This window comes from Vibrio penaeicida (genome assembly GCF_030689305.1).
Lineage (GTDB): Bacteria > Pseudomonadota > Gammaproteobacteria > Enterobacterales > Vibrionaceae > Vibrio > Vibrio penaeicida_B.
In genome coordinates, this window is sequence record NZ_JAUYVM010000023.1 from 1 (window position 1) to 57,671 (window position 57,671).

Sequence of the window (57,671 nt, forward strand, 5' to 3'; positions counted from 1 at the left end):
TGGAGCGACACACGAGGTTCGAACTCGTGACCTCAACCTTGGCAAGGTTGCGCTCTACCAGCTGAGCTAGTGTCGCATTCACAACGTTTCCGTCGTTTAGGGCTGCGAATTATAAGAGCATTTTCTTTTGATGCAAGCCCTACATTCAAAAAAATCAAAAAAATTGTCAGTTTGATGAAAAAAGAAACAAAAGCCACCATATTCGTTCATCCCTTAATCAATTCAATCATTAAGGTTGATTCTAAAAGACTCAAAATTCATAGATACCCGTATTCTCCAGCACCTTGGAAAGACAATACGGGAAGAATTGGGAAGTACTTATATGCTAAATACTTGCTTGCGATAAAACTGAAGTTCAGCGATGGACTCACGAATATCATCCAAAGCAAGGTGACTACCTGTTTTGGAAAATTGTGTTAGCACCTCTGGCTGCCAACGACGTGTCAGCTCCTTAATGGTACTGACATCGATATAGCGGTAGTGGAAGTATGCTTCAAGCTCTGGCATGAATTCATAAAGAAAACGACGATCCTGACCAACACTGTTACCGCAGATTGGTGATTTACCAGCAGGTACCCATTGTTTTAAGAACTCAATGGTTTGATCGATGGCTTGCTGCTCTGTCACTGTGCTCTGTTTAACGCGAGCCACTAAACCACTGCCTGTATGAGTGGTTGTGCACCATTCATCCATTTTCGCAAGCTCTTCTTCAGGTTGATGAATAGCGAGAACGGGTCCTTCAGCGAGAATATTGAGCTCACTATCGGTAACAATGGTAGCGATTTCAATGATCTTATGGGTTTCAGGGTCTAACCCTGTCATCTCGAGATCGATCCAAATTAAGTTTTGATCGCTGAACGACATAGATGAATTGCCTATTTTGTTGATAAAAGAGGTATCATACCCACCTATTTTGGAATTCCAACCAAAGAAGTTGATAATCCGTGGCAAAAAAGAAAAAGCTCACAAAAGGTCAAGTACGACGCGTTCGTCATAACCAAAAAAAGCGATTGACCCAAGAAGAAACCATCCAATGGGAAGAGTCTATGTTGGGATCAGCCAAGTCAGGGCTGGTCATCACTCGTTTTGGTCAACACGCCGACATTGAAGACAGTGAATCTGGAAACGTTCACCGCTGCAATCTCAGACGTGGTATTGAAAGTTTAGTCTCTGGAGACAAAGTTATCTGGCGATCTGGTCATGAATCTATGGCAGGCATCGCGGGTGTGGTTGAAGCCGTCGAGCCGAGAACCTCTATTTTGACCCGTCCTGACTACTATGACGGCTTAAAACCTGTCGCAGCGAACATAGACCAAATGGTGATCGTATCCTCTGTATTACCTGAACTTTCTCTTAATATTATTGACCGCTACCTTGTTGCTTCCGAGACATTGAATATTGAACCTTTAATCGTCTTGAATAAAATCGACTTGCTTGACAGCGCGCAGCGCGAAACCTACAGCGAATGGTTAACGGCATACGAGAAAATTGGCTACAAAGTTCTGTTGGTCAGTAAGGAATCCGGAGAAGGGATTGAAGAACTGCAAGTCGAACTTAAAGATAGAATTAACATCTTTGTGGGACAATCTGGTGTCGGAAAATCCAGCTTAGTCAACGCATTAATGCCAGAAGTTGATGCTGAAGAAGGCGCCGTTTCGGAAAACTCGGGATTGGGGCAACACACAACGACCACCGCGAGACTGTACCACTTCCCTAAAGGGGGCGACCTTATCGACTCTCCTGGAGTCCGTGAATTTGGTCTTTGGCACTTAGAAGCAGAAGAGGTTACGGAAGCTTTTGTCGAATTTCGACCGTTCTTAGGTGGCTGTAAATTTCGCGATTGTAAACACAATGATGACCCTGGATGTATTATTCGTGAAGCGGTCGAACGCGGAGAGATCAGCAGTGTTCGTTTTGAAAACTACCACCGCATTATTGAGAGCATGGGCGAGAACAAAGCCAACAGGCAGTACTCACGCAATAAAAAAGCCGATTTGTAATCATAAGACTCCCACTTGGCGATATTTGCCACAAATTTGTGGCAAATCGTAAACCCTTATTGTAAAGAAGCTGACAACAGAAGTGAGATTCAGTAACATCTCGCGCCGACTTGTAGAACAAATTGGAATCAATTGTGTTAGATAAAATTAAAGTGAGTCTCCAGTACTGGATTCCACAACATGGATTAACGCGCCTTGTCGGTAAACTGGCGAGCGCAAAAGCAGGCAGCCTAACCACAGCCGTAATTCGTTGGTTTATCAAGCAATACAACGTCAACATGGACGAAGCTTTGCATTCGGACCCTGCTTATTTCAAAACTTTCAACGAGTTTTTCGTACGTGAGCTAAAAGAAGGGGCTCGCCCTCTTGCGGAAGGTGATTCCGTCATTTCGCACCCAGCCGATGCCTGTGTAAGCCAATTCGGTCCAATTGAAGATGGTCAGCTTATTCAAGCAAAAGGTCACAACTATTCGGCGCAAGAGTTGCTAGGTGGCAGTGAAGCCTTAGCTAAAGAGTTTGTTGATGGCGAATTTGCAACGCTTTATCTATCTCCGCGTGACTACCACAGGGTACATATGCCTTGTGACGGCACACTGCGTAAAATGATTTATGTGCCAGGCGATTTGTTTTCAGTAAACCCATTAACAGCGGAAAACGTTCCTAACTTATTCGCTCGCAACGAACGTGTTGTTTGTATCTTCGATACTGAATTTGGTCCGATGGCACAAGTGTTGGTTGGCGCAACCATTGTTGGCAGCATAGAGCTGATATGGGCGGGCACTGTCACTCCACCTCGTGGTAACACTGTTTACACTTGGGATTACCCAGCAGAAGGCAATAAATCTGTTGTACTGAAAAAGGGTGAGGAAATGGGTCGCTTTAAGCTTGGCTCAACCGTTATCAACCTATTCGCGAAAGACAGCATCAAGTTCGATGACAGTATGAAGCTAAACGCTCTAACGATGATGGGTACACCTTACGCGCATCAATCGAAAGACTAACTGCACCGTATACTCAAATAAAGATACCCCGATGAAGGCAGGTTAAAACCTGCCTTTTTTGATAAAAAACAAACTTCTATTCAATAGCCACGCGCACCTTTCCAAATTACCGATACGATCTAAGTACGCCACCGAATCTTAATTTATTCTGCCTCTAGGTTAAGGCTTCAACGAGATAGATTATGGTAAAAAGCAACTCCTCGGTCTGGTTTAAACTCGCTTTCAGTTTCGCTATTCCCGTTATTGTCCTTCTTGTTCCTACCGATTCCATTCCTATCGATAATCTCACGTTGGTCCAGCATCGTTTACTCACGATATTCTTGCTTGCGGCATTGCTTTGGGTTTTGGAGCCTGTCCCTGTTTTCGCAACGTCAATCCTCATCATTGCACTTCAACTCGTGATGATTTCAGATAAAGGGTTACATCCATTTCGAATCGCCCCCGAACATCATGAGCTAGGGGAACTTCTCACGTATACCGATATTTTTAGTGCGTTCTCTTCACCCATTATCATTTTGTTTATGGGGGGATTTGCTCTAGCGATTGCCGCCGCAAAATACGATCTAGACAACAATTTAGCCCGAGTCCTCCTGAAACCCTTTGGCCACCAGCCTAGATTCATCATGTTAGGTCTTATGCTGATAACCGCCGTGTTTTCCATGTTTATGTCGAACACCGCAACGACAGTAATGATGCTTGCCCTACTTGGTCCGATTGTGGCTTCAGCTCCAAAAGGAGACACAGGCATCAAAGCCTTGGTGCTTTGCATTCCTATTGCCGCAAATACGGGAGGTATTGCCACACCAATAGGTACACCACCCAACGCTATCGCTTTACAGTATCTAACTGGTGAGCACAGTATTGATTTTCTATCTTGGATGATGATGGGGCTGCCATTTGTCTTTATTCAACTGACCATCGCTTGGCTACTTCTGCAAAAGCTTTTTCCTGCCTCTCAAAAAAGTATGACACTCAAACTCAGTGGCACTTTTAAGCGAGGTTGGCGAGCCATTACAGTTTACATAACCTTTGCACTCACCATTGTGTTGTGGATGACGACGAAATTTCACGGCATGAATACGTATGTGGTTTCCATCATTCCGCTCACGGTATTCACCCTCACCGGAATTATGGGAAAAGCAGAGCTCAAGCAAATCAATTGGGACGTGTTATGGCTGGTTGCAGGTGGCATAGCGATTGGTATCGGGCTGGACAAAACGGGGTTAGCCAGCGCTCTGGCTCATGCTATCGATTATGAATCGCTATCGCCAATTGCCGTCGTACTCACACTGTCTGTCGTGTGCTGGCTGATGGCCAACTTTATGTCGAACACCGCGACCGCTAACCTTTTGATGCCCATTGCTGCTGCGATTGGAGCATCGATGCCTTCACTGGCAAGTATTGGGGGTTTGCAATCACTGCTCGTCGTTGTGGCTTTTTCGGCATCCTTAGGCATGATTTTGCCCGTTTCCACTCCACCGAATTCTCTAGCGTACTCCACAGGGCTAATAGACAGCAAAGATATGGCAAAAACTGGCGTTATCATGGGCATAATTGGGCTTGGAATCGTATACTCTGCGATGTGGATATTTTACTGATCTGACGGAGCCCAAACATGATCATCATTGCCCATCGTGGTGCACGAGCGACCCACCCTGAAAACACCTTGTCTGCTTTTCAATCAGCCCTTGATGGTGGTGCATCTGCGATAGAGCTGGATATCCACGAACACGATGGTGAACTATGGGTTATCCACGACAAATGGCTTAATCGGACGACTAATGGCATAGGGTTACTCAAGTGGTTTGACCGTGATGCATTAAGCAAACTTGATGCGGGCAATGGCGAGGGGATCCCAACATTAAAGCAGGTGCTCGCTCTTGTAAAAGGTCAATGTGCTTTGAATATTGAGCTCAAGGGGATCTCGGATCTGTCTTTACTCTATTATCATATCGATCTCGCAACGGAGCAGTTCCAATTCTCGAATCACCAGTTAATTGTTTCTTCTTTTAACCATGACTGGCTTGCCGAAATACAGCGAACTAAACCAAGCGTGCTCATTGGCGCTTTAACTAGCTCAAAGGGTCTCGATAAAGCTGAGTTTGCTGAAAACCTGAACGCAGTATCGATAAACATTAGCCTTGATGTGATGGATGAAAACTATGTCAAAGACGCGAAACAACGTGGACTTTCTGTTTATGTTTATACCGTTAATCAACTTGAAGACTGGCAATGGCTGAGTGAAATCGGAGTAGATGGCGTATTCTGTGATTGCCCAAATAAAGCAATAGAACACTTCCCACAACCCCAAAAATTTCACTGGAAATAAAGCTAGTTGTTGCCCAGTAATTCAGGCATAGTGAGTTTTTTATAACCACCTGATTTTCAAACGCGATGTCATACGAATGGCTTGCTTTAGCAGCCGCTTTTCTCTGGGCAATTTCCAGCATTATATCTGTTACACCCGCGAGACATTTAGGTTCCTTTTCCTACAGCCGGTGGCGGATGGGTTGTACTTCCATCATTCTCATTATTATGGCGCTATTTACCGGTGGTTGGGCAACCATCACCAGTGAACACATTTTACCTATGGCGCTGTCTGGGCTAGTGGGAATATTCATTGGGGATACCGCTCTGTTCGCGTGTATGAACCGTATGGGACCTAGACAAGCAGGCTTGCTTTTTTCTTGCCATGCCGTGTTTTCAGCCATTCTGGGGTACTGGATATTCAGCGAAACATTAAGCGGAACTGAACTATTCGGATCGGTACTGGTATTTTCCGGTGTAATGGCCGCCATTTTCTTTGGAAAGAAAAAACAAGGTCAGCACGAGTGGGAAGTAATACAAGGCAGTGTCGCCATTGGGCTCGCGTTAGGATTGCTCGCAGCGATTTGTCAGGCTTTAGGTGGGGTCATTGCAAAACCCGTCATGCAGGGCAACATCGACCCCGTTGCTGCGTCAGCCATTCGGATGATTACCGCATTTCTTGCGCATTGTGCTTTTAGAATGACCGGAGCCAAACTGTCTCGCCCGATTAAACCCATCAATTTACGCATCCTTTGGATATGCGCCATTAATGGTTTTTTAGCAATGGCGGTTGGTATGACACTGATTCTTTATGCCCTGCGAGACGGCAATGTCGGCATGGTCGCATTACTCTCTTCAACCACACCAATCATGGTATTGCCTTTGCTGTGGATTTACACACGACAACGCCCAAACCCCTATGCCTGGATAGGCGCAATCTTAGCGGTAATAGGGACGGGGATTCTTGTTACTTAACGGGTCCTCTAGCTAAAAATAAAACAAAAAAATCAAACGCTATTGAGAACCATTTGCATTAAAAATATTTTAGGGATATATTGTCTAAGTCTGTGGAACGAGAGTACGACTCAATCCCGACCTTGAATCCTAAATACCTTTGGTGATGAGGTATCGAAGCTTCCTACTTCGAGAAACATTACTGCATCAACAAGTTAAGATACTTGTTTCAACGTAAGTGCTGCTTATCGAATTGTTGATGCCAAATACATTGTGATAAACAAAAACCACCGCTTAGGTGGTTTTTGTTTATTTGTACTCGCCCAGCCGCAATTCGTGCTCTCTCTAGCCGAACTCAAGCTCTTGGAAACGAAAACGCTGTGACGCGATCAATATGCTCTTCGCCCAGTGCTAACATAACCAAACGGTCGATCCCCAGCGCAACACCAGCACACTGTGGCAACCCTGCTTTTAAGGCCTCGATTAGATGATAATCAATGGGCTGCTCGCTCAAACCCATGCCGATTCGCTGCTGATTGTCTTGTTCAAATCGCGATAACTGCTCGGAGGGGTTATCCAGTTCATGGAACCCATTCGCGAGTTCAATCCCCTTGAAATAGACTTCAAATCGATCCGCTACTCTCGGGTCTTGTTGATTGATTTTTGCTAGTGCTGCTTGGGAGGCAGGAAAATCATACACAAATACAGGGGCATCCTGCCCTATCTTGTTTTCAACGCCAACACTAAACAACAGCTGTAATAACGTGTCTCTGTCTTCTTCTGATTGCGCAATATCGCTTAAGCCCAATTCGCCTGCTGCTCGCTTTAAGATGTCCATGGAATCTTCCAGTGGGCACACCCCTAACACCGACAAAAAAGCATTTTGATAGGTCATGCGATCCGCTTTCTCGCAAGCAAGGGTAAGTTGAAGTAGCTCATCCATTTCATCCATCAAATCATGATGATTAAATCCAATTCGATACCACTCCAACATAGTAAATTCGGGATTGTGAAATCGCCCGTTTTCTTCATTTCGAAACGACTTACAAATCTGATAGATCGAGCCACTGCCTGCGGCAAGCAGACGTTTCATGTGAAACTCAGGGCTGGTCATTAAATAGAGAGAACGCCCGTCAGCATAGTCTGGTCCCACAAATTGGGTTTGGAAGGTATGTAGGTGAATATCCGTTACCGTAGCGTGGCTCATCGCGGGAGTATCGACTTCCAATACATCGTTGCGTTGAAAAAACGCACGTATCTTTCCAATCAATTCCGCGCGTTGCTTCAACTGCGTAATATCAGCGGTCGGTTGCCAGTTAATGATGGACATACAATCTCTCTTTGGGTGTTTAAGCGCCTTATTTTAGCCGTGCTCCTCTTTCTCTTCCAGCGGCGATTCTTCTTCCACCACTATTATTGTTCACATTGGACGTCAGTGACTAAAATCACACATTTTAGAAATTTTATGCTCTTGTTTGCATTACCGAAGCAAAAACCTAAATGAATCAATTTTTCCGTATTTGAGCTCTTTTAATATACCTACAGGAATCAAGGTTTTTTAGGATTAATGGATTCAACAGAATCCGGCAGGGACGGCTCGCTAAACGTGCGCTGTCGTTTTTGCATTTGTCGTTACTAACCGGAGGTAACTGTGCAGACTATAACCACAGATATCGCAGTCATCGGCGCTGGCGGCGCTGGTCTTCGCACTGCAATCGCTGCTGCTGAAGCAAACCCAGAATTAGACATCGCTCTTATTTCTAAAGTCTACCCCATGCGCTCTCATACCGTTGCTGCAGAAGGGGGATCCGCAGCCGTTATCAAAGATGAGGACAGCCTCGACAACCACTTCAACGATACCGTTGGTGGTGGAGACTGGTTGTGTGAACAAGATGTGGTGGAATACTTCGTAGAAAACGCCACTCGCGAAATGATTCAAATGGAACAATGGGGCTGCCCTTGGAGCCGCAAAGAAAACGGCGAAGTGAACGTTCGCCGATTTGGTGGCATGAAAGTGGAGCGCACCTGGTTTGCGGCAGATAAAACGGGCTTTCACATGCTTCACACCCTGTTCCAAACCTCGATAAAATACTCCAACATTCATCGGTTTGATGAGTATTTTGTGGTCGACTTGCTGGTCAACGACGGTGAAATTCAGGGGGTGATTGCCATTCACATGTCAGAGGGTGAACTCGTTGTCATCAAAGCCAAATCCGTGGTTCTCGCAACGGGGGGAGCTGGACGCGTTTATCACTGCAATACCAATGGCGGCATTGTGACTGGCGATGGAATGGCGATGGCATACCGCCACGGTGTACCACTCCGCGATATGGAATTTGTGCAATACCATCCAACAGGATTACCGGGAACCGGTATTTTAATGACCGAGGGTTGCCGTGGTGAAGGCGGTATTATCGTCAATAAAAACGGCTACCGATATTTGCAAGATTACGGCATGGGGCCGGAAACGCCTGTTGGTCAACCCAAAAACAAATACATGGAGCTAGGTCCAAGAGATAAAGTTTCCCAAGCTTTCTGGCACGAGCAACAAAAAGGCAACACCATTAAACATCCTTTGGGTGATGTGGTTCACCTCGATCTTCGCCACCTTGGAGAAGAGTATCTGCATGAGCGCTTGCCTTTCATTTGCGAACTGGCCAAAGCGTACGTAAATGTCGACCCAGCCAAAGAACCTATTCCAATTAGACCAACAGTGCATTACACCATGGGTGGTATAGAAACGGATAAAGGTTGTGAAACTCGCATTAAAGGTTTATTTGCCGTCGGTGAATGCGCATCGGTTGGGTTGCACGGCGCGAACAGGCTGGGTTCCAACTCTCTGGCTGAATTTGTGGTCTTCGGACGAGTCGCAGGTGAAAACGCCGCGAAGCATACCGAAGAATTCACTGGGTGGAACGACGACGCTATCGCTTCTCAAATCCAGGATGTAGAAGCTCGAATTCAAGCATTGCTGAATCAAGAAGGTGATGAAAACTGGGCGGATATTCGCACAGAAATGGGTCATACCATGGAAGCGGGTTGCGGTATTTATCGTCAAGAAGATCTGATGCAAGCCACCATTGAAAAAATCACCGAGCTCAAAGCGCGATATAAGCGCATCAGCATTAAAGATAAAGGAAAGGTATTCAATACGGATTTGTTGTATGCCATTGAGGTCGGCTATGGGTTAGAAGTTGCGGAAACCATGGTGCATTCAGCCATATTGCGCAAAGAATCCCGTGGGGCTCATCAACGTTTAGATGATGGCTATACCGATAGAGATGACAAGCAGTTCTTGAAGCATTCACTTGCTTTTTATCAGCCCGATGCTGCACCCACCATCGATTACAGCGAAGTAAGAATCACCAAGTCACAGCCTAAGGCACGTTTATACGGAGAAGCCGCAGAAAAAGCCGCTGCCGCTGAAGCCGCCAAATCCGCAGAGGAGAAAGCATGATGTCAGCCACTCGTATTCAAAAAGTCGACATTCTGCGTTATGACCCTGAAAAAGACGCAGAGCCTCACTTCCAGACATTTGACGTCCCATTCGATGAAACCATGTCGGTACTCGATGCTTTAGGCTACGTGAAAGATCATTTGGACAAAGAGTTGTCTTACCGTTGGTCATGTCGAATGGCGATTTGTGGCTCATGTGGGATCATGGTCAATGGGGTGCCCAAACTGGCTTGTAAAAGCTTCCTACGAGATTACCCCGACGGTGTGAAAATCGAGCCTTTGGCAAATTTCCCTATCGAAAAAGATCTAATCGTGGATATGACCCCATTCATCGAGCGTCTCGAAGCCATCAAACCCTACATTATCGGTAACGATCGTAAGCCGGAAGATGGAACAAACATCCAAACCCCAGAGCAAATGGCAAAGTATAAGCAGTTTGCTGGCTGCATCAATTGCGGGCTCTGCTACGCGGCCTGCCCTCAATTTGGTCTTAACCCAGAATTCATGGGGCCTGCAGCATTAACACTGGCGCATCGCTACAACCTCGACAGCCGCGATCACGGTAAAGCAGAGCGTATGGGCTTGATAAATGGTCAGAATGGCGCGTGGGGATGTACCTTTGTGGGCTACTGTTCCGATGTTTGCCCTAAAAATGTCGACCCAGCAGCAGCGGTAAACCAAGGCAAAGTAGCATCGTCTATGGATTTTGTTATCGCCATGCTGAAGCCACAAGATGAACAGGTAAAGGAGGCATAACCATGAGTAACCGCAAACCTTACGTTCGTGAAATCAAGCGTACGTGGTGGAAAGACCATCCCTTCTACCGATTCTATATGCTTCGTGAGGCAACAGTACTTCCGTTGGTGCTTTTTACTTTATTCCTCACTTTTGGTTTGGGTGCCTTAGTGAAAGGACCAGAAGCTTGGCAAAGCTGGCTAGCCTTCATGGCAAACCCGATTGTTGTTGCCATAAACGTCGTTGCTCTGGCAGGTAGCCTGCTTCACGCTCAGACGTTTTTCAGCATGATGCCACAAGTGATGCCTATTCGTTTGAAAGGAAAACTCATTGAGAAGAAACTCATTGTAATAAGCCAATGGGCGGCAGTGGCGGTGATTTCTCTGGTTGTACTCATCGTGGTGTAAGGAGCATAAAATGAAACCTAATTATTCAGTAAACAAAACGCCTCAACGCTCCGACGAACCGATTTGGTGGGGGCTATTTGGTGCAGGGGGAACGTGGTTTGCCATGATTACCCCAATTACTATCTTAATCCTCGGCGTGTTGGTTCCACTGGGGATTATCGATGTACAAGCTCTCAGTTACGAGCGTGTTTCTGAGTTTGCGACCTCACTCATTGGTGCTCTATTCATCATTGGTACGCTTTCTTTACCTATGTGGCATGCGATGCATCGAATTCACCACGGAATGCACGATTTGAAATTCCATACTGGTGTTGTTGGGAAAATTGCGTGCTATGCATTTTCTGGTCTTATAACGGCACTTTCTATTGTATTTATCTTTATGATTTAAGCTGAAAAAGAAAGGGAGGTTAGCTCCCTTTCTTTTCCTACAGCAGAAGTTTCTATCACCTTGCTTACAAATATGTACAATTTTCACTCTATAAATTTACTCACTTACTCACTATAATCCCGCCGCTTATCGCTTAAAGCCATCTATCGCTTATTGTTGGACATGGATACATCCAGTTTTCACCACCAGCAAATTGAGCCCAATAAGAAATCATGGAAGAGCATAAATAAAGACTGGTGATTGCCAGAGCTTTGACACATTAACCATGGCCGAAATAGCCCGTTCTCGGGATAAGAGGTTCTGGTTCTCATTGGAACCGAAGCACAACTCGCTTCATTTTAAATAGTAAGTGTAATGTTCAAACCATCTGTTTTTCTGACTGTAATATGTACTTGGATGCTCTCTGGCTGCCAAATTGATCCTAATACCGTTAATCATGAATTGGGTCAGCCAGCGCTCACCAAAACTACCGTTCATGTTTACTCTAAGATTGAGCACTGCCAAACGGTCGCAGATATCCCTAACTGCGATTTTAAGAAGGGTATTTATGTATTAGCTATCGACCCAACGGTCACGAAAGAACAACATCAACGAGTCGTTGATCAAGCTGAAAATTTTGTCCATTGGTCGAACCAAGATGTTCATAACCAATTCAATAATAAGACTATTGTTGTAGGTCTTTTGGCAAGCAATCCAACAAGCGCATCCGATCAAGATCCGTTTGCCGTCGCATTGGCATCCGCTACCCAGCAAGTACACGCAATAGAGTGGATTTATACCCAGAATGGTGAAGATGAAACGTTGCGACTTACGGCTTACCAAAAACTCATGCAGATGTTTGACTATTATGTGGATGGAAACAGCCATACTTTGGTGGGCAGTGAGCTCAACGATGCCTACCAAGATTTTAAAAACAAGTTGAACATCTACAAACAAACAGCAAAACAACAAAGTTTTGAGGCACTCCACCTCAATGAGTGCCTGCATGGGAACGGACAACTCAACGCTGATCGTGCTTTTGGTACTCCAACACCTTGCAAGAAAGACGGAACCATCCACGCTGGAGGCACCGTCAATCCATTGCATGAGAAAACACACAGCAACTTAAATGCCGGTGTTTTACTCGGGCTATTGTACGAATACAAAGTAGATTCAACTCGAAATGCAGGCGGTGGTGAGCTTATTGGCAGCCAAGGCTCCCCTTTTATCAATAAAGGCGACATTGCATCTGGGCTCTATCCGTCAGATGGCCCAAATATGTACTTAACATGGGCGAACCCAGCGTTTAAGCCCTTGAATGATTACTTAAATACGTACTTCTTCTCAAACAAGTAATCCAATGACGCTCTAGATTAACAAGGGCGTCTCTTATTCCATGAATGTCGCTATTTCATCGAGTGGTTTCTTATAGGTGGCGTGTTGAGGAATGGTAGCGCCTTCCTCAGGATAGCCAATTACGATCAACATGTATGGACGGTCGTTGCTATTATCTCGTCCGCATATTTTACTCAGGAAACTCATGGGTTTTGGTGTGTGAGTAAGCGTACCCAACCCTGCGTTATGCAAGGCTTGCAGTAAAAAACCTGTCGCAATACCAACCGACTCATGCACATAGTAGTTGGTTTGATTTTCGTCGTTCTCCATCCCCCCACGCTTTTGAGAAAATACAGCAATTAGCCACGGTGCTTTTTCTAGATAAGGCTTGCTGGCATTAGTCCCTAGCGGTTTAAGCGCATCAAGCCATTCTTGCCCTGCTCTTCCTTGATAAAAAGACTGTTCGAGCTCTTCTGCCGCTTGACGAATTTGAGCTTTCACGTCTGCGCTATTGATCGCGACAAAGTGCCAAGGTTGATGATTCGCTCCACTTGGCGCTGTTCCCGCCGCTTTAATGCAGCTTTCAATAATGGACTTGGGGACTGAACGATCGGAGAACTGACGAATAGAGTGGCGTCGCTTGATGAGATTGTAGTTTTGATTCGCGCGTTTCGACATTTCTTCCACTGGGTATTCGATAAAGTCATCCAGCGGCAATTGAGATTCTTCAGACATACGGCTTCCTTGCTTTTTTATTTATCGGGTTACTATAGCGACAAATAAAAGGCAGAAGCGTGCTTTGTATTTATGATGATGTGAGACTGAGAGCGTTATTCAACTTTTGCCACAATGAAACAAGAACGTACTCTAGGAGTTGAGACAAAAAATGCGCCACTAAGGCGCATTTTTAACGGGTTTGAATTAGCTTTTAGGGCAGCTGAATGGACCAATATATTCCCAGTTTGCGTGTTCGCCAGGTCGATTTGATGATACCCAGCGAATTGCTTTGTATTCGATCCCCATATATACAACTCGACTTCCTTTTTTATACATTATGTCAGCATTCCAACGAGTTACAGGATTATTCTTACCTGCGTAGGGGATCCAATTCTGCTGCGCATTCTTAGGGAAGGTATAGTTTCTCCACTTACCTATGTCCTTAGCTGCTTTATAAGTTCGACCCTCACTTGTTACTAAGGTACCTTGTTTGTACGCACGAGCTTTTTTCCACTCTGGGGCATTTATCTTTTTCACATCTAAACATGCATATTTGTTTGGCATTTGTGATTCAAAGAAAACCCAGCCTTGATTGCCACATGCCCATAAACGACCACTTTCAGGATCGAAAAATGAAGAACCAATATCAGATAGCTGACAGTTTTGTGCTGCTGGCTCTCCATTCGTCACCGAAAATGCATCCGTTACATTCTGTGCCGAGCTAGAAAAGCTGATGCTTGAAATAGCCAAAGCCGTTAGTAGTCCATATCTGTTCATTATTGCACTCATTATAAATGTGATTTTAATTCCAATTAAGAGAGGAGAATCATAAGGAAGAGTGATGTTAATTCATATAAACTTAAGTTTATTTAATAAATATATTACTTAAATTATAAAAAAACCGCTCACATAGGAGCGGTTTCGTAACGGTTTGTATCAGGTTATCGTTATTTTACACGACCAACGTACTCGCCGTTACGCGTATCAACCTTAATAACTTCGCCGATAGCGATGAACAGAGGTACACGAACAACCGCACCTGTTATCAGTGTTGCTGGCTTACCACCTGTACCTTGAGTATCACCTTTCAGACCAGGATCTGTTTCAGTCACTTCAAGCTCTACAAAGTTTGGTGGTGTTACTGCAATTGGGTTACCGTTCCAAAGCGTAATCATACAAGTGTCGTTTTCTACCAACCACTTAGCGTTGTCACCCACCGCTTTCAGATCCGCTGCGATTTGCTCAAATGACTCGCTGTTCATGAAGTGGTAAAACTCACCGTCGTTGTATAGGTAGTCCAGATCGATGTCCATTACGTCTGCAACTTCAACAGTGTCGCCAGACTTAAACGTCTTTTCTAGAACTTTACCGGAAAGCAGCTTACGGATTTTTACGCGGTTGAATGCTTGACCTTTACCCGGCTTAACATACTCGTTTTCGAGAATGACACACGGCTCATTATCAAGCATAATTTTAAGACCGCCTTTAAATTCATTCGTGCTAACAGTAGCCATTTTTTCCTCTTACCATCTTCGAGTTCAATTTAATGCCGCACATCATAACCCGAAAAGCTGTTTCTGTTGAGCAAAACTGGCTCAAACAATTAGCGAATGCGATCTCCGATCCCTACAAGTTGTTGCAAGCGGTGGAAATAGACCCTACCCCTTGGCAAAAAGGGCTAGCCGCACGCGAACTGTTTGCGATGCGCGTGCCACAAAGCTTTGTCAATCGAATGGAAAAGGGCAACCCTAACGATCCTTTACTCAAGCAAGTTTTGCCCTTAATGGAAGAGTTTGACGTTCATAAAGGCTATTCGGCCGACCCTCTGGAAGAGCAAGATAACGACCAGCCGGGGTTGCTGCATAAATACAAATCTCGAGTATTGATGATCGTCAAGGGTGGCTGCGCCATCAACTGCCGTTACTGTTTTCGCCGTCACTTCCCTTATCAAGACAACAAAGGCTCTAAGTCGGTTTGGGAGCAGAATTTGGCGTACATTGCCGAGCGCCCAGAGATCAATGAAGTCATTCTTTCTGGTGGCGATCCTCTTATGGCGAAGGACAGCGAGTTGGAATGGCTGGTCTCACGTATCGAAGCAATAGAGCACGTGAGAACGCTAAGAATTCACTCTCGGCTCCCTGTCGTCATTCCTTCTCGTATTACCGATGAGCTGTGTTACTTACTTAGGGGGAGTCGTTTGAATGTCGTGATGGTGACACACATTAATCACGCTAATGAGATCGATGGTGAACTTTCAGCTTACCTTGCCAAGCTCAAACAAGCTGGCGTGACGTTATTGAACCAGAGTGTGTTGCTGCGTGGGGTTAACGATTCTTCAGAGGCACTTATAAAGCTCAGTGAAGCTCTGTTTGCCTCCGGTGTATTGCCTTACTACATCCATGTTCTGGATAAAGTTCAAGGCGCGGCGCACTTCTACGTTTCGGATAAGCAAGCTAAAGCGCTAATGGCCGAAGTAATTGAGGAAGTATCAGGGTATTTAGTACCCAAGTTAGCGCGCGAGATCGGCGGTAGAAAAAGCAAAACGCCACTGGATTTACATTTGGAATAACCCCCAGATATTCCCAGCCCCTTGAGGTGACTGCTTCGAATAAGTTGACTCCGAACGTCTACCAAAGGATAGGCAGACGCGATAGGAAACAAAAAATCGTTTTTGTAAAGACGATGCACTGGTGGCTTACAACTGGTCGCTAACGACTAACAGCTTGAATGATCTCTTTGGGCTCAGCGTCTTGAGCAATAAACCGAGCTCTTACACTGCGCCAAAGGTGAAGATACCCATCATATTTATGAACAGGTATTAATTCAAAATGCCCTTCGAGCAAACAGTCTTGGGTTACACCTTCAGGTAATCGATAAGGTGTTAAACGCACTTCTGCTTCTAGTTGATTGATAAGCTGTGAACCTAATTCTATCGATTCACAAGGCAAAATCAGAACCCAATCTCCATCTCCAGATGAAGCGAAAATGTCGAACGAACGAAGCCTCTCCTTAAGAACGACTTGTACATGCGATTTAATTTGTTGCTTTGCCACTTCAGATAGGCAATCTGTATCTTTTACGGTGTACGCCGCAATGCAAAGAAAAGGTCTTTCCTTAAGCCCTAAAAGTTTTGCCTCTAACCCTTTGAGATTCAATAGCCCAGTTTCATCATCGAGGTGCATCAGTTTATCTTCATAAGATTGAATCAAAGACCAATTCTTATTGATCAATAACGTAACGACAAACAGATAAGAAACAAACCATGTTACCAGCCAATAGTGTTTGTATTGCCACAACTGATACAAATGCTGTTGCCAATGTTGGTCGATACTCAAATGCAAACGCGTATTTTGAGAAGCATCACTGATTTCACCAGACTTTTTGTAAGTAAGAAGACCCGTTTGGTTGTCGCCTGGATAGGGAAGGATAAGGTACTCCTTCCCTAAACTGCGCTTAATCTGGCTCGCTAGAACATCCATTGCCAACACGCCCGCCAACTCTCCATCTCGATACACTGCAGCACTTAAAGTGACCACCGACTTTCCGGTAAAGAGATCGCGGTATTCGCCTGTAAAGGTGATATCACGACGATTATTGGCAAGCCCATACTGCAAAGTGTTTCGCCAAAAAGGTCGATGTTTGAGTGCATCATCAAAAGTACTGCTCGTGATATTTCGCGCCAGCTTAGAAGGCGATGAAATGATGTATTTGTCTTTGGAAATAAAGTAGATGGAAGAAATTGCTTCGCGGGAGTTCACTAAATAAGACATGACGTGAGCACTCGGCACCCAAAAATGCGCGTCTTGGTATAGTGAGGTACGCGCATCACACATGTCGACAACACCAGTGATGATAAAATCCGAATGAATGGTAGAACGTCCCTCACCTAGCCCTTCGAAAGAGCACGTTTTGCCTTCCACAACGGTATGTAAGTGAGGGGGAGAATCAGAGACATTAAACTGCGACAGCACCGTCATCTCATGCTCCACCGCTCTTAATGTGTTCGACATGTCTTTTAACGCCATAGCCACATGCTTTTTTTCTGCTTTAAATTCTTCCGTCGCTTCATTGAGTGCGTCCACAACAAGAAGAAGCAGAAAAAGACCGTACAAAGCCGTTACGCCCAGTAAAGAACGTTTAATTGGAAAGTTGTGATGATGGCTCACAGCATTAACCTAGCTACTTATTTTTATGCCTCTAACATACCAGAACAATATGCGACATAAAGTGAATTTTCAGCTTAGATTAACGAAACTCACTCCACCTATAGAGCGTTTATCTAAATTATATAAAATCGATAAAATAATTGAATGTTTAAGATATAAAAAAGCCCCGCACAATGCGAGGCTCTTATAATCCGAGAGGAGGAGGCTGTCGGGTAGCAGCGACGCATTGCTGCGCCACCGCCCCCTAAGAACCGTACGTGCGAGTTTCCCCGCATACGGCTCAAGCCTTTATAAGCTCACCACCCGAAGTGAGCCAGTAACTAGTCCAACTCTAAATGAAATATTGCATTACCGGATGTATCTCGACCAGTAAGGCCATCCATTTCACCGACATATTGGCTACTAACCCCCACCGTGTATATTTCTTCACCATCGATACGGTACAATAATTGATTTGTTGACGAACGAATGAATTCATCTCCAATTATATTTCCTATCAATTGACTCTGACGATATACACTGTAGTCGTGACCTTCTATGAATCTCATAGACTATCCTTTCGGCGGATGAGGATCGTTACCATAAGAGTGTTTATCTCTAATCTTACCATCAGCCCCGTGAATTAATACTTCACTTTGCTGGTTCTTTGCGATATCTCTAGCCGCTTCAAAAGCTTCTTGTTGAGTACCGTGTTTAGAAGTAAGTTTAGAGTTGCCCTCCCCTTGGACTCCCCAACTTCCGTCGTCATTCTGAACTACATGTTGATTTTTTCCCATATTTTAACTCTCACCAATATGAAACTGATAGCAAAATATAGAGTATAAAACAATCAACTACTTTTCAATTATTCAGGCCATGTTATGTAGCTGTCTATGGCAATTAACATGCAACATCATCAAATTCGAGCTAATGTCCGTGCCCCCATCCACTCTTCTGACGATATGATGAATATCCCATTCGTCCTCAGAGTGAAACTGCTGGTGACACACCGCGCATTTGTAGTCTTGTCTCTCGACAATCTTCCATAGCTTCCAGTTACCCGCCAAAGACTTCTTCAATCTTTGCATTTTCAGACGCTCAAAATATTGCTCGTCCTCCGGTAGATAACAATTCGCTGTTGCCCGAATTTTCACATGTTTATCGACTTTCACTCTCGCTGCACTCAGCAAGCGGTAGTGTCCATCTTCCCCTTTCAGTTTTGGTGCGCTGAATACCCAGTTTCTATCACCCACTGTTTTAAAGTATTTGTCTTTAATCCAGCGCTTACGGCGATTCAAATGTATTCGGCGGCACCACTGCCACAACATTTTCCAGATCCTGTAATCGATATACTTGAATGTCTCACTCGCACATACCCAGCGATGGTAGTTACACCACCCTCTGATCATCGGATTCAACTTCGCTATCACCGCTGAAGCTGGCACCGTTTTATGGCTGTTGAGATAATCTCGTATACCGCGCAGAAAGTTCTTCACGTTTTTCTTTGACGGCTTAATTAACATCTTACCGTCGTATTTACGCAAATTCTGACCGAGAAAATCTAACCCGTCGTCTATGTGCGTGATCAGCGTTTTTTCTGCTGACAATTGCAATCCCCGTTCTGCCATAAAGGCTTCAACTATTGGTAAGACCTTATCTTCTAGTAGCTCTTTCGAGATCCCAGTGATGATAAAGTCATCTGCATAACGCACATAATTAACCTTAGTTTTGTAACTGGCTTTCGTGTTCTTCTTCCCGAAGTGGGATTCGAGCACCATTTCCAGTCCGTCTAAGGCCATATTAGCGAGTACAGGTGAGATAATCCCACCTTGCGGTGTACCCGACTCCGTCGAGTTAAACTTCCCAGATTCCATGAATCCGGCTTTCAGCCACTTCTTGAGTATCGCCTTATCCAAAGGAATATTGGCGATAAGCCAATCATGGCTGATAAAGTCAAAACACCCTTTGATATCACCCTCCAGTACCCAACGGGCACTAGCCTTACGGCTGAGGTTCACGAAACATTGTTCGATCGCATCAGCACAAGAGCGATTCGGGCGAAAGCCATAGCTGTTTCGATCCGCCGTGATTTCCGATATGGGTTCAAGAGCTAACAGGTATAGTGCCTGCATTGCTCTATCACGCATGGTTGGTATTCCCAGCGGTCTATGCTTGCCATTAGCTTTAGGAATATAGACTCGCCTTAACGGTCTAGGCTTATAACCTTTACGCGTCAGCTGATCTATGGCTCCCCACTTCAAAACCGGAGTGTTCCAAATTTCTCCGTCAACACCCGGAGTGTTTTTCCCTCTGTTTTCGGTGACACGCCGAATGGCTATCACCTTGGCAGCAAACGAACGAGTTAACATGCGTTGCAGTCGTTTGACTTGTCGACAGTCAGATTTTTTCGTTGCCTTTGCGATCCGTACCTGTAGCCCTCTCACCTTACGATACATTAGTGACCAGTCGATGCTGTGCCACTGCTGTGTCTGGTGGGAGAATGCAGATACGTCAATTTGCATTGAAGTATGCACCTTGCTTTCCTCCATTAACGATAAGTTAATCAAACAACACAAGGCGCATCTGTGCCCTATAGGGCACAGATTTACCCTATGAGGCTTGAGTTTGTTGCTGTCAGTACCCGAAATCCTCAAATAGGAAAGGTAACGTCCACAATTGGACTCTGACAGTTTCAATTACCGTAAAACTTAACGGCTTTACTGATTTTCACACAATTAAAGACCAAGCAGACGTGGGCTCCGTTTCCGGTGAAAGCACGTTGGCTTTCTATCCTACTCATTACAAGCAGGCTTTCGCTTTTTCTGCTCTCCTGTACCCGTATCCTCAACAGCGCCTCTTACGAGGTGCCTGCCCCATAGGGGCAAAGATACGGGGTTTCCGAGTTCCGTTTTCATTACACGGGTTACTTAGGCTCTACCTATCCACCGATGGCGCATGAGTCAGCGTATCCCCAGATGTAAAAGAGATAACCGGCCATATACCTTTTGGTCGGAGCGTTAGTGACGACTAATCCTCCCAAAGGGATAATTAATCGACACGACAATAGCGTTACGCTCGTCGCGGCTGACGGTGTTTATCAGTAGTTCACTTACGTTAACCATATAACCCAGCCTAGCCCCTAAACCGCCTGCTATTGGCGATTGTCTTAACCTTCACTTCGCAGTAAGGATTAACCACTTGCGTGGGGGTACATTGTCAGGAAGCTCCGCACACCGCGTTACCGCAGATGCACTATCCCTAGACTACTATTGGCTGAACAACAGGTCTTACTATCCAATAACCTACCCGTCCGAGTAAGAGATTGGCTAAGACAATAATGAAAACAGCTTCGCACCGTGCAGGTGGCTCAAGCTTAAATAAGACACGAATATTCCCGTTACTTCACAGACACTGATAGCGCTGCTTCAACGTATATCATTCGCCTAAAGCGAGGGACATAGACTTTCGCCCATGCCTAAAATCGGACCTCTTACGAGGACCGATATTCGGGCTTGGGTTAAGCCCGAATATCGGGTTTTATTTGTTTGCTATTTCGTCGGGTGGGATAGTATCCACAACATATAGTTAGTGGTTACTATGGACGTAGCCCGCTCGGCTAGCTACCTACGCGACTCTCGTCGCACTACATCATGCCGCCCATGCCGCCCATTCCACCCATACCGCCCATATCAGGCATTGCTGGTGCATCTTTCTGAGGTGAGTCAGTCACCATCGCTTCAGTTGTGATCATAAGACCCGCAACCGATGCTGCAAACTGAAGTGCGCTACGCGTTACTTTCGTTGGGTCAAGAATACCCATTGCGATCATGTCGCCGTATTCACCCGTCGCTGCGTTGTAGCCGTAGTTATTTTCACCACCACGTACATTGTTCGCGACTACAGACTCTTCATCACCCGCGTTGCTTGTAATTTGACGAAGCGGCGCTTCCATTGCACGTAGCGCAACACGAATACCCACGTTTTGCTCTTCGTTGTCACCTTCAAGCTCAGTCAACTTAGAAGCTACGCGGACTAGTGCAACGCCACCGCCTGCCACTACGCCTTCTTCAACCGCTGCGCGAGTTGCGTTTAAAGCATCCTCAACGCGGTCTTTCTTCTCTTTCATTTCAACTTCAGTCGCTGCGCCGACTTTGATTACTGCAACACCGCCTGCTAGCTTAGCAACGCGCTCTTGTAGTTTCTCTTTGTCGTAGTCTGAAGTTGCTTCTTCGATTTGCTGACGGATTTGAGCAACACGACCTTGGATCGCCGCTTCTTCACCCGCACCATCGATGATGGTTGAGTTTTCTTTCGTGATGGTTACTCGCTTCGCTTGACCTAAATCTTCGAGCGTAACTTTTTCAAGTTCTAGACCAATCTCTTCTGAAATCACAGTACCGCCAGTTAGGATAGCGATATCTTGAAGCATTGCTTTACGACGATCGCCAAAACCAGGCGCTTTAACCGCTGCTACTTTCACAATTCCACGCATGTTGTTCACAACAAGTGTTGCTAACGCTTCACCTTCAACATCTTCAGCGATAATAAGAAGAGGACGTGATGCTTTTGCTACTGCTTCTAGAGTAGGAAGCAATTCGCGGATATTAGACACTTTCTTGTCAACAAGAAGGATGAATGGGTTTTCTAGGTCAACCGCCCCTGCTTCTTGATTGTTGATGAAGTAAGGAGAAAGATAACCACGGTCAAACTGCATACCTTCAACGACGTCTAGCTCGTCTTGTAGCGCCTGACCTTCTTCAACAGTGATAACACCGTCACGACCTACTTTTTCCATTGCTTCTGCAATAATGTCACCAACCGTTTGATCAGAGTTTGCAGAGATAGTACCTACCTGAGCGATAGCTTTTGAATCTGCGCACGGCACAGACAGCACTTTCAGCTCTTCAACTGCTGCTACAACTGCTTTATCGATACCACGCTTCAGATCCATTGGGTTCATGCCAGCTGCAACAGCTTTCAAACCTTCGCTAACAATAGATTGAGCCAATACAGTTGCAGTCGTTGTTCCGTCACCTGCTGCTTCATTCGCTTGAGACGCCACTTCTTTAACCATTTGTGCGCCCATGTTCTGAAACTTGTCTTCCAGTTCAATTTCACGCGCAACAGAAACACCATCTTTAGTAATAGTTGGAGCACCGAACGATTTGTCCAGTACAACGTTACGACCTTTAGGACCTAGTGTTACTTTTACAGCATCAGCCAGAACGTTAACACCTTCTAGCATTTTGATTCGTGCGTCGTTACCAAATTTAACGTCTTTAGCAGCCATCTTTAATTTCCCTTTCTTAATTCGTTTTTAGTCTGTCGTTTTTTGAATCAGAGTAAAAATTACTCAATGATTGCTTTTACTCAACGATTGCCATGATGTCATTTTCAGACATGATCAGAACTTCTTTGCCGTCAATCTTTTCAGATTTCGTGCCGTAGCCTTCAGCAAAAATAACGCTATCACCAACTTTAACGTCCAGCGGTTGCACAGTACCGTTTTCTAGGATGCGGCCCTTGCCTACAGCCAAAACCGTACCACGTGTCGATTTTTCCGCAGCAGAACCAGTTAGAACGATGCCGCCGGCAGATTTGGATTCAACTTCTTGGCGTTCAACGATAACTCGGTCGTGTAAAGGACGGATATTCATCGGTCGTCTCTCCTGATTAGATGATTCTATTTGATGTAAGAAATACCGTTAAAACGGCTTGTGGATCATATATAGGGCGTACATAGAGATAACCCAAGGGGGGCAATGCGTTTTTTTGTGACGAGTGTTGAAAAATCAAACAGCTTTTCGCGAAATTTCACGTTTGTTGCTCGCAGACTCTATTTCTACCTCTACTTTCGAGCCCGTCGTTCCTTTCGCTCTTAATGTGACAAGTTTCTTATGTCACTGCTTTTCTAGTCGCTGGAGCGCCAAGCCATATTGTGGCTCCAATGTGTATTCTTCTGTATCCTACGCGTTCTTCAAGATAAATTGAGCTGTAACTATCAATGCAAGATAAACATGGATTACTCACTGCCCCGATACCCGCAGTGCTCAGAAATATGACCCTACCGATGATTGTAGGTCTGATTTCGATCCTGATGTTTAATCTTGTGGACACTTTTTTTATTTCTTTGCTCGGTACTCAGGCTCTGGCTGCGATCAGCTTTACTTTTCCCGTCACCTTTGCCGTCAATTGCATCACGATGGGCATTGGTATGGGGCTTTCGACCAACATCGGTCGGCTGCTTGGGCAAGGTCACAATCAAGATGCGGCAAGATTTTCTTCCCATGGTTTAATCCTAGCGGTCATTCTCGTCAGTGTCGCATCGACTATAGGCTTACTGACCATCACTCCACTGTTTTCTCTTCTCGGGGCGACTCCAGATCTGATTCCACTCATCAAAGAGTACATGGTGGTATGGTATCTAACGATCCCAATGTTAGTCATCCCCATGGCGGGAAACAGTGCGATTCGTGCAACTGGTGATACCAAAACTCCAGCAAAAATCATGATGCTGGCTGGTGTCATTAACGGCGTACTCGACCCACTGCTTATCTTTGGTTACGGTCCGTTTCCTGAATTGGGAATAAAAGGGGCTGCTATAGCCAGTGCACTCAGCTACATGGGTGCTTTGTGTGGATCTTTGTACGTACTCATAAAAAGAGAAAAGCTGCTGGCACTCCCGTATTTTCCGTCACTCATACAAGATTGGCGTGCCATCTTAAAAATTGGCACACCCGCTGCCTTGTCTAATGCGATGTCACCTATTTCAGGAGCAATACTGATGATGATATTAGCGAGCCACGGTACAGAAGCCGTTGCCGCTTATGGTGCCGCGCAACGTGTCGAGTCTATTTTGATTTTGGTATTGATGGCACTGACCTCCGCTTTGACGCCCTTTATGGCGCAAAATTTAGGCGCAAAGAATCCAATGCGCAGTTTTAACGCCATGTTTGTATGCATGCGATTTTCGATTCTTTTCCAGCTTCTCATCTTTATTATGATGGTCCCACTGAGCATGCCTATTGCTTCACTTTTCTCTCAAGAGCAAAGTGTTAGAGATCTGCTTTGGCATTACTTGCTAGTGGTGCCGTTCAGCTATGGGTTTCAAGGCATATTAATGGTACTGGTTAGTGGGCTCAATGCACTGCACAAACCCATGCACGCTTTTAGTTGGAGTGCGATGCGTTTGTTTATATTCACATTGCCTTTTGCCTACATTGGCAGTGAATGGTATCAGGTTGAAGGGCTTTTTATAGGCATAGCTGCAGGCAATCTCGTTGGTGGAACACTGGGATACTTGTACGCAATTAAAATGCGTAACGAAGTAATTGAAGCTCACGAGCCGGAGCCAAATCCATAGTTCACCGAGGCATCGCCAGTCAAAATAACCGATAGCGAAATCAATCGATAGCTAAAGCCAACATTAGCCATAGCCACCGTTAACCAAAACCGGAAAAAGTATCCGTCAAACAAAAAAACCGCTGAGAAGTCAGCGGTTTTTATTAAGCAAGTTAACCTTGGATGTTCAGTATTAGAACAACTCTTTCGCAACTTTGAACAAGTCATCTCGTACTGGACGTTTCATGTTCTCGATGCAGTCAATAATATCGTGGTGAACAAGCTCTTCTTTCTGAATACCTACACAGCGACCGCCATGCCCTTCTTGTAGAAGGTGAACAGCGTAGTTACCCATGCGAGATGCAAGAACACGGTCAAATGCTGTTGGACGACCGCCACGTTGGATGTGCCCCAATACTGTCGCACGAGTTTCGCGTCCAGTGGCAGATTCAATCTCTTGAGCAAGCTGGTTAGCATCCATCATCAACTCAGTTAACGCGATGATTGCGTGCTTTTTACCTTTCTTGATGCCATCTTGAATATTGGCGATCAATTCTTCATTACTCAAACCTGTTTCTGGCGTGATGATGTATTCACAACCACCCGCAATCGCAGACATCAAAGTTAAATCACCACAGTGACGACCCATGATTTCTACAATCGAAATACGCTGGTGAGAAGATGAAGTATCACGTAGACGGTCGATAGCATCAATAACGGTATTTAATGCCGTTAAGTAACCGATAGTGTAATCAGTACCTGCGATATCGTTATCGATAGTGCCAGGTAAACCAATACATGGGTAACCCATTTCAGTCAGCTTTTTCGCGCCCATGTAAGAGCCATCACCGCCAACAACAACTAAAGCTTCGATACCATGCTCTTTCAGGTTTTCGATCGCTTTCTCGCGAACTTCTACTTCTTTAAATTCTGGGAAACGAGCTGAACCAAGGAAAGTGCCGCCTTTATTGATCACATCAGATACACTGCAGCGATCTAATTTCTCGATACGGTTTTCGTATAGACCTAAGTAACCGTCATAAATACCGTACACTTCTAGCCCTTCTGAAAGTGCCGTACGAACAACACCACGAACTGCTGCATTCATGCCTGGTGCGTCACCGCCACTTGTCAAAACACCGATCTTCTTAATCATGCTCACCCTCTGATATCTGGGAATCTAATCTTCAATTCTAAATGCCATTCTCGGCGAAATCTTATCTTATTCACGTTATGTTACATTTCCGCTCCACACGGCGCACATAACGAATTATTGAAACTTTTCTACTTATGAAAGAGTATTACAATTATGCTATTAAACTTTGTTGATTCACATCACGTTCAATAGTGGTTTGTGTGGTTTGCACAAAAGATAGCTAATTATCTTCCATTTGTCTTCTTTCTTTCACGGTTCGTAATAATTAACTTAACAGCAGCCGATCCTCAGTGATTTAAACCTGAGAATTTCCCGGCTCATGCTCGTTTTGTTTATTTTTCGCCCATGGCACAACAGAAATTGGATCTTGATGGATCAGAATGTCACCTTCTGGGAATCTTTCGAGCAGTTTTTGTTCAACTTCGTCAGAAATGCGATGCGCTTCAATCAGCGGCATGTGATCGTCCAACTCTAAATGAAGCTGGATAAAACGAACGGGACCAGACATTCGAGTCCGGATTTGATGGGCACCCAACACCCCTTTGACTGAGCATGTGATTAAATGAATGTCTTCAATTTCATCATCTGGAAGCTGCCTGTCTAGCAGAGATTGTACTGCGGTATAAACCATGCGAATGGCGCTAGAAAGAATGAAAACACCTATCCCAATCGCAAATACAGCATCGGCTTGCCCGATTCCATACCAACTTAATCCAAGTGCCACGATAATAGCGGCATTCATGTAAAGATCGGATTGATAGTGTAGAGAGTCTGCGGCAATTGCCTGACTGCCTGTTTTTCTGACGACATCTTTTTGAAATGCCACTAGCCCGCCCGTCACCAGTATGGAAAACATGCTGACGTACACTCCGAGTTCAGGCGAGTGCAGCTCATGAGGACGGAAGAACCTATCCACACCATTCAAAATTAAGAAGCAAGCAGAGCCCGAAATAAACATAGCCTGCGCCAATGCGGCGAGTGATTCAGCTTTTCCATGACCGAAAGAATGTTCTTTATCCGCAGGTTGAAGGGAATAACGAACCACGATGAGATTCACGACAGAAGCCGCAATATCCAATAAAGAGTCGATCAATGAAGCCAGCAAACTCACTGAGCCCGTTATCCACCAAGCCGCGACTTTAACAATCAATAGTATGGTCGCAACCCCTGCCGCTAACCAAGCAGCTGTGGTAACAAGTTTTGAATAATCAGATTTTTGCATCTAGATAGGTGATATTAAGGAAAAAGAATAGATTACTAAAGTTAACTCAGTCGCACGAGTGCCAAATTGAAATTCACGATCCAAGTACAATTCTTAAATTAAGGATTGCCAAGTGTGCCTTCCCATTTGCGTAAAATTTCCGCATGCTCACCTGATTCCCTGATCGCGTTTAACCCTTCTTGAAACCTCCGTACTACCTCATCAGAGGTATCGATATGAAAAGCCATAAACGCATCCTTACTCATCTCAGGAATATTTGTAATCTTTTCTATTTTTTCAAAGTTGTAGTTTAGCTGCTTAACGTCATAGAACAATCGCCCCGATTGATAAGCAATGATATCAATACGCCCAATAAACAATTTCTGAATGTTTTGATGCTCAACACTAACTTGATTAACCTCTATGCCCTTTGACAGTAGAAATCGAGTTTTTTGGTCGTTTCGGCCGCTGCCTACGCTATAGTTGTTCAAATCTGTTAAGCTATTAACCCAAATATCTTGTCGGCTTTTCAACTTATAAAGGTTGACCTCATTTTCAAAAATTGGCCCTACCCATTTAAACTTTGATTCTCTTTCACTTGTCCTAGATGTCGGAAATAACGCTACGTTAGGGATATTTTCTAGGTTCCAATACCCTCTAGCCCATGGCATCACTTCAATATCATTTGAAGGCATATCTATCGTATCTAATATTGCTTGGACTATTTCAACAGATTTTCCCGTTGGTTGCCCATTCACAGTGAATGAGTTTGGCGGGGCATTTTCTGCAATGAGTCTGAGTTCCGCTGCACAGCAAATACTAACGCTTGCATAAATCGAGAAAATGCACATGAAAAATTTGTTCATCCATCTCCCCCTTCTTTTGCCATCAAAATAACGTTAAAGTTTGCTGACCGACGCGTTCACTCTTTATTTATAATAGTGCTCATACAACGCTTGCGTTTCTCCGGTTAACATCATGCTCTTAAGCACTTGAGAGAATTCATACGCTTTACTCTCGACAGACATGAGAATCGGGTAATTATCCGCACTGATCGGTTCATCTTCTTTATATTTAGGGTTAGTCGTTCCTTTAAACCATTTCGACTTTAAAGAAAACCCAAGATACAGCGGTAACACACCACCACAGCAGTCTGAATGCAATTTCAACCCTTCCAACTGATGCTGCTTCAATAAGTATTCCAGCGTGGATTTGTTGTAGATATAGAAGTCGCCTTTCCTTTGTAAAAGAAACGTCATAGCTTGCATGGATGTCATCTCAGGCGGCTCTTTAATGTAAATGTCAGTGATGCCTTTTGTGATATCAGCCGCCCCCTTCGCACGAAGCAGTACTTTACCTTTTAGTTGTTCGAGCTGAGTAATCTCAGCCATATCTTCTCGCGAAAGACCTATATCGCCTCCAGGTAAGCCATTTTCGATGAAATAAATGAAAGCGGCCCGTTTTTGGGTTAAATTGAAACCGGGATAAAAATCAATGTCACCTCGTTTTAATAGGCTAACCACTTTGTTCTTTGGAAGACGAATAACCTGAAGCTCACAACCCACTTCCTGCGCTGCTTTTTGGTATAAATCCAAATAAAGACCCGAGTTATCGGGCGCTCTTGCAATATTGGGTAAGCGTTCATTGGTGCGATACCCCATTTTCAACACACATGTTGATTCAGTGGCACCAACGGTTTGAGAAATCATAAAATACAAGCAAACAATTATTGGTAGGGCTACTTTCCGCACTGTCTTATGTTCCCTCTAACTATCGAGCTACTTTGAGCATAGTCAAGAGCGGTTTTAGATACAAAAAGAAAGCAGCCATGAAGGCTGCTATCGTCGCGTATGTAAGCTTTATTTAATCAATCATCTTGATGACGCTCTGCAAATTTTTCAGCACACTTAGCGGCTTTTTCTTGTTGTAGTTCTTGAAGTTTGACCTTCTGTTCTGCCGTTAGGATGCTCATGGCTTTATGCTGTTGTTCTAGCATTTTTACACGCTTTTCCGTTTGGGCATCTACCATTTTTTCGGCCAACTCTTGCGCTGTATATTCATCGAATGTATCCGCTAATAGCAATTGCTGGATGTCTTGTTGATACGATTGCATCTTAGCGAACATTTCTTCTGATTTGCCTTTTCGATGATTTCTGGCGTCGTCTCGCAATTGTTTGAACTGCGTCTTTTGATCATCAGTAAAGTCAAGTTGGCGAAGCACACGTTTGTCCATGCCCATACCGCATTTTCCTCCGAAATCGTAACCACCTTTGTGGTGCCCTTTACCACCAAAAGCCCATGCACTCGCGCTGCCTAAAACTAAAGGAAGTGCCGCTGCCATTAGAACCATTTTTTTAGCTAGTTTCATAATTGTATCCTCGATCGTCATTGGAATTCGTTTTGTGTGCTGTGCTGCTTTGGCAGCGCTTGAGGATAGAATACGAACTGGGTTGTAAAGCAACGTGAAGAAAGCGTAAATCAACGTAAAGAGTTCTGGTTACTCAGTAAATGTGAGTATCATGAAGATAGAAAAACCGTAAGTGAGGCAACAATGGCACATATACTATTAGTGGATGACGATACAGAATTGACTAGCCTACTCAGTGATATTCTGACCTTTGAAGGCTTTCAAATAAGCCAAGCCTGCGATGGTTTAGTCGGGCTTGAATTAGTGGATGAAAGTGTCGATTTAATTCTTCTGGATATCATGATGCCTAAGCTCAATGGCATGGAGATGCTTAAGAAATTACGTGCAAACTGGCAGACTCCAGTACTGATGCTCACAGCCAAAGGTGAAGAAATAGACAGAGTCATTGGGCTTGAATTAGGTGCCGACGACTACCTGCCTAAGCCATTTTCAGATCGTGAATTGATGGCACGCATTCGCGCTATTTTAAGGCGCACTCAAACATCTGACACAAATACCAGCAAAGATCCAGAATGCATTGCATATCAAGATTTGAAAGTCTTCCCAGGTAAACAAGAAGCGTACTGTGAAGATACCTTGCTTGACCTCACCACCACTGAGTTTGCGTTGCTTAGCCACTTTATTACGCACCCAGGTGAAACCCTAACGAAAGAAATGCTCAGTTTAGACGTACTGGGCAAGCGCTTAGCACCGTTTGATCGCGCGATTGATATGCATGTATCAAACCTTCGCAAAAAAATCCCATTACTTAGCGACAACAAACCTCGAATTAAAACGCTACGTGGTCGTGGGTACATGCTGGTGGAGGCAGGGTAATGCGGTTGCGTCTTTTTTCTAGCTTATATGGGCGAATTTTTGCCATTTTCTGGCTTACGATGTTGCTGGTATTGATCGCGGTTTTAATTTTACCTTTTCTTGATCCACGCCAGCCTCATGATATTCCAAAAGATCATCTTAACCGGATTGCGCAATCCGTCAGTAAGTTAGAAGAAAGGTACGCTAATCACCCAAACATACAGGACGTTGCAAGAAAGCTAGCAGAGAGAGAGGGGAAACATCATGGAAAGCGCCCTTTGATTTATCTGACCGACTTGGAGGGAAATTTGATTACCCGAGAACGAGGTCCGATTCGAAAAGCAATGCAAAACTACATCACCGAACTGGATTTAACCCGAACTCAGCCCCAGCAAAAATTGTATGGTCGCATGATGGTGGCAGGTCCATTCCCAGCAAAAATAGCAAATCAAGACGTCTTGCTATTCAACGCCATGAGATGGACTCAGACACCGCCCTTTTTACTTCAGCTGTTCGACAAACCCTTGCAGTTACTTTTTGCTGTTATGGTTGCTAGCACCCCTCTTTTACTCTGGCTTGCGTGGGCGCTTAGCCAGCCTGCTCGACGTTTGGAAAAAGCCGCTAAGCGGGTTGCTAAAGGAGAGTTTATCGCTGATCCTGGTTTGGAAAAAGGCACCCGAGAATTTCAACAAGCAGGAGCCAGTTTTAACCAAATGGTTTTGGCTGTTGATCAAATGATCACTGGTCAACAAAGGTTGTTATCGGACATTTCTCACGAACTTCGATCCCCCCTTACTCGGCTGAGAATGGCGAATGCACTCGCGACCAGAAAACAGGGAGAGAGTGACGAGCTTAAGCGCATTGATACCGAAGCCGAACGTTTAGAGCAGATGATCAGCGAACTCTTGGAACTGTCACGTATGCAAGTGCACAGCCACGAAAATAGAGAACGTCTTTCTGTTGTTGATCTGTGGGAAGAGATATTAAAAGATGCGCAATTTGAAGCAGAACAAAAAGGTAAAGTGCTGCGATATGTTTCTTTCCATCATGAATCCGAGCGTGATAGCCCCTTACCTAACACCTATATTTACGGTAATCCCAATTTATTAATGAGTGCGGTGGAAAACATCGTTCGAAACGCCATTCATTATGGTAACCAGAATATCCAAGTATCGATTGTACTTCATGGCAGTGAACTACAGATTGACGTCGATGATGATGGTAACGGTGTGCCAAAAGAAGAACTGGAAGACATTTTCCGACCTTTCTACCGAGTTTCAACCGCCAGAGATCGGCACTCTGGAGGTGCAGGTTTAGGCTTGGCTATTACAGAAAGCGCGATTCGGCAGCATAATGGAACCATCAAAGCACACCCCAGCTCTCTTGGGGGAATGAAAATGTCTATCCGATTGCCCGTTAGCGAGCATTCATAATCTCAAAAAATTGAATTTATATGCCTTTTGGGTATATATCCCTACTATTCACAAGTTGATAACGATAACAATTATCATTACATTATTACGTAACAATAAGGAGAGTAATAATGTCACACACATTCCCAGAACTACCGTACGCATACGACGCACTGGAACCGTACATCGATGCAAAAACAATGGAAGTACACTACAGCAAGCACCACCGTACGTACTTTGACAAATTCACGGCAGCAATCAAAGGTTCTGATCTAGAGAACCAATCTCTAGAAACCATTTTTGATTCTATCTCAAGCCAAGCACCAGCCGTTCGCAATAACGGTGGCGGTTTCTACAACCACGTTGTGTACTGGAACTGCATGGCGCCTAACGCTGGTGGTGAACCACAAGGCGATCTAGGCAAAGCGATCACTGAAACATTCGGCAGCTTTGATGCGTTCAAAGAGCAATTTGCTCAAGCTGCAATCAACACATTTGGTTCTGGCTTTGCTTGGTTGATCGTAAAAGATGGTAAGTTGGTTATTACTTCAACCAGCAACCAAGACAACCCTCTAATGGACGTAGCGGCTGATCGCGGTGAACCTGTTCTAGCGCTAGACGTATGGGAACACGCTTACTACATCAGCTACCAAAACCGTCGCCCTGAGTACATTGACGCTTGGTGGAATGTTGTGAGCTGGGATGCTGTTGCACAAAACTACGCAGCTGCTCTAGCAAAATAAACAGAACATAGAGGCGACATAACGCCTTACAGTATGAAAGAGTAAGCGCCTTGCTTGCTCTTTTTTCTTCCTCCATAATGCCCTTCACTCAACTCATTCATAAGATTTGTCATGCTGGATATCGTTTTATTTGAGCCTGAAATTGCCCCTAATACAGGCAACATCATTCGCTTGTCCGCCAACTGTGGTTCAAACCTCCATTTGATCGAACCATTAGGTTTTGATTTTGAAGAGAAGAAAGTAAGACGTGCTGGTTTGGATTACCACGATCTTGCCCGTGTAAAGCGCCATGAAAACATGGAAGCATTCATCGAATACATGGAAGAGCGCGGCGAAGATTACCGCTTGTTTGCGTGCACCACAAAAACCACAGGGCACCACGTAGACGCGAAATTCAAAGATGGCGATGTACTGATTTTTGGCCCCGAGTCGCGTGGGCTTCCAGCGGACTTCATTGAAAGCCTTCCGATGGAACAACGTATCCGAATTCCTATGATGCCAGACAGCCGCAGTTTAAACTTGTCTAACGCGGTCGCCATTATTGCATTTGAAGCATGGCGCCAGCTTGGATTTGAAGGCGCGTTATAGCTGTATTCTATCTAACAACTGTATTCAATCTAACAACAGATACAAAAAAAGATGAAGGCAATCACCTTCATCTTTCTTGTTTCTCGTCATCAATGAGCTTTAAACCATAAGGTTAACCCTTAATTTAAGCGATTACGGTCGTCATCATCCTTACGCTGGTATTCCCCTTCAAACGTATTTCCCTGAGAAGAATCACCGCGCTGGAAAGGATCTTGTTCAAATGGGTTCTGCTGATGAAAACCGCCTTGCGCGTGAAAACCACCACCATTCCCGAAGTTTTGAACCTTTACTTTGCTCATCAACTGCTTGGCAATAATTGCTCGCGGTGCAGGTAATAACACAAGCATACCTAGCGCATCGGTCATAAACCCTGGAGTAAGAAGAAGCACACCAGCCACAGCCAGCATGACACCTTCAACAATTTGCTGAGCAGGCAACTCACCTTGCTGAAGCCGATTTTGAACAGACATCAGTGTTTGAAGCCCTTGGCTACGAACCAATGTCGCACCGACAAACGCCGTCAGTAAAACTAAGCCTATGGTCGTCCAAAAACCTAAAAAACCGCCTACTTGAATAAATAAGGCAATCTCGATAATTGGAACGGCAATAAAAAGCAGTAAAAGTATCGGAAACACAAGTCCTCCTGTTGCAATTACAGTCAGTGTATTGCTTTGCTAAACAAACAACAATTGCTTACCTCAAACTTATGTTGTGATCCCAGTTAACTTCTGTAAGAAATGTTGACAACTCAATGACTCAAAAGGTGATCGGGCTACTATTTTTATGCCACCAATTCGATACTATGGACACAACATCAGGACCGATTTACAGCCGTATACTCTGATGAATGGATTCTTAAAAACAGATGTGGCTAATTCAACATCAATACTTACAATAAAAGTCTAAGGATCCTGTTATGACTAAGACGTTCGATCTTAATCACACCTCAACTCATGCTGCGACGCGTATCGAAGAAGATCTCCTCGGTCAACGTCACGTTCCTTCTGATGCCTACTACGGTATTCACACGCTAAGAGCCATCGAAAACTTCAACATTTCCAGTGCCACCATCTCTGATGTCCCAGAATTTGTGCGCGGTATGGTGATGACAAAGAAAGCTGCCGCATTGGCAAATAAAGAGCTCGGTGTCATTCCGTCTGAAGTCGCCAATCCTATTATTCAAGCTTGTGATGCCATTTTAGAAACGGGCAAATGCATGGATCAATTTCCATCTGACGTCTTTCAAGGCGGTGCTGGCACCTCCGTAAACATGAACACCAATGAGGTGATAGCCAACCTCGCGCTGGAATTGATGGGCAAAGAAAAAGGGCAATACGAATTCATTAACCCGAATGATCATGTCAATAAAAGCCAGTCGACCAACTGCGCGTACCCAACGGGTTTTCGCATCGCCGTGTACAACAGCGTAAGCAAACTAGTGGACGCCATTGAATACCTCAAAGGGGCGTTTGAACTGAAAAGCCAAGAGTTCAATGATGTCCTTAAAATGGGTCGAACTCAGCTGCAAGATGCGGTGCCAATGACGGTTGGACAAGAATTCCACGCTTGGGCGGTGACCTTAAATGAAGAAATTCGCAATCTTCAGTACACTTCTAAACTGCTATTGGAAGTCAACATTGGCGCAACGGCAATCGGCACAGGGTTAAACGCTGCCGAAGGCTATCAAGCGTCTGCGATCAAGCACTTGGCACAAGTAACGGGGTTAGACTGCGTTCCAGCAGAAGATTTAATTGAAGCCACCTCAGACTGTGGTGCATACGTGATGATACATGGCGCCTTGAAACGACTCGCCGTGAAGCTGTCTAAGATCTGTAATGACTTACGCCTGCTGTCTTCAGGGCCTCGCGCCGGTTTCAACGAGCTCAACCTACCTGAATTGCAAGCAGGCTCATCCATTATGCCTGCCAAAGTAAACCCTGTTGTGCCTGAAGTGGTTAACCAAGTATGCTTCAAGGTTTTGGGTAACGACAACACTGTCTCTTTTGCGGCTGAGGGCGGACAATTGCAGCTCAACGTGATGGAACCAGTTATCGCCCAAAGTATGTTTGAATCTTTGGAAATTCTAACCAACGCCTGCGTTAACTTACGCGATAAGTGCATCGATGGCATTACCGTCAATAAAGACGTTTGCGAAAGCTATGTTTATAACTCTATTGGCATTGTCACTTACCTCAACCCATACATTGGTCACCATGAAGGTGATATCGTAGGGAAAATCTGCGCAGAAACAGGTAAAAGCGTAAGAGATGTGGTGCTAGAAAGAGGCTTGCTCACAGAAGAAGAATTGGACGATATCTTCTCAGTGGAGAATCTTATGCACCCTAAGTACAAAGCCAAACGATTTAACTAAATGAATGGGACCAGTGGTCCCATTTTGTTTTCTGCCTAATGAGTTTTGCTGACAATGTTTGCTGACAATAGCGCCAATTAGCACAAGTTTGTTTTATATCAGTCCTATTACACCTAGCCATCTGCTATAGTCTGCGCCGTTTTCAGCATTCTATGAATTTTTATGCTGATTTTTATCCTTCTTTTTCCAATGAAAGGGGGATTTTCCACTTGGAATTTAAGATAAGGTACGACGTATGATTATGGTCGAGTTGTTAGTAGTCCTGCTCTTTATTTATTTAGGAGCAAGAATCGGAGGCATCGGCATTGGATTCGCTGGTGGTGCAGGTGTCGTAGCGTTAACCATGGTGCTGGGTGTCCCAGCTGGCAATATTCCTGTCGATGTCATCTTGATCATTGCATCGGTCATTACTGCGATTGCTGCAATGCAAGTGGCAGGCGGTATGGATTGGTTGGTCGATCTGGCTGAACAGTTTCTTCGAAAGAACCCAAAACACATTACATTTTATGCCCCGGTTGTTACTTACCTAATGACACTGTTAGCCGGAACTGGGCACACAGCATTTTCCACATTACCGGTGATCGCTGAAGTGGCAAAAGAGCAAGGCGTTCGTCCATCACGCCCACTTTCCATCGCTGTGGTAGCTTCTCAAATCGCCATTACCGCTTCGCCTATTTCAGCGGCAGTGGTGTTTTTCTCTGGCATTCTGGAACCACTCGGAGTGGGTTACCTAACGCTACTGGCTGTGTGCATTCCAACCACGTTCGTAGCGTGCATGGTCGGTGCATTTGTGTCTAACTTCCTAGGCAGCGAGCTAAAGGATGATCCTATTTATCAGGATCGTTTGGCGAAAGGGCTAATCAAAATGCAAGGTACGCAAAAGCGTGAAATCTTGCCCACAGCAAAAACCTCCGTTTATATCTTCTTTGCGGCCATTGTTGCGGTTGTCGCGTACGCCACGATGATTTCAAACGCTGTGGGTTTAATTGAAAACCCCGCGATCGGTCGAAACCAAGCCATTATGGCGTTAATGCTGACCGCTGCCACCGCTATTGTGATGATCACTAAAATCGATGCTTCGAACATTGCCAACGCCGCAACGTTCAAATCTGGCATGAGCGCATGTGTGTGTGTGCTTGGTGTTGCTTGGCTTGGTGATACCTTCGTTTCAAGCCACATCGACCAAATCAAAGATCTGTCGGCACACATTCTTGAGCAATACCCATGGATGCTTGCCATTACCTTGTTCTTCGCATCAATGTTGCTTTATTCGCAAGGTGCGACCACCACAGCTTTGATGCCAGCAGCATTAGCGATTGGCGTTGCACCATTAACAGCCGTGGCGTCTTTTGCGGCAGTTAGTGCTTTGTTTGTTCTGCCAACTTACCCAACACTACTGGCCGCAGTCGAAATGGATGATACTGGCTCTACTCGAATTGGGCAGTGGGTATTCAATCACCCATTCTTCATCCCAGGTGTCGTCACCATTACAACCGCTGTTGCCTTAGGCTTTGCCTTTGGCGGTATGATGATTTAATCATCACAAAAGTTTGGAAAGGAGCGCACTGCGCTCCTTTTTTTCTTCTGCTAAACGCAATGATACCCAAGTGACCTCAATATGCAGGATTCAGAGCTCTATCGCCAACCTCAGTCCTGGCCTCTCTATTTAAACCCATCCTATCAAAGCTTTTTGACGATGAAAGTAGGCAAAAGATAGGCTCCCAAGGGCGAGATTGCTTAGCTTTTATGCTGCGTTATCGATTTTTGATTTAGAACTACTAAATTGACAAATCAATGCCTTGCCTAAAAACCAAGCAATACTCGCTGAACCTAGCATATTGAGGTTACTTGGGTATATGATGAAACTTATTGCGCCTCTATCAGGTCTGATAAGGTATTCATTTTTTGACAAGTAATGTAATGAAAACTCTGCGATCATTTTTATATTGGCTGGTATTGAGTGTGTGGCTTACTGCACCAGCATCTGCTGAATTGTTTTCGAACAATGCTCAAGGGTTCACGCCCAGCTTCGATAACTCACCGAATCAATTTGTCCCTGTAGACGAAGCCTTCCCATTTAACTTTTTCCAAGACAATGATCGCATTCGCCTTGAATGGCAGGTCAAAGATGAATACTACCTTTATCAAGAACGTATTTCGGTCTCCGCAAATGGCGCTGAAATTGGTTCAATTGAAATGCGAGATGGTCAGCCGTACAAAGACGAGTTTTTTGGCGATGTTCGAATCTATACGTCTCCGCTCACCGTTACCGTGCCGCTGCTGTCAGCTACAAGTAACGCAGAGCTGGAAGTCCGCTATCAAGGCTGTGCAAAAGCAGGATTTTGCTACCCACCAGAAATTCGCACGGTGCCGATTTCAGCATTTACTTCCACAGTGGGTACTGACTCATCAAGTTCAGTGAATGCAGCGCCTAGCGGCTCAAAATCAAATGGCTCGGAATCCAAAAGTTCGCCTGCTTCATCAACCATTTCACAATCACAAGAATCAGGGTTTGCGGACAAACTGGCCAACAGTTGGTGGACGCCCTTACTGTTCTTTGCTTTGGGTGTAGGTTTAGCTTTCACCCCTTGTGTTCTACCGATGTACCCAATCCTCACCAGTATCGTATTGGGCGGCGGCCAAATCTCGCAGAAACGTGCGCTTGGTTTGTCGTTTGTGTACGTTCAAGGGATGGCGCTCACCTACACTATTCTTGGGCTAGTCGTTGCATCGGCTGGGCTTCAATTCCAAGCCGCCATGCAGCATCACTATGTGTTGATTGGCTTAAGTGTGCTGTTTATTGCCCTTTCCGCTTCCATGTTTGGGGCTTACACCCTTCAATTACCAAGCGGAGTTCAAACTTGGCTTAATAACCTTAGTAACAAACAACAAGGTGGCAGCAATGCCGGCGTGTTTGCTATGGGTGCGATTTCAGGTTTAGTGTGCTCACCTTGTACCACGGCTCCGCTGTCTGGCGCACTTTTGTATGTTGCTCAAAGCGGCGACATGCTCACGGGTGGCGTTGCATTGTATGCCTTAGCGCTCGGAATGGGCATTCCACTTATTGCGGTTGCCGTATTTGGTAATAAGCTTCTGCCAAGAGCGGGGGGTTGGATGGATCGCGTTAAAATGATGTTCGGGTTCATTTTACTTGCTGCGCCGATTTTCCTACTCGAGCGAATTCTTCCAGAGCTCTGGACTCAAATTATGTGGTCGCTACTTGGCTTAGCCGCTTTTGGCTGGCTTTACCACGCGAAGAACAGTTTGCCATTTGGTGGTTGGAAGCAAAGCTTAGTCGGCATTATTGCCATGCTCGGAATTGTCGCATCTGCACAGCCTATTCTTTCTCAATGGTGGAACCCATCTGCGGTTGCTCAAGCCGAGCCAACCGTGGCGTTCAAACGAGTCAAAAGCCTTGCAGCGCTAGAAGCAGAACTGCAGGCGGCCAAGCAGGCAGGGAAACCCGTCATGCTCGATTTCTACGCCGATTGGTGTGTCGCGTGTAAAGAATTTGAAAAATACACCTTCCACGCCCCTGAAGTGGAAGCAAAACTTCAGGGCTATGTATTGCTTCAAGCCGATGTGACGAGAAGCATGCCAGAAGACATTGAATTGCTGCAGAAACTCGAAGTATTGGGGTTGCCCACTATTGAGTTTTGGGACGCAAATGGGGAATATTTGCCCAATGCGCGCCTCACTGGTTTTATGCCAGCCGAACCATTTCTTGCGCACTTAAACGCACTGTAACCGTTCTAGCAAAGTAAACACCTCTATGTGAGCCCGATTTTTCGGGCTCACATTTTTTTGTTTCATTTCTGTTAAAAGCTCAAATTTTCAACATAATAATCTCAGTGACGTAACTGAGTTTTTTATCATGAAACGGATTATCTACACATTGTGTGTAAGTTTGGGGTGGCTGTTTTCCACAATGGTAACGCCCCATAATATGGCCGTTGCCAGTAATATCCAATCGAACAACATCGTAGTGCTCACTTCATTCCCTGAAAGCTTTTACTCTCCTATTCGAGAGGCGTTTCAGGATAAATACCCCAATACTCACCTTCGCTTCATCAATAAAAAAACACCCGCTTTAATGGCGCATCTAGAACAGCGCCGAAGCCCAAATGCCGACCTCATTTGGCTCAGCTCATCCGATGCCATGGCTCAGCTTGCCATTGCCGGTTTCATCCAGCAGAGCCATACCTTTGCGTGGTCGCAATTTGGCTTCTTTTGGAATACCGAACGACTTGAACAGATCAATCTACCCACGCCCACCAGCTGGGAAGTGATCACCTCTGAAAGTTTTCAAAACCAAATAGCCATGAGTGCGCCTTCTCGCTCTGGCACCAACCATCTGGTTATCGAACTTGTATTGCAGCAATACGGCTGGGAAGAAGGCTGGAAACTATTGTTAAAACTCGGGGGAAATCTAAGCACTATCACCGCGCGCAGCTTTGGCGTACGGGAAGGCATTTTAAGGCAGCGCTTTACGGTTGCCCCTGTCGTCGACTTTTTCTATCGCAGCGCGTTAGCCAATCAAGCTCCGGTTGGGTTTCATCCGTTCCCCGATTCGCCACTTATTCCAGCACAAATCGGCATCACCAAGCAATCTCCTTCTAATGCTATTCGCCATACCTTTGTTGATTTCATATTGTCTGATGAGGGGCAAGCTTTGCTCAACCAACCCAACATCAATCGAATTCCTTTTAAAGTGGGCGTTGAGATGGCAGAAAAAAGTGGTACGTCAGATTTCAATAGCGAGCTTTCCGCCAGCCGATATCACACCGTAAACGCTTTGTTCGACCAATGGATCACACATCGACTGGATGCTTTACATCGGTTTTGGGTCACATGGCACCACATCCATCAGCAACCACTCTCATCGCCCCAAAAACAAAAATTAGACGACATATGGGCGTCAATTAGCCAAATTCCTGTCGAAGAAGGCGTAGCCTCCGACCCTACTCTCAACCAAAAACTCAGTAGCGTGCACCGCTATGACGATTTTTATCAGCGAATAACGGGTCTATGGCAGTCGCAAATGAATGCTGATCTAGAGTCCGCCATATCCGAGCTAGAGCAGCTTTCTCGTGAGGTTTCCCCATGAAAAAACGCCACAGTATCGCGCTTAGAATCTTTGCACTTTTTATGGCGCTAGGCTGCCTTGCCATTGGTATGGTCGTATCCAACGTCGTCACACTCCAACACCTCGCCTCCTCTTCAGAAGCTTGGGGGCAAAAACAGCTTCCGGTTATGGTCGCTGCTGCCAAGTTTGCAGAGTTGGGCGGTCAAATAACGACAGACGCTACTCACTTGGCATTAGCCAAGTCCGCCAGTGCGCTTCAAGAGGCCAATCAAGATTTGCAAAATACGCTCCCCAAGCTGAGCAGTTTAGACCCGCAAAAGCTGTCTCCCAAACATCATCAAGAGATGCAACGGCTCGCTTTGGAACTCAAAGAAAACATTCGTAAAATCTATGCCAATACCGAGCAAAAACTGCTGATTCAAGAGCGCCAGCAACAACTTAGGCAACAGCTATATTGGACACAAATCGATTTTGTAGATGAAGTCATTCCGCTTACGGAAGAAAGCCAGTTCAACCTCGGATTGCTAATGGATAAGCTCGAAAAAAGTCAGGTGTTGTCTAAATCTGAATTTGTGTCACTTCAATTTGAGAGCAACAGCCAGAGCCAGCTTTTAAAGCTAGAAGCCGATGTAAACCTAGTGCTGGATCTGCTCCAGCGTGTCTCTCTATTTTCAAGCCAAACCGACATTTTGGCAGCGCAAAGCATGATCGATGAAACCATGGTCACCATTTATCAACAAATCAGCGCACTCAAGCCACTTCCTAGCACGGTAACCATTCGTCAAATTGCGTCGCAGCTCAACGACCATGTTACTGGGAGTAATACCCCCATTCAGCGGGCACTCAGAGTGTTATCTCTCGATGAAGGAAACCAAGAATTGCTTGCTCAAAACCGAGCACTCATTCAAAGCATTCGCCAATTCATTTCAGAAGCCGTGCGCGAAGCCGAAGCACAGGCAACCAATACCGCAAGCAGTATTACCGATATCGTGAACACCAGCCGAACTCAACTCAACGTCACCATCGGCACTATTGCCATACTGACGATATTTGTTGCTTTATACCTTAAAAACCAGCTCCTCAGCCGATTAGCAACCGTACTTCGAAGCATGCGACATTTGGCGCAAGGTGAATTGCAAACACCGTTAAAAATAGCGGGGCAAGATGAAGTGGCCTCGTTGGCGCACGCCACCAATGTATTTAACCAAACCGCAAGACAATTGAGGCAACGTACCAGTGCTCTAGAAGAAAAAAACCACCAGCTTTTAGATGAAATTGAGCAGCGCCAGCAAGCAGAAAACAATTTAAAAGAAACCCAAGAAGAATTAGTTCAAGCCGCTAAACTGGCTGTGCTCGGTCAACTGACTTCCGGTATTGTGCATGAATTTAGCCAGCCATTAGCCGCCATTCGTTCGAACAGCTATCTCGCCTCTCAATACTTAAGTAAACAGCAACCAGAGCAAGCGCAAGAAAAATTGGACCGAATAGATCGCATCACCGACAGAGCAACAAAACTCTGCCAACACCTTAAATCCTTTGCTCGCAAAACCGACGACGTAACTCAAAGAACCTACGTATCCAAAGCGGTGATCAACGCCATAGATTTATTCACAGAAAGCTTGCCAGAGGATTGGGTCACCATCGATATTGCAACCGATTTATGCGTTCGTGCCAACGAAATACGGCTAGAGCAGGTCTTGGTCAACGCCATCAGCAATAGCTTAGATGCCATTCAGCAGAGACTAGGAGACGATGAATTTCATCCCTCTATTTCCATTTCAGCCCATCAATCGACCGACTGGGTCAACCTGTGTATCACCGATAATGGGTGTGGTATGACTCAAGAACAAGTCGATCAAATCTTTGAACCTTTCTTCACCACAAAAGAGGTGGGCAGCGGCTTAGGGCTCGGGATGTCGATAACACATAACATAATTCAAGATTTCGGCGGCACTATCTATGTGCAGTCTGAAATTAACACGGGAACGGAGGTTATGGTATGTCTCAAACCCATGTAGTACTGGTGGAAGACGATAAAGAACTCAGAGAAAGCCTGAGCGAGATCCTAGAACTGAATGACATGATCGTCACGGCATTTGCTTCTGCCGACAAAGCACTTCCTTGCATTCAATATAACGCCAATAGCATTGTCATTTCAGACATCAGAATGCCCAACATGGATGGTATGACGTTCTTACAACACCTACAGCAACTCGACGCGGAGTTGCCCGTGATTCTGATTTCAGGTCATGCGGACATCGAAACCGCGTTGCAATGCATTAAACAAGGTGCCTTTGATTTTGTCGAAAAACCGCTGAGACCAGAACATCTTATCGGGCTTGCAACCAAAGCCATTCAGCATCGTGCCCTCACGCTGGAAAACCGAAGGCTGAAACAAAGGAATCCTCGTAACATCACATTGGATGAACTGCTCATTGGCGAATCCGATTCCATGCAGAAACTCAAAAGCCGGTTAATGACCCTCGCTAATGCCGACGTCAACATTGTGATTAACGGAGAAACGGGCACAGGCAAAGAGAAAATCGCCCGTACCTTACACAGCCAGTCTGAACGCAGTGATAAACCATTTGTCGCCATTAACTGCGGCGCTATGCCAGAAAACCTGATTGAGTCGGAGCTGTTTGGTCATGAAGCAGGCAGCTTTACCGGAGCCAGTAAAAAACGGATCGGCAAAATAGAGTACGCTTCTGGTGGCACCTTATTTCTCGATGAAATAGAAAGCATGCCGTTATCCGCTCAAATCCGTTTACTGCGAGTCATTCAAGAAGGTGAATTGGAACGAGTGGGCAGTAATCAAGTCGTAAAAGTTGATTTGAAAGTTCTTTCCGCTTCAAAAGACGACTTATTCGACTTATCACAACGAGGCGTTTTCAGACAAGATTTGTACTACCGCCTAAACGTTGCCAACCTAGACATCCCACCACTGCGAGACCGAAAGTCTGATATCCCGATGCTATTGGGGTATTTCATTCACGGTGCCGAAAAGCGCCTTGGGCAGAAAGCCCCTACCCTAACGCCGATGCATTTCCAACATCTCATGTCTCATGACTGGCCCGGGAATGTGCGCGAACTGATGAACGAGGCAGATCGGATCGTTTTGGGCATATCGGATCTTATCTTCACCAGTAACCAGCAAGAATGTCACAGTTTGGCGCATCAGATGACTCAATTTGAATTTTCCGTCCTCCACCATACCTTGATTCAATTTGATGGTCATATTGGGGCGACAGCAGAACATTTAGATATTCCACGTAAGAATCTGTACCTGAGAATGAAAAAGTTTGGTTTGAAGAAAGAGGATTACGTTTTGCCTGAAGAGTAGGTCATCGATGACCTACTCACAGATCACATTGGTCATCATTTGACACACTGTAAGAAGCCGAAAAACCATAAGATACTAAAATTAAAGGAATTAATTTAAGTTTAACATTGGCATAACATTTGAACTAGTAACGATAGGTTATCGCGCAAATTCGCTGGTAACCCGCACATGGATAACCCTACGTTGATAAAAATGGAGTGCACAATGAAACATGGAATCAAACTGCTGACACTAACCAGCGCAATGATGCTCGCAATGGGCAGCGCATCCGCTTGGGCAATGTCGGACAAAGACTTGGTGATCGTCACCTCGTTTTCCAATGACGTGACCGACGTTTATAAAAAAGCGTTTGAAAAAAAATACCCCAACGTAAAAGTCGAAATCTTAAAGAAAAAAACCACATCCGGTATTAAGTATCTGCAAGAAACGGCTTCTCGTAACAACTCTGATATTTTCTGGGCATCGGCCCCCGATGCTTTTGAAGTGCTAAAAGACAACGACTTGCTGGCGCAATACCAATCGTCAGTCACTGGTATTCCCGAGAAAGTAGGATCATTTCCTATTAATGACCCAGACGGTTACTACAAAGGGTTTGCGCTTTCGGGCTACGGCATGATGTGGAACGAACGTTACATAAAAGCCAAAAAACTCCCGATCCCTAATGAGTGGGAAGATTTGGCTGACCCCATTTACCACAAACACGTAGGAATGTCGGCACCTTCACGCTCAGGAACCACTCACCTAACGGTAGAAGCGATCCTTCAAGGTAAGGGCTGGGAAGATGGTTGGGCGACGCTAAAAGCCATTTCAGGTAACTTTCGCGTAGTCACCGAGCGAAGTTTTGGTGTGCCGGATGGCGTGAACAGTGGCTCATTTGGCGTGGGTATTGTGATTGATTTCTTTGGTCTGTCGTCGAAAGCAACAGGTTTCCCAGTCGACTTCCACTATCCGACGGTGACGGCACTTGTTCCCGCTAACGTCGGTAAAGTCAAAAATGCACCGAACCAAGAAGCGGCTGGCGCTTTTATCGATTTCCTACTCTCTGACGAAGGGCAAGAACTCCTTCTCGATGAAGGGATTCAGCGCTTACCCGTCAACCCAAATGTATACAGCAAAACGCCTGAAGGTTTCCCAAACCCATTTACAGGTGAAAAGCTTGGAACGGTGGATTTCGATCTCAACCTATCCAAATCTCGCTACAACGTCGTCAATAGCTTGTTCGACGTCATGATCACCTACCGTATGGGAGAATTGCGCAGTGCAACGAAAGCCATTCAAGAGGCTGAATCCAAAGCGAAATCTCAAAACAATGCCAAAGCACTAGAGCTGGTTGCTCAAGCTAAAGCGTTAATCAATCAAATGCCCATCACAGCACAAGAAGCCAGTGACCCTGATTTTGCCGGTATCTTCACCAAAAAGCGTAAGAAGAAAACCGACAAAGTCGGCGCTCGTCAGGCTGAAGTCGAACAAGCTTGGGATAAAAAAGTCGTCGTTAACTACGACAAAGCGAAAGCGCTTGCCGAACAAGCAATGGATATGCTGTAAGCCTTTTCCGCTCTACAACATCTGATTCCCCCACTTGTAGGTCAGCACCACGTAATTGCGTGGTGCTGGGGGGATTTTTATCTCAAGAACATGGAGTTTCTTATGAGTAGTGTCTCTCTTCCACAGTCAAAAGACGACACAGGACAAAAAGGCCGTGGTTTGCTGAAAAAAATTCGTGAAGATTGGGGATTATATTTATCCGCCATCATCATCGCCTTGTTCATCATCGTTTTTCTTTTTGTGCCCGTGTTAAAGGTCATTTTTGTCGCTTTCCAAGATCAAGAAGGCGGCTTTACACTGGTTAACTTTCAAGATTTTTTTGGTTCTTCTTTGTTCCAAGAATCTTTCTTTAACTCTTTCTACGTTGCCTTCATGTCGGTGGTGGTGGCGTCTATTATTGCCATGCCTTTGGCGTACTTCACCAGCCGATTCCAGTTTAAAGGTACGGTGCTGATTCAAACCTTAGGTATTGTGCCTCTTATCATGCCGCCCTTTATTGGCGCCGTCGCGATGCAATTGCTGTTTGGTGAAAACGGCACAATGAATTTGCTTTTGGACGAATATTTCGGTTTCACAATCCCGGTTATGGAGGGGTTGAATGGCGTTATCTTTGTTCAAAGCGTTCACTATTTCCCATTCATTCTGATTAACTTATCTGCCGCATTGCAAAACATTGATCGCTCAATGGAAGAATCGGCGCAGTCACTGGGTTCTTCAGGCTTAAAATTGTTTAGAAGAATCGTGTTCCCACTCGCTATGCCTGGCTATGTTGCGGGGGCATCGCTGGTGTTTGTGAAAGTGTTTGATGATTTAGGCACACCACTTTTACTCAACGTAAACAACATGCTGGCTCCACAAGCGTATTTGCGCATTTCATCGGTGGGTATTTCTGATCCGATGGGGTACGTTATTTCGGTTATTCTCGTGGCATTTTCTGTGTTTGCGCTTTGGGTTTCTTTCCAAGCGTTAAAAGGAAAAGACTACTCCACCACACAAAAAGGCGGCGGCGGTTTATCCAAGCGTGAGCTTCGTCCTATGGAAATGGTGGGTTGCTATGCGGTGATTGCCCTGATCCTCATGTTGGTTTTGGCACCGCACTTTGCTTTGTTGCTGCTTTCGTTTGGTACGATTTGGAGCTTTAGCCCACTCCCAGACGGCTTCACAATTGATCACTACACCACCGCGATCACTCAAGCATCTGACTTCATCACCAATACTCTGCTTTACGCTGGTTTAGCGGGCGTTATTGATGTCATTTTGGGCACCGCCATCGCTTACCTTGTCTGGCGCACAAAAATGGTAGGACGAAAATGGCTCGATTTTGGTGCCATGGCTGCCCTCGCGGTACCGGGTGTTGTTCTCGGCATTGGCTATTTGCGTACCTTCTATGACGTTGAATTACCGATTGTCGGCACATCGATGGCAACGTGGTGGGGAATCATTGTGATTGCGTTGTCTGTACGGCGCTTACCTTATGCGCTTCGCTCCTGCGTGGCTGCGTTACAGCAGGTTAGCCCTTCACTTGAAGAAGCATCCGAAAACCTAGGAGCAACCCGATCTCGAACCATCCGACGCATTGTCGTGCCACTAATGGCTGCAGGTATTTTAGCAGGGTTTGTCACCGCATTTGCCACTGCCGCGGTTGAGCTTTCCGCCACCATTATGCTCGTTGCACAAGAATCGGATGCCCCATTGGCCTACGGCTTGTACATCTTCATGCAAAGCGCTGCTGGGCGTGGTCCTGGTGCTGCTTTGGGTGTGATTGCCGTAGTGATTGTTGGGTTAGCGACGTACTTGTCGCACACCATTGTTGAACGTACTCGCCAAGCTCACGGCGAAAAGAGTCATTAGAGTCTATTGACCAATAAAAAAAGGAATTTCCCATGAGTTTAGAAAACAGCCAACAAGTCGGCATTACCATTAAGGATCTCACGTTAGCATTTGGGGAAACCGAGGTGCTAAAAGGGGTGAATTTGGACATCCAGCCCGGAGAGTTTTTCGCCTTTCTTGGTCCTTCCGGTTCAGGTAAATCTACCCTGCTCCGCGCGATCGCAGGATTTGGCCCCGTCCCTAATGGACAAATATTGTTGGGTGATGAAAACGTCATCGAACAGCCACCGTGGAAGCGCAACGTAGGTATGGTGTTCCAAAGCTACGCGTTATGGCCGCATATGACGGTGCGTCAGAATGTGGCGTATGGCTTGGAAGAGCGCAAAGTGCCGAAACCAGAAATCAAAAAACGGGTGGATGAAGCGCTCAACCTCGTCGGACTTTTTCATTTAGCTGAGCGCCGACCTTCGCAACTTTCTGGTGGTCAGCAGCAAAGGGTCGCCATTGCACGAACGGTGGTCGTTGAACCACGCGTGTTGCTTCTAGATGAACCCTTATCGAATCTGGATGCGAATTTGCGTGAACAAATGCGACGTGATCTTCTTGATCTGCAACGTCAATTAGGATTAACCACGATCTTTGTTACTCACGATCAAGAAGAAGCCAACACCATTTCAGATCGCATTGCGGTTTTGGATCAAGGCGTGATTCAACAGATCGGAGAACCCATTGAACTCTACGATAACCCTGCCAATAAGTTTGTTGCCGATTTCTTAGGTACTGCGAACGTATTGAATGGGCAAATCACTGAATCTGGTGGAAGCAGTGTGTTCCAATCAGAATCCGGTATTCTTTTCCCGTATCAAACGAAGGAACGAGGCGATATTTCGTTGGTATTCCGACCTCAAAGCTTAGAAATTTGCCATTCCTCACCCAATTCAGACGCGATAAAGTTGGAAGGAAAAGTGAAACATCGAGAGTTTTTAGGTCACTTAGTGCGTTACGGCATCGATATTGGCGGCCAAATGTTAATGGTCGATGATCCTCACTTGCGAGGTTCGACCCATATAAGAAATGGATCCCCAATCTTACTGCAACTTAACCCTGATGAAATCGTTGCTTTAAGCTAACCTATTGACATCAATATCAATTATTAAAGAGCTGGTCTATCTTAGTCTGGCTCTTTCACATTTTCAGAAGAAAAATCAGAGAATAAGCGCATATTAGTTGTTGTATTCTGGAGACGGTGATAATAATTAAATTAACTGTCTGTTAAAGAGTGCTTAACGTCATGGACTCGACCTACACCATCCTCATCGCCGATGATCACCCACTGTTCCGTAATGCTTTATTTCAGTCGGTACATATGGCGATCAGCGGAGCCAATCTGCTTGAAGCCGATTCTCTAGCGGCTTTACTTTCCCTTTTGGAGAAAGAGCAAGAACCCGATCTTCTGTTGCTAGACTTGAAGATGCCCGGCGCCAATGGAATGTCTGGTTTGATCCAACTTCGCGCCGAATACCCAGATCTCCCAATTGTCGTTATTTCCGCAAGTGAAGAATCCAGCGTCGTCACTCAAGTTAAAAGCCATGGTGCGTTTGGCTTTATTCCAAAATCAAGCGACATGAGAGAGCTGGTGGCTGCACTCAATCAGGTACTCAACGGAGAACCTTTCTTCCCTGAAGGGATGATCACCAATAACGCTGCATGTAATGAGCTAAGTGAAAAGATCGCCGCGTTAACCCCTCAACAATACCGCGTACTTGGTATGCTGTCCGACGGATTATTGAACAAGCAAATTGCGTACGAACTCAACGTTTCAGAAGCGACCATCAAAGCACACATGACCGCCATTTTTCGCAAGCTCGGTGTCAAAAACCGAACTCAAGCCGTCATCTTACTTCAGCAGATGGAACCCGAAGCTTAACCTCTGTCCTGACATTGCGATGACGTGAATTGAGCTCAATTTGATATTCTTCTAAGCCATGCACTCGCATGGCTTTGTCCCTCTCTTCATTAAGTCTGGGAGACTTCTTTGCTCAGTATCTTGATCACTCAATTTGTCGTTTTATGGGCCGTCATTGATCCTATCGGTTCGGTACCTGTTTACCTTTCTCAAACTAGTCACCTAACACCTCAACAGCGAAGAAAAGTCGCGTTAAAAGCCGTCGCAATAGCAACGGGGGTTTTGATGTTTTTCCTCGTAGCAGGTCAACTTCTATTGGAAGCAATGCAAATACCACTTCCAGCATTTCAAGCGGCCGGAGGACTGGTTTTACTGCTGTTTGCGCTAACAATGATTTTCGGCGAGAGTAAACCGGAACAAGAATCCAAAATGGCACCAGACAACAACCAAGAAAATCTGGCTGATCTCGCTGTTTACCCATTAGCCATCCCTTCAATTGCATCTCCAGGTGCAATGATGGCCATTGTTATGCTCACCGACAATTACCGATACTCGCTGGTCGATCAAAGCATCACTGCTGGTGTCATGTTGGCGGTACTCTTGATCACTTTGATTCTCTTATTAGGTGCAACGCATATCCAAAAAGTCATTGGCAATGTGGGTGCAGCCATCATTAGCCGTGTTATGGGACTCATCTTAGCCGCCGTGGCGCTCAACAACTTATTGATCGGAATACGTGATTTTTACATCCAATAGTGGCTTAGACACACCCAAACATTAGACCTTCGGCTAAGTTAACAACGTGTTAACATCTCACTTTTCGGAACACTCATCTTTAAGCCCCCGTTTTTAGGGGGCTTTTTCATTTCCTCGCCCAGACTAAAGTAGAAAAGAGTTCTTGATTTCATCTTGCTATTGTAAATCCTGATACAAATCGTTAACAACGAGCTGTTCATGTAATGAAGAGCATTCAATATCGTAAGGAGACGGCAATGGCGTTCGAAAACAAAGAACGGGCAAAGGCCTACTGGGACAAAAACGTAAGACTCATGATTTCCTTGATGGCAATCTGGTTTGTAGTGTCATTCGGTTGTGGCATTTTGTTTGTTGATGCACTAAATCAATTCCAACTTGGCGGATACAAGCTCGGTTTCTGGTTTGCGCAGCAAGGCTCAATTTACTGCTTCCTGGCAATCATTTTCTACTACGCGTGGAAGATGCGTCAGTTAGACCGCGAATTTGACGTGGACGAGTAAGGAGTCGCTAAGATGGATCTTAAAACAATTACATATTTAGTCGTCGGTGCCACCTTTGTAATTTACATCGGTATCGCCATTTGGGCCCGCGCTGGCTCGACCAAAGAGTTCTATGTTGCTGGCGGTGGTGTAAACCCTATCGCAAACGGCATGGCAACGGCAGCAGACTGGATGTCAGCAGCGTCGTTTATTTCGATGGCTGGCTTAATTGCCTTTATGGGTTACGGTGGTTCCGTATTCCTCATGGGCTGGACAGGCGGTTACGTATTACTTGCTCTGCTTCTTGCTCCTTACCTTCGTAAGTTTGGTAAGTTCACAGTGCCAGAATTCGTTGGTGAGCGCTTTTATTCCAACACTGCCCGCGTTGTAGCGGTAGCGTGTTTGATCATCGCATCGGTGACATACGTTATCGGTCAGATGAAAGGGGTGGGTGTTGCGTTTGGTCGTTTCCTTGAAGTGGACTACTCAACTGGTCTGTTGATTGGTATGTGTATCGTATTCATTTACGCTGTAATGGGCGGAATGAAAGGGATTACTTACACACAGATCGCTCAGTATTGCGTACTCATTTTAGCTTACACTATTCCCGCAATCTTCATTTCACTTCAACTAACAGGTAACCCTCTACCTCAAATTGGTTTAGGTGGGACCATGGTCGGAACCGATGTCTACTTGCTCGATCGGCTTGATCAAGTCGTCACAGAGCTCGGATTCACCGAATACACCACCGCCGTTCGGGGCGATACGCTGAACATGTTCGTTTACACCATGTCTCTGATGATTGGTACAGCGGGTCTACCTCACGTAATCATTCGTTTCTTCACTGTACCAAAAGTGCGTGATGCGAGAACTTCAGCAGGTTGGGCATTGTTCTTTATTGCGATCCTTTACACCACGGCTCCAGCTGTAGCGGCAATGGCTCGCTTGAACTTAATGGACACAGTAAACCCTGCTCAAGGTGAATACTTGAAATACGACGAGCGTCCAGCTTGGTTCAAAAACTGGGAGAAAACAGGTCTTCTAGGATTTGACGATAAGAATGGCGACGGTGAAATTCAGTACACCTCTGACAAAGCAACAAACGAGTTAAAAGTGGACCGTGACATCATGGTTCTGGCAAACCCTGAAATTGCGAAGCTACCTAACTGGGTCATCGCATTAGTAGCGGCTGGTGGCTTGGCGGCCGCACTCTCTACTGCTGCCGGCTTATTGCTCGCGATATCGTCGTCCATATCCCACGACTTAATAAAAGGGGTTATTAATCCGAACATATCCGAGAAGAAGGAGCTCCTCGCCAGTCGGATATCGATGGCGGTGGCAATTGCGGTGGCAGGCTATTTAGGCTTGAACCCACCCGGATTTGCTGCCGGTACCGTAGCCCTCGCCTTTGGTCTGGCCGCTTCGTCGATATTCCCCGCCTTGATGATGGGTATCTTCAGTAAGAACATCAACAAGGAAGGTGCAATCGCCGGTATGATTGCAGGTATTACGATTACTCTGTTCTACGTATTCCAACACAAAGGCATTTTGTTCATCGCCGATTGGAAATACCTAGAAAGCTGGGGCAGCAACTGGTTCCTAGGCATTGAACCAAATGCATTTGGTGCTATCGGTGCAGCCTTCAACTTCGCAGTCGCATTTGCTGTTTCTAAAGTAACCGCAGATACACCACAAGAAGTGAAAGACTTGGTTGAGCACGTACGTGTTCCAGCCGGCGCAGGCGACGCTCAATCACACTAATTAAAACACACGCCACAAAAGCCCCGACAGGGGCTTTTTTTATCTCCTCATCTGAGGCATTTTAGATAAAAGTCAGCAGGAAGAAGCCCAAACATGTTTAAAAACAAACACTTTATTATTGCCATGCTCATCGCCCCTATTCTTGCCATTATTGCGTATTTCGGTACAGATGCAGCAATAAGTGAGACTCCGCATGCCGCCAAAGAAGGGGAATCTTATAAACTGGCAAGCAAATCCAATTGCCGCTACACCAGCGGATTATGCAATATGGAAAATGGAGATTTTAAAGTTCAGTTTCGCTCGGAAGGGATTAAAGATGGTCAATTGACGTTAACTTTAAAAGCGGATTTACCTTTAGAGGGCGCAAAGATCGCAATAGCAGACTCCCCTGACGATAAACGTATTCCATCAAAAATGCGTAAAATCGATGCGCAAAACTGGCACTTAACCGTAAATGCTCCACAGAATGAAGACAGCAAGTTACTGATGGTGTTTCAATCTGGCGACACATTATATTACGGCGAAGCAAACACTCAGTTCGTGGTTTACGAAACGCTATTTACTGAAGACAAATAGCTTATTGAAGAGAAAAATTCACTCAAGAGACGAGTTAATCTGAATTTTCCACGATAGATCGATTAGCGAAATTCAGCCCTAAACAACATTAAAACTCCCCCAAAAACCGTCAATCTGACGGTTTTTCTATTTCAGCTCAATCAGGTTAACCTTCGAGAAATTATAAAATGCCAGAACATTAATAAATACTAACAATTTGTCCATTGATAAGCATATGAATTAGAAATAATAATGCGCGCGAAATAATAGATGTATCAATCAGGAAATTATAAAAGTGAATAAAACAATTCTACTGAGCGCACTTTCTCTAGCTATCGCTCTTCCAGCACAAGCTCAAGAAGACAAAGCGCCAACGTCAGTAAAAACAGAAGGCTTTTACGCAGGTTTGGATTTGGGACTTTCGGGAGAATCATCTGCCTCTGGAAAATCCATTTCTAGCGATAATCCATACAACTCTGACCTAGATATTGCATCAGGCTTCCACCTTGGTTATGAATTCAAAGCCAACGACAAAATTAATGTTGCTGCTGAGTTAGAATTTTATAACTGGGGCAACTATAAAACGTTCTCAGATAGTGCAGCTGAAGCTTATATCACCAGCACAGCACTTAATGTAAAACCAAAATACTACGTCAATGACAACATCTATATCGGTGGTACTCTTGGCTACGGTTCATACACTCTTAATCTGGACTTGGTAAACAGCTTTGCAATTAAGACATCAAGTGAAAATGGCTTCATTTACGGTTTAGAAGGTGGATACCAGCACCACAATGGCGTTTTAGCTCGTGCTGGCTATAAAAAGACAAGTATTGAAGACGGCGGTATCACGTTAGACCTAAGTTCGTTCTACGTAGGTATCGGCTACAAATTCTAATTTAAAAAGAGCGCCGAAAGGCGCTCTTTTTAAAAAATTTTTCGCAGTCTAGAACGTGGATATATCCAAAATCACCAAATTGTTTTGCCAATCAATTAAGTACGCGCCATCAATAAGCGGATCTTTGAAGAAAAAACATGCTTCATGTTTGCTCAATTTGCTTGAGAGCGAGAGTTCGAGGTCATCCAGCATTTTTGTTAGAATGACGTGTTTGTCATTGGGTAGATCAACTCCTTCAAGTATCGGGCAGTTGTTTAAGTCCGCTGGTAAGCTGTCAAACTTTATAACAGCGAAAAGCCACCACTGATTTTCTGAGGGAATGAGCCCATCGGGAGACGCTTTTCTTTTCCCTGTAATCCAATTTACCGAGACAGGTTGAAAGCCATTAAAGTTAATAAGCTTTCCTAACTTAACGGGATCTGTAGAGTCGTCTTTAGGTTCATGATCCGAATTACCCTCACATGCAAGAATTAATATGGAGACAAAAAAGATAATCAAGAGCCTCATACTCTATTCCTCAGTCTTCTGTTCTCCTTAGACTGCCTTTCTCTTTCATATCTACCTTTCTCTCTAGAAACTATACTTACGTTCTTACTTGAAAAACCTTTCCAAGAAATTGATCTAGTTAAAGTAGCCTTATTAAGGTAAGGATGTGCGAGACGAGTTATTGTCAATGCACCGTTTTCTGAGTCAGGAATACCCGTTGCAATATCATTAGCTCCAGGATTAAAGTTATACATATCTTCTGCGTTTAAAGTAACAATTGCATAGAACGAAGGATAGTTGTTTTCATCAACTACGACTTTCACATCCCCATAGAGCCAAATAGAGTGTGCTCCAATGGCTTTCTGCCAGTTTTCCGTTTTAGGGTAGGGAAATATCTTTTTATCAACGTTGCTACCGCCACACCGGATTTCAGGTCCGCTAACACAAAAGCTTCTGAGACTATTATTCTCCAACCATAAATCTTCTATCCCAAGCTTTATATGTAGTATCGCATTCTCAAGAGTTTTTCTTCCGCTTTCATCTCCAGAAACATATCTCTCATATGAGAAAGTTCTGGTGCTCCCTTTTCCCTCTAGAAAATGATTGTATGCAGCTGTCGCATCGGTCAGATCTGGTCTAATGGCTTCTGCAACACTTGTCATCGATTTCCATTTCAAAAGCGTCATTTTATCTTCAAGCGTGGGAGCTCTTTTCGGGAAGACTAGGTGCCCCTTATCATGTTGAATGTTAGGTCTTTTTCTTTTGTGCAAAGTGTAAGAGAATTTGGTATTAAAATATGTGCTCGGTAAATTTTTTTGATTTGGTATATCAGATGGAGATACACCCAATCGGTTTTTCTCTATTGCAACCGGATCAGTTTTAGGGTTTCCATAATAATTTCTGTTATATGATGTCATCTCAAATCACCAAGTAATTCCAATTGAGCAAAACATTACTGCTAGTCACTATGAGTTATCAACATAACTAGGGACTAAATAGAATCACGTCATTTTAATTTGTAATTTTCAATACAAACAATTACATGCAAACCTATACCACCCGATTCAACACCGCTCTTAATTTCAATGGTTTCACCGGTTTGGCGATAAAGCTGAATCCATTGGATTGAATGGCGTCCAACATGTCGTCGGTCCGATCGGCACTGATGATTACCCCTTCAAAGCTGTCACCTAATCTGAGTCGGCATTGCTGCAAAACTTCTAATCCCGTTCTGCCATGATCTAAGCGATAGTCGGAGAAAATCACTTCCGGTGCCCAATCGTTTTCGAGCGCTTTTAAGCTTTGTACCAAATCTTCTGCCACTTTCACGTCGCAACCCCAACGCTCCAATAGCCCTTGCATTCCGACTAAGATGTCCGCTTCGTTATCAACACAAAGAACCTTCATTCCAACCACATCACTGGTATTGGCTGGCGCTGATATCGCTGCTTGAGGTTCAATTTGAGCACTTCGGTTTAATGCCACCGAAAAGACAGTGCCTTGCCCATGCCAAGAACGTAGAGAAATCTCGTGCCCAAGCACGCGAGCAATGCCTTTTGCTATCGCAAGCCCTAACCCCAAGCCTTGATCGCTGTGCCCTACCTCTACGCGCGTAAACTCTTCAAAAATAGCGGCTTGTTTGTCTTCAGGAATGCCAACACCATTGTCCCAAACCTCGATTCGAACTTGATTACCCACTCGGCGAGCCCCCAGCAGCACCTTGCCCTTCGGGTTATACCGAAAAGCGTTGGTGAGGAAGTTTTGCAGTACTCGGCGCAATAATTTGGGATCAGATTCCGCCAGTAGATTGGAAGGCACCATTTTGAAATTAATACCTTGCTGTTTGGCTAACGCACTGAACTCGGCATCCAAATTATCGAGTACGTCGTTTAAGGAAAACGCATGTACATTGGTTTCTAGTTTTCCCGATTCCAATCGAGAAATATCCAGCAAATCACCAATCAGTTCTTCCGCTGCACCAAGCGCACTCTCAATGTGGTGAGAGAACTTTTTCGTGTCATCATCTTTGGCGGTTTCAGAAAGAGATGAAGCAAAAAGCCGCGCCGCATTCAACGGCTGCATCAAATCATGGCTGACCGCAGCTAAGAATCGGCTCTTGGAATGCGATTCTGATTCGGCACTTTGAGTGGCGGAGACCAAGCGCTTATTCAACCGTTCTAGCTCGATGGTTCGCTCATGTACCCGTGATTCCAGATTTTCGTTGGCTTCTTTCAACGCTTTTTCGGCTTCATGGAACACGGTGATATCCGTGAAACTCATAACAAAGCCACCGCCTGGCATTGGGTTGCCTTGAACCTCTATAAAGCGACCGTCTGGCCGAATTCGAGAAGAGGTGTGCTTGGTTCCGCGTACGAGGTGCTCGACGCGTCGTTTTACATGATCTTCTGGGTCACCGGGACCACATAGCCCTTGTTGAGCATTGTGACGAATCACATCGGCAATGGGGCGACCGACCTGAATAAGCCCCGTAGGAAAATCGAACAGCTCTAAATATCGCTGATTCCACGCTACCAGCCTAAGCTGCTTATCCACCACGGTAATGCCTTGGCTAATATGTTCAATCGCGCCTTGAAGTAACCCTCGGCTAAAGTCATACAACTCAGAGGCTTCATCGACGATGGTGGCAACTTCTTCTAACTGCATATTTCTGCCTTGAAGCGCAGAAGTAAGGACTAACTTAGCGGAAGAGGCACCAAACACACCAGCGAGTACCCGCTCAGTGTGGCGAATGAGGGCTGACGAAGCTTGTTGGTTGGGTAGCATGTCGCCACCCTGCTGATTCCAGAAATTTCGAAATGCAGCACGGGCGCGGCTTCGCCCAACAAATCGAGACGCCAGCATCTCTAACTCTGCCACGGTCACTCGGCTTTGATACAAGCTGACATTTTCGCTTTCCGGCAACGGTGTTCCGACAAACGCTGCCGACTGTAAGCGCTCACTCAGGCTAGAGCGGGTAAATAGAGATACTGCGATATAGAAGAAAGTGTTCAGCAACACACTCAGAAACATACCCCAGTCCGACATAGACAGTGATAGGTTCGACAACACATCTGGGGGGGTAACGATCCACAGTAAAAAATTACTGTCGGCACTGCCAGCCAGCATCTCTGTCTGACTCATTAAGGTAATAAGCCACACGGTAAAACCAGCAAATAACCCGACATATACCCCTTTTCGATTGCCTTCTCGCCAATACATACCACCGATTAATGACGGCGCAAATTGCGCTATAGCGGCAAACGAAAGTAAACCAATCACCGACAGCGAACTGATGCTGCCTAGTACCTGGTAAAATGCCCACGCTCCTGCTAATAGCAAGAGAATTAGCCCTCGGCGGATATTCAATAACATGCCAGAAAAGTGGGTATGGGTTCGCTCGGAAAGCTTCATTCGTCTTAGAATGAGTGGCAAAACTAAATCATTTGAGACCATGATGGCTAATGCGATCGTCGACACGATAACCATACCCGACGCGGCAGACGTCCCGCCCAAGAAAGCCAGTAACGCTATGTTTTCTGCACCCATAGAAAGAGGCAAACTGATCAC

Annotated in this window: 51 protein-coding genes and 1 tRNA gene (1 of these 52 running past the window's edge); 31 read left to right on the plus strand and 21 right to left on the minus strand. The window is 45.2% G+C overall.

Annotated features, from left to right (window positions below; translation table 11 throughout):
* Positions 1–76, minus strand: a tRNA-Gly gene (locus Q8W40_RS24710).
* A 242-nt stretch (positions 77–318) separates the two neighbouring features.
* A complete protein-coding gene (gene orn / locus Q8W40_RS24715; RefSeq protein WP_305401051.1) occupies positions 319–864 on the minus strand; it encodes an oligoribonuclease in 546 nt (181 codons plus the stop codon).
* Positions 865–944: 80 nt separating this feature from the next.
* Between orn and rsgA the strand changes: the two genes are divergently transcribed.
* From rsgA to Q8W40_RS24740, 5 genes are all read left to right on the plus strand, one after another.
* Complete coding sequence (rsgA, locus tag Q8W40_RS24720) at positions 945–2,000, plus strand: small ribosomal subunit biogenesis GTPase RsgA (protein ID WP_305401052.1); 1,056 nt, start codon at positions 945–947, stop codon at positions 1,998–2,000.
* Between the two features lie 134 nt (positions 2,001–2,134).
* Positions 2,135–3,001 carry an archaetidylserine decarboxylase gene (gene asd, locus Q8W40_RS24725; RefSeq protein ID WP_305401053.1) on the plus strand — a complete coding sequence of 289 codons (867 nt, stop codon included), beginning with the start codon at positions 2,135–2,137 and terminating at the stop codon, positions 2,999–3,001.
* A 182-nt stretch (positions 3,002–3,183) separates the two neighbouring features.
* The gene (locus Q8W40_RS24730; RefSeq protein ID WP_305401054.1) at positions 3,184–4,599 is read left to right on the plus strand and encodes an SLC13 family permease; all 1,416 of its coding nucleotides are present in this window, start codon (positions 3,184–3,186) and stop codon (positions 4,597–4,599) included.
* A gap of 17 nt (positions 4,600–4,616) precedes the next feature.
* Positions 4,617–5,330 (plus strand): glycerophosphodiester phosphodiesterase, encoded by a 714-nt coding sequence (locus Q8W40_RS24735; protein WP_305401056.1) that lies wholly within the window; start codon positions 4,617–4,619, stop codon positions 5,328–5,330.
* Positions 5,331–5,395: 65 nt separating this feature from the next.
* A complete protein-coding gene (locus Q8W40_RS24740) occupies positions 5,396–6,283 on the plus strand; it encodes a DMT family transporter (protein ID WP_305401057.1) in 888 nt (295 codons plus the stop codon).
* Positions 6,284–6,617: 334 nt separating this feature from the next.
* Here Q8W40_RS24740 and epmA read toward each other — a convergent pair whose 3' ends face one another.
* Complete coding sequence (epmA, locus tag Q8W40_RS24745; protein ID WP_305401058.1) at positions 6,618–7,592, minus strand: elongation factor P--(R)-beta-lysine ligase; 975 nt, start codon at positions 7,590–7,592, stop codon at positions 6,618–6,620.
* A gap of 321 nt (positions 7,593–7,913) precedes the next feature.
* Here epmA and frdA point away from each other — a divergent pair, with 321 nt between their 5' ends.
* The 5 genes from frdA to Q8W40_RS24770 all read left to right on the plus strand — a co-directional run bounded on the left by frdA (position 7,914) and on the right by Q8W40_RS24770 (position 12,583).
* Positions 7,914–9,719, plus strand: coding sequence for a fumarate reductase (quinol) flavoprotein subunit (gene frdA / locus Q8W40_RS24750; protein ID WP_305401059.1), 1,806 nt, complete (start codon positions 7,914–7,916; stop codon positions 9,717–9,719).
* Positions 9,719–10,474, plus strand: a complete 756-nt coding sequence (locus Q8W40_RS24755) for a succinate dehydrogenase/fumarate reductase iron-sulfur subunit (protein ID WP_101111265.1) — start codon at positions 9,719–9,721, stop codon at positions 10,472–10,474. Before frdA ends, Q8W40_RS24755 begins: the two co-directional genes overlap by 1 nt.
* A 2-nt stretch (positions 10,475–10,476) precedes the next feature.
* Positions 10,477–10,860: a fumarate reductase subunit FrdC gene (gene frdC / locus Q8W40_RS24760; protein WP_305401060.1), complete on the plus strand. Its 384-nt coding sequence runs from the start codon at positions 10,477–10,479 to the stop codon at positions 10,858–10,860.
* 10 nt (positions 10,861–10,870) lie between these two features.
* Complete coding sequence (frdD, locus tag Q8W40_RS24765) at positions 10,871–11,248, plus strand: fumarate reductase subunit FrdD (protein ID WP_101111236.1); 378 nt, start codon at positions 10,871–10,873, stop codon at positions 11,246–11,248.
* A 354-nt stretch (positions 11,249–11,602) separates the two neighbouring features.
* The gene (locus tag Q8W40_RS24770; RefSeq protein ID WP_305401061.1) at positions 11,603–12,583 is read left to right on the plus strand and encodes a hypothetical protein; all 981 of its coding nucleotides are present in this window, start codon (positions 11,603–11,605) and stop codon (positions 12,581–12,583) included.
* 33 nt (positions 12,584–12,616) lie between these two features.
* On the opposite strand, the gene Q8W40_RS24775 is transcribed toward Q8W40_RS24770, so the two are convergent.
* The 3 genes from Q8W40_RS24775 to efp all read right to left on the minus strand — a co-directional run bounded on the left by Q8W40_RS24775 (position 12,617) and on the right by efp (position 14,793).
* On the minus strand, positions 12,617–13,297 hold the full coding sequence (locus Q8W40_RS24775; protein ID WP_305401063.1) for a nitroreductase family protein: 681 nt from the start codon (positions 13,295–13,297) through the stop codon (positions 12,617–12,619).
* A 186-nt stretch (positions 13,298–13,483) separates the two neighbouring features.
* On the minus strand, positions 13,484–14,056 hold the full coding sequence (locus tag Q8W40_RS24780; RefSeq protein ID WP_305401065.1) for a hypothetical protein: 573 nt from the start codon (positions 14,054–14,056) through the stop codon (positions 13,484–13,486).
* Positions 14,057–14,226: 170 nt separating this feature from the next.
* Positions 14,227–14,793: an elongation factor P gene (efp, locus tag Q8W40_RS24785; protein ID WP_305401067.1), complete on the minus strand. Its 567-nt coding sequence runs from the start codon at positions 14,791–14,793 to the stop codon at positions 14,227–14,229.
* Positions 14,794–14,825: 32 nt separating this feature from the next.
* Here efp and epmB point away from each other — a divergent pair, with 32 nt between their 5' ends.
* Positions 14,826–15,848, plus strand: a complete 1,023-nt coding sequence (gene epmB / locus Q8W40_RS24790) for an EF-P beta-lysylation protein EpmB (RefSeq protein ID WP_305401069.1) — start codon at positions 14,826–14,828, stop codon at positions 15,846–15,848.
* Between the two features lie 139 nt (positions 15,849–15,987).
* Here epmB and Q8W40_RS24795 read toward each other — a convergent pair whose 3' ends face one another.
* From Q8W40_RS24795 to Q8W40_RS24820, 6 genes are all read right to left on the minus strand, one after another.
* On the minus strand, positions 15,988–17,445 hold the full coding sequence (locus tag Q8W40_RS24795) for a PDC sensor domain-containing protein (protein ID WP_305401070.1): 1,458 nt from the start codon (positions 17,443–17,445) through the stop codon (positions 15,988–15,990).
* A gap of 320 nt (positions 17,446–17,765) precedes the next feature.
* A complete protein-coding gene (locus tag Q8W40_RS24800; RefSeq protein WP_305401072.1) occupies positions 17,766–17,993 on the minus strand; it encodes a hypothetical protein in 228 nt (75 codons plus the stop codon).
* Positions 17,994–17,996: 3 nt separating this feature from the next.
* Positions 17,997–18,221, minus strand: coding sequence for a DUF2188 domain-containing protein (locus Q8W40_RS24805; protein WP_305401073.1), 225 nt, complete (start codon positions 18,219–18,221; stop codon positions 17,997–17,999).
* A gap of 72 nt (positions 18,222–18,293) precedes the next feature.
* Positions 18,294–19,946, minus strand: a complete 1,653-nt coding sequence (gene ltrA, locus Q8W40_RS24810) for a group II intron reverse transcriptase/maturase (RefSeq protein ID WP_305401074.1) — start codon at positions 19,944–19,946, stop codon at positions 18,294–18,296.
* Between the two features lie 1,121 nt (positions 19,947–21,067).
* Positions 21,068–22,714, minus strand: coding sequence for a chaperonin GroEL (gene groL, locus Q8W40_RS24815; RefSeq protein WP_305401077.1), 1,647 nt, complete (start codon positions 22,712–22,714; stop codon positions 21,068–21,070).
* A gap of 76 nt (positions 22,715–22,790) precedes the next feature.
* A complete protein-coding gene (locus Q8W40_RS24820) occupies positions 22,791–23,081 on the minus strand; it encodes a co-chaperone GroES (RefSeq protein ID WP_005417156.1) in 291 nt (96 codons plus the stop codon).
* 347 nt (positions 23,082–23,428) lie between these two features.
* On the opposite strand from Q8W40_RS24820, the gene Q8W40_RS24825 reads away from it, so the two are divergent.
* A complete protein-coding gene (locus Q8W40_RS24825) occupies positions 23,429–24,787 on the plus strand; it encodes an MATE family efflux transporter (RefSeq protein ID WP_305401085.1) in 1,359 nt (452 codons plus the stop codon).
* A gap of 171 nt (positions 24,788–24,958) precedes the next feature.
* On the opposite strand, the gene pfkA is transcribed toward Q8W40_RS24825, so the two are convergent.
* The 5 genes from pfkA to Q8W40_RS24850 all read right to left on the minus strand — a co-directional run bounded on the left by pfkA (position 24,959) and on the right by Q8W40_RS24850 (position 29,490).
* Complete coding sequence (gene pfkA, locus Q8W40_RS24830) at positions 24,959–25,921, minus strand: 6-phosphofructokinase (RefSeq protein WP_305401086.1); 963 nt, start codon at positions 25,919–25,921, stop codon at positions 24,959–24,961.
* 295 nt (positions 25,922–26,216) lie between these two features.
* Entirely contained in the window at positions 26,217–27,143 is a 927-nt protein-coding gene (gene fieF / locus Q8W40_RS24835) for a CDF family cation-efflux transporter FieF (RefSeq protein ID WP_305401088.1), read from the minus strand.
* 98 nt (positions 27,144–27,241) lie between these two features.
* Positions 27,242–27,988: a substrate-binding periplasmic protein gene (locus Q8W40_RS24840; protein ID WP_305401091.1), complete on the minus strand. Its 747-nt coding sequence runs from the start codon at positions 27,986–27,988 to the stop codon at positions 27,242–27,244.
* Between the two features lie 63 nt (positions 27,989–28,051).
* A complete protein-coding gene (locus Q8W40_RS24845; RefSeq protein WP_305401093.1) occupies positions 28,052–28,831 on the minus strand; it encodes a substrate-binding periplasmic protein in 780 nt (259 codons plus the stop codon).
* A 158-nt stretch (positions 28,832–28,989) separates the two neighbouring features.
* Entirely contained in the window at positions 28,990–29,490 is a 501-nt protein-coding gene (locus tag Q8W40_RS24850) for a CpxP family protein (protein ID WP_305401095.1), read from the minus strand.
* 183 nt (positions 29,491–29,673) lie between these two features.
* Between Q8W40_RS24850 and Q8W40_RS24855 the strand changes: the two genes are divergently transcribed.
* The 4 genes from Q8W40_RS24855 (at position 29,674) to Q8W40_RS24870 (ending at position 33,088) form a co-directional block, all read left to right on the plus strand.
* Positions 29,674–30,366 (plus strand): response regulator, encoded by a 693-nt coding sequence (locus Q8W40_RS24855; protein ID WP_305401097.1) that lies wholly within the window; start codon positions 29,674–29,676, stop codon positions 30,364–30,366.
* Complete coding sequence (gene cpxA / locus Q8W40_RS24860) at positions 30,366–31,778, plus strand: envelope stress sensor histidine kinase CpxA (protein ID WP_305401099.1); 1,413 nt, start codon at positions 30,366–30,368, stop codon at positions 31,776–31,778. Before Q8W40_RS24855 ends, cpxA begins: the two co-directional genes overlap by 1 nt.
* 110 nt (positions 31,779–31,888) lie before the next feature.
* Complete coding sequence (locus tag Q8W40_RS24865; RefSeq protein WP_101111252.1) at positions 31,889–32,500, plus strand: superoxide dismutase; 612 nt, start codon at positions 31,889–31,891, stop codon at positions 32,498–32,500.
* Positions 32,501–32,611: 111 nt separating this feature from the next.
* Positions 32,612–33,088, plus strand: coding sequence for a tRNA (cytidine(34)-2'-O)-methyltransferase (locus Q8W40_RS24870; protein WP_101111253.1), 477 nt, complete (start codon positions 32,612–32,614; stop codon positions 33,086–33,088).
* Between the two features lie 119 nt (positions 33,089–33,207).
* On the opposite strand, the gene Q8W40_RS24875 is transcribed toward Q8W40_RS24870, so the two are convergent.
* A complete protein-coding gene (locus tag Q8W40_RS24875; protein ID WP_101111254.1) occupies positions 33,208–33,723 on the minus strand; it encodes an FxsA family protein in 516 nt (171 codons plus the stop codon).
* Positions 33,724–34,004: 281 nt separating this feature from the next.
* Between Q8W40_RS24875 and aspA the strand changes: the two genes are divergently transcribed.
* The 15 genes from aspA to Q8W40_RS24950 all read left to right on the plus strand — a co-directional run bounded on the left by aspA (position 34,005) and on the right by Q8W40_RS24950 (position 53,618).
* Entirely contained in the window at positions 34,005–35,459 is a 1,455-nt protein-coding gene (aspA, locus tag Q8W40_RS24880; protein WP_305401101.1) for an aspartate ammonia-lyase, read from the plus strand.
* A gap of 235 nt (positions 35,460–35,694) precedes the next feature.
* On the plus strand, positions 35,695–36,996 hold the full coding sequence (locus Q8W40_RS24885) for an anaerobic C4-dicarboxylate transporter (protein ID WP_305401102.1): 1,302 nt from the start codon (positions 35,695–35,697) through the stop codon (positions 36,994–36,996).
* Positions 36,997–37,388: 392 nt separating this feature from the next.
* Positions 37,389–39,206 (plus strand): protein-disulfide reductase DsbD, encoded by a 1,818-nt coding sequence (locus Q8W40_RS24890; RefSeq protein ID WP_370693430.1) that lies wholly within the window; start codon positions 37,389–37,391, stop codon positions 39,204–39,206.
* Between the two features lie 127 nt (positions 39,207–39,333).
* The gene (locus Q8W40_RS24895; protein WP_305401105.1) at positions 39,334–40,566 is read left to right on the plus strand and encodes an ABC transporter substrate-binding protein; all 1,233 of its coding nucleotides are present in this window, start codon (positions 39,334–39,336) and stop codon (positions 40,564–40,566) included.
* On the plus strand, positions 40,563–42,563 hold the full coding sequence (locus Q8W40_RS24900; RefSeq protein WP_305401107.1) for an ATP-binding protein: 2,001 nt from the start codon (positions 40,563–40,565) through the stop codon (positions 42,561–42,563). Before Q8W40_RS24895 ends, Q8W40_RS24900 begins: the two co-directional genes overlap by 4 nt.
* A complete protein-coding gene (locus Q8W40_RS24905; protein ID WP_126609113.1) occupies positions 42,545–43,888 on the plus strand; it encodes a sigma-54-dependent transcriptional regulator in 1,344 nt (447 codons plus the stop codon). Before Q8W40_RS24900 ends, Q8W40_RS24905 begins: the two co-directional genes overlap by 19 nt.
* 204 nt (positions 43,889–44,092) lie before the next feature.
* A complete protein-coding gene (locus Q8W40_RS24910; protein WP_305401111.1) occupies positions 44,093–45,433 on the plus strand; it encodes an ABC transporter substrate-binding protein in 1,341 nt (446 codons plus the stop codon).
* A 102-nt stretch (positions 45,434–45,535) separates the two neighbouring features.
* Entirely contained in the window at positions 45,536–47,284 is a 1,749-nt protein-coding gene (locus Q8W40_RS24915; RefSeq protein ID WP_305401113.1) for an ABC transporter permease, read from the plus strand.
* A 32-nt stretch (positions 47,285–47,316) separates the two neighbouring features.
* Positions 47,317–48,393 carry an ABC transporter ATP-binding protein gene (locus tag Q8W40_RS24920; RefSeq protein ID WP_305401114.1) on the plus strand — a complete coding sequence of 359 codons (1,077 nt, stop codon included), beginning with the start codon at positions 47,317–47,319 and terminating at the stop codon, positions 48,391–48,393.
* Between the two features lie 161 nt (positions 48,394–48,554).
* Entirely contained in the window at positions 48,555–49,190 is a 636-nt protein-coding gene (locus tag Q8W40_RS24925; protein ID WP_305401115.1) for a response regulator, read from the plus strand.
* 108 nt (positions 49,191–49,298) lie between these two features.
* A complete protein-coding gene (locus tag Q8W40_RS24930; RefSeq protein WP_305401117.1) occupies positions 49,299–49,925 on the plus strand; it encodes a MarC family protein in 627 nt (208 codons plus the stop codon).
* 236 nt (positions 49,926–50,161) lie between these two features.
* The gene (locus Q8W40_RS24935) at positions 50,162–50,425 is read left to right on the plus strand and encodes a DUF4212 domain-containing protein (protein ID WP_126609117.1); all 264 of its coding nucleotides are present in this window, start codon (positions 50,162–50,164) and stop codon (positions 50,423–50,425) included.
* A gap of 12 nt (positions 50,426–50,437) precedes the next feature.
* Positions 50,438–52,165 carry a sodium:solute symporter family protein gene (locus tag Q8W40_RS24940; RefSeq protein WP_305401118.1) on the plus strand — a complete coding sequence of 576 codons (1,728 nt, stop codon included), beginning with the start codon at positions 50,438–50,440 and terminating at the stop codon, positions 52,163–52,165.
* A 93-nt stretch (positions 52,166–52,258) separates the two neighbouring features.
* Complete coding sequence (locus tag Q8W40_RS24945; protein ID WP_305401119.1) at positions 52,259–52,741, plus strand: hypothetical protein; 483 nt, start codon at positions 52,259–52,261, stop codon at positions 52,739–52,741.
* A gap of 274 nt (positions 52,742–53,015) precedes the next feature.
* A complete protein-coding gene (locus Q8W40_RS24950) occupies positions 53,016–53,618 on the plus strand; it encodes a porin family protein (protein ID WP_305401120.1) in 603 nt (200 codons plus the stop codon).
* Positions 53,619–53,666: 48 nt separating this feature from the next.
* On the opposite strand, the gene Q8W40_RS24955 is transcribed toward Q8W40_RS24950, so the two are convergent.
* From Q8W40_RS24955 to Q8W40_RS24965, 3 genes are all read right to left on the minus strand, one after another.
* On the minus strand, positions 53,667–54,125 hold the full coding sequence (locus Q8W40_RS24955) for a hypothetical protein (RefSeq protein WP_305401121.1): 459 nt from the start codon (positions 54,123–54,125) through the stop codon (positions 53,667–53,669).
* Positions 54,122–55,021, minus strand: coding sequence for a hypothetical protein (locus Q8W40_RS24960; RefSeq protein ID WP_305401122.1), 900 nt, complete (start codon positions 55,019–55,021; stop codon positions 54,122–54,124). Before Q8W40_RS24960 ends, Q8W40_RS24955 begins: the two co-directional genes overlap by 4 nt.
* Before the next feature lie 133 nt (positions 55,022–55,154).
* On the minus strand, positions 55,155–57,671 hold the 3' portion of the coding sequence (locus Q8W40_RS24965) for a hybrid sensor histidine kinase/response regulator (protein WP_305401123.1). The gene runs 915 nt beyond the window's last position; 2,517 of the gene's 3,432 nt are visible here — the last part of the coding sequence; the start codon falls outside the window, past its right edge; its stop codon occupies positions 55,155–55,157.

What these genes read in the sequence shown, in the direction of transcription:
- Q8W40_RS24825 (WP_305401085.1), top strand. Translation starts at nt 23,429, where the DNA reads ATGCAAGATAAACATGGATTACTCACTGCCCCGATACCCGCAGTGCTC.
- Q8W40_RS24820 (WP_005417156.1), bottom strand. Translation starts at nt 23,081, where the DNA reads ATGAATATCCGTCCTTTACACGACCGAGTTATCGTTGAACGCCAAGAA.
- epmB (WP_305401069.1), top strand. Translation starts at nt 14,826, where the DNA reads ATGCCGCACATCATAACCCGAAAAGCTGTTTCTGTTGAGCAAAACTGG.
- Q8W40_RS24805 (WP_305401073.1), bottom strand. Translation starts at nt 18,221, where the DNA reads ATGGGAAAAAATCAACATGTAGTTCAGAATGACGACGGAAGTTGGGGA.
- Q8W40_RS24845 (WP_305401093.1), bottom strand. Translation starts at nt 28,831, where the DNA reads ATGATTTCTCAAACCGTTGGTGCCACTGAATCAACATGTGTGTTGAAA.
- Q8W40_RS24955 (WP_305401121.1), bottom strand. Translation starts at nt 54,125, where the DNA reads ATGAGGCTCTTGATTATCTTTTTTGTCTCCATATTAATTCTTGCATGT.
- Q8W40_RS24960 (WP_305401122.1), bottom strand. Translation starts at nt 55,021, where the DNA reads ATGACATCATATAACAGAAATTATTATGGAAACCCTAAAACTGATCCG.
- Q8W40_RS24905 (WP_126609113.1), top strand. Translation starts at nt 42,545, where the DNA reads ATGTCTCAAACCCATGTAGTACTGGTGGAAGACGATAAAGAACTCAGA.
- aspA (WP_305401101.1), top strand. Translation starts at nt 34,005, where the DNA reads ATGACTAAGACGTTCGATCTTAATCACACCTCAACTCATGCTGCGACG.
- Q8W40_RS24755 (WP_101111265.1), top strand. Translation starts at nt 9,719, where the DNA reads ATGTCAGCCACTCGTATTCAAAAAGTCGACATTCTGCGTTATGACCCT.
- frdC (WP_305401060.1), top strand. Translation starts at nt 10,477, where the DNA reads ATGAGTAACCGCAAACCTTACGTTCGTGAAATCAAGCGTACGTGGTGG.
- Q8W40_RS24865 (WP_101111252.1), top strand. Translation starts at nt 31,889, where the DNA reads ATGTCACACACATTCCCAGAACTACCGTACGCATACGACGCACTGGAA.
- Q8W40_RS24850 (WP_305401095.1), bottom strand. Translation starts at nt 29,490, where the DNA reads ATGAAACTAGCTAAAAAAATGGTTCTAATGGCAGCGGCACTTCCTTTA.
- Q8W40_RS24800 (WP_305401072.1), bottom strand. Translation starts at nt 17,993, where the DNA reads ATGAGATTCATAGAAGGTCACGACTACAGTGTATATCGTCAGAGTCAA.
- frdD (WP_101111236.1), top strand. Translation starts at nt 10,871, where the DNA reads ATGAAACCTAATTATTCAGTAAACAAAACGCCTCAACGCTCCGACGAA.
- Q8W40_RS24925 (WP_305401115.1), top strand. Translation starts at nt 48,555, where the DNA reads ATGGACTCGACCTACACCATCCTCATCGCCGATGATCACCCACTGTTC.
- groL (WP_305401077.1), bottom strand. Translation starts at nt 22,714, where the DNA reads ATGGCTGCTAAAGACGTTAAATTTGGTAACGACGCACGAATCAAAATG.
- Q8W40_RS24735 (WP_305401056.1), top strand. Translation starts at nt 4,617, where the DNA reads ATGATCATCATTGCCCATCGTGGTGCACGAGCGACCCACCCTGAAAAC.
- fieF (WP_305401088.1), bottom strand. Translation starts at nt 27,143, where the DNA reads ATGCAAAAATCTGATTATTCAAAACTTGTTACCACAGCTGCTTGGTTA.
- Q8W40_RS24840 (WP_305401091.1), bottom strand. Translation starts at nt 27,988, where the DNA reads ATGAACAAATTTTTCATGTGCATTTTCTCGATTTATGCAAGCGTTAGT.
- cpxA (WP_305401099.1), top strand. Translation starts at nt 30,366, where the DNA reads ATGCGGTTGCGTCTTTTTTCTAGCTTATATGGGCGAATTTTTGCCATT.
- Q8W40_RS24855 (WP_305401097.1), top strand. Translation starts at nt 29,674, where the DNA reads ATGGCACATATACTATTAGTGGATGACGATACAGAATTGACTAGCCTA.
- Q8W40_RS24740 (WP_305401057.1), top strand. Translation starts at nt 5,396, where the DNA reads ATGTCATACGAATGGCTTGCTTTAGCAGCCGCTTTTCTCTGGGCAATT.
- Q8W40_RS24870 (WP_101111253.1), top strand. Translation starts at nt 32,612, where the DNA reads ATGCTGGATATCGTTTTATTTGAGCCTGAAATTGCCCCTAATACAGGC.
- Q8W40_RS24770 (WP_305401061.1), top strand. Translation starts at nt 11,603, where the DNA reads ATGTTCAAACCATCTGTTTTTCTGACTGTAATATGTACTTGGATGCTC.
- Q8W40_RS24730 (WP_305401054.1), top strand. Translation starts at nt 3,184, where the DNA reads ATGGTAAAAAGCAACTCCTCGGTCTGGTTTAAACTCGCTTTCAGTTTC.
- pfkA (WP_305401086.1), bottom strand. Translation starts at nt 25,921, where the DNA reads ATGATTAAGAAGATCGGTGTTTTGACAAGTGGCGGTGACGCACCAGGC.
- Q8W40_RS24775 (WP_305401063.1), bottom strand. Translation starts at nt 13,297, where the DNA reads ATGTCTGAAGAATCTCAATTGCCGCTGGATGACTTTATCGAATACCCA.
- epmA (WP_305401058.1), bottom strand. Translation starts at nt 7,592, where the DNA reads ATGTCCATCATTAACTGGCAACCGACCGCTGATATTACGCAGTTGAAG.
- Q8W40_RS24920 (WP_305401114.1), top strand. Translation starts at nt 47,317, where the DNA reads ATGAGTTTAGAAAACAGCCAACAAGTCGGCATTACCATTAAGGATCTC.
- Q8W40_RS24900 (WP_305401107.1), top strand. Translation starts at nt 40,563, where the DNA reads ATGAAAAAACGCCACAGTATCGCGCTTAGAATCTTTGCACTTTTTATG.
- Q8W40_RS24940 (WP_305401118.1), top strand. Translation starts at nt 50,438, where the DNA reads ATGGATCTTAAAACAATTACATATTTAGTCGTCGGTGCCACCTTTGTA.
- Q8W40_RS24885 (WP_305401102.1), top strand. Translation starts at nt 35,695, where the DNA reads ATGATTATGGTCGAGTTGTTAGTAGTCCTGCTCTTTATTTATTTAGGA.
- Q8W40_RS24915 (WP_305401113.1), top strand. Translation starts at nt 45,536, where the DNA reads ATGAGTAGTGTCTCTCTTCCACAGTCAAAAGACGACACAGGACAAAAA.
- Q8W40_RS24935 (WP_126609117.1), top strand. Translation starts at nt 50,162, where the DNA reads ATGGCGTTCGAAAACAAAGAACGGGCAAAGGCCTACTGGGACAAAAAC.
- Q8W40_RS24945 (WP_305401119.1), top strand. Translation starts at nt 52,259, where the DNA reads ATGTTTAAAAACAAACACTTTATTATTGCCATGCTCATCGCCCCTATT.
- Q8W40_RS24780 (WP_305401065.1), bottom strand. Translation starts at nt 14,056, where the DNA reads ATGAACAGATATGGACTACTAACGGCTTTGGCTATTTCAAGCATCAGC.
- ltrA (WP_305401074.1), bottom strand. Translation starts at nt 19,946, where the DNA reads ATGCAAATTGACGTATCTGCATTCTCCCACCAGACACAGCAGTGGCAC.
- Q8W40_RS24910 (WP_305401111.1), top strand. Translation starts at nt 44,093, where the DNA reads ATGAAACATGGAATCAAACTGCTGACACTAACCAGCGCAATGATGCTC.
- Q8W40_RS24895 (WP_305401105.1), top strand. Translation starts at nt 39,334, where the DNA reads ATGAAACGGATTATCTACACATTGTGTGTAAGTTTGGGGTGGCTGTTT.
- efp (WP_305401067.1), bottom strand. Translation starts at nt 14,793, where the DNA reads ATGGCTACTGTTAGCACGAATGAATTTAAAGGCGGTCTTAAAATTATG.
- orn (WP_305401051.1), bottom strand. Translation starts at nt 864, where the DNA reads ATGTCGTTCAGCGATCAAAACTTAATTTGGATCGATCTCGAGATGACA.